The following is a 55,590-nucleotide window of genomic DNA, read 5'->3' as shown; positions in this document are numbered from 1 at the left end:
TGGCGCTGACCAAGCTCAGCCCAACTCAGTTTCGATTGATTTTCGTGATATGGCGATATACTTATGGGTTTAATCGTAAAGATCATGCGATGTCTTTAAACTTTCTTGCTGAAGCTACTGGCGTGCATAAGCAACGATTAAAGCAAGAGTTAGACAAGTTAATTGAAAGCAACATCATCATCGTTACTGAGGAAGGCACTTATTCGAAGCCAAGAAAGTTGGCGTTTAACAAGGATTATGACACTTGGCACTTACAGTCAGCGAAAGAAAGTACAGTAAGCGAAATTGCTTACTCTAGAGTAAGCGAAATTGCTGACACTACAGTAAGCGAATTCGCTTACCAAGAAATAAATAATATAAATAAAAATTTAAATAAAGATAAAGAGGATGATGAAAATACCGTGGACAAAATTTTAGATCTTCTGCAAAAGAGCAAAATCTTGGAGAAAGACGACATCACAGAATTTTTACGTGAGGATATTCAGGACGTGATTGATAATTTTGGTTTTACCAATCCAGAAGAGATGATCGCAGAAGCTATTAAAGATGCAGCGCGCGGAAACGGTAAGACATGGAAGTTTGTGTATAACAAATTGAACAGATGGAGAAAGCAAGGGATTCGAACTATTGAAGATTTAGAAAAGGGGGATACCGATGGCACGGTTCGCAAGCATCGCCGAGGTGTTGGCCGATCTGCAAAAGAAGGCGGCAAGTCATATGAACAAGTCCTCCGAGAAGCCGAAGCAGCCAGACGAGCATGGGGAGGATCATGAGTGCCCTGTTTGCAAAGATACGGAGTTAGTTATCAAGCAAGATGAACGAGGATATGAGTTTGCAAGTTTTTGTGATTGCAGGGAACGGAAAGCTTGGAGACGCAGATTCAAGCAGGCGCTCATTCCAGAGGAATTTGTGCACGCGAATTTCGAGAATTTCAAGAGATCAACACCGTATCAACAATCCATGTATGATACGACGCTTGAATATATGAACGAGTTCAAGAAGGACGGCGGAGAAAAAGTGATCGCGAAACACAATCTTGGCTTTATCGCAGTCGTTGGTGAACAGCGATTGCGAGAGCTTCCGCATCATGAACGTGCACCGATGAAGCAGAAGCACAACAACTTCGGCGTCGGCAAAACTCATTTGCAAATCGCGTTGGCCAAACGGCTCATCAAGGATGGATTCAACGTACTCATCGTTTCAGATGTCATATTCATGGACGAGTTGATTCAAGCAAAAATGATGAACGATGAAGGGGATACGTTGAACCGGCTTCTATACAGCGCGATCCATGCAGACGTTCTTGTCTGGGATGACATCGGCAAAGCGAAATGGTCGGAAGCGAAAGAAGCGTTGTACTACCAAATCATCAATGAACGCTATAGAAAGCAAAAGCCAATCGTGTTCAACTCTAACGAAGACCGTGGAACATTGAGCGAAAAAATCGGATATGCTGCGGCAAGTAGATTGATAGGACAATGCGGTTCGTATCTCCTTGAAGTAGAAGGAGAAGATTTTCGATTACAAAAAAGAGGGTGAAAAGTGATGTGTCAAAAGTGTTTTGGAAAAGGATATTCGCTCAAAGAAGTGATACCAGGAGCATTTTCTTACACTCCTTGTGATTGCGAGTGCGCGCAAATCGCAAGACAGCGAGCCGAAGAGGCGAGGGCTGAGTTTAGAAAAAGGCTTAATGAAGCGAAAGAACGATTGAAGATGGAGGTGAGTGGATGATGGCAGTTCTCAAAGAAGCAGCAACCAAACAAAAACTAGTCCAAGAACGCAAAGAGTATCTTATCGACTTTCTCATTGACCATGAGGTTTACGAAGCACCAGACGGTCGACAGTTATACGAATTGCCACTTGCGGAATTGGAACGGATGTATATCGCGTTGCGTTGCAAGATTGGTAGGGAGATGAGTCAAACACGCTCGTAAACTTCAAATTTTAGCCCATACGGCGTTTTTCTTGCTAGGGTAATAGGAAATACCGAACAGCGAGAAAAACGCCTCAGAAGGGAAAATGAAGCGTATGGAGAGGTGAGGGGAATGGATACTGAAATTGATAAACACTCAACAGGCGTGGTAGGCTCACCGACGACGCCAGTGTAATGATTAACGAAGGGGTGGCGGTTTGTGAGATTTGTTGGCATTGACCCATCAACAAAAACAGGGCTCGTCATTATCGAAGACAACAAGGTACATACAGCCGTAGAGATCGTATCGGAAGAGAAGAGGGCCCCACATAGATTTATAGACATTGTTAATACGATTATGAGTCACATAACTAATCAGGATGTTATTTGCATTGAAGGCTTTTCCTACAGTTCAAGGGGCGCTGCGGTTAGTGTTCAGTACGGTATCGGCTGGATTCTCCGAGCAGAGCTAGTCAAAGCAAGATTGAATTACTATGAGGTTCCGCCGTCTTCGGTCAAGAAATTTGCCACAGGCAAAGGAAATACCAAGAAAGATGAATTGGTATTGCCGATTTACAAGCGATGGGGATTCGAACACAACAGCGACAACGTCCGCGATGCGTTTGTGTTAGCCCAAATTGCGCGGGCTTTACATGGACAAGCCGAGTTAACAAAGTTTCAACAAGAAGCTTTAAATAAAATTTCAAAATAATAGGAGGACAACCAATGAAAAGCATTATTGATTTAAACAATTTTGCTGATGGTGCAGTTGCTGAGCGATTCAATCAAGAGTTGCAAAAGGTGCTTGAAAACATCGCAGACCCGAATACGGATCCAAAAAAAGCGAGAAAAGTGACATTGACGGTCACTTTAAAAGCAGATGAAAAACGTGACCTTGCAATGGTGAGTGTCACTGCGAAATCAACGCTTGTTCCAGCAACGCCAATCGAAACAAAGCTTGTGATGGATTACGACAGCAAAGGTCGAATCACAGGAGCTGAATTGAAATCCGGTATTAAAGGTCAAACCTATATCGATGAAGATGGCGAAATTTCCGATGACAAAGGCAACAAAATTGTTGTCTTAAAATAAAAAACTACCAATCTGGGAGGAATGAAAAATGATTAAAGAAGCACTTCAGTACATTGTTGGATTAGGAAAGCCGGAAATGTTTTATGAAAATGGACAGACGTTCTCGAGTCAAAAGTTGCATTTGATCGAGGAGCCGACAGCAGAAGCTATTCGTGTCCGTAGCCTTTCGGGGTTAGTGGATTATTTGAAATCGAACTTCGATGAATACGAGCGTCTAATGATTCACGTTAGCAGTCCAACAGCCGTTATAGCGTTTAGTCAGTTGAATGCGGATTGCAACCGTAGCGAGTACATTAAAGCCGAAGCAATGATTCCGGTATTCGATTTCGATCGCTGGTATGATACGGAAACTTTCAACATCAAGCTACAGTCATGCTTTGTAAAAAACGAAGATCGCGATATCATGTTGAAAGTCGTCGGTAACATCAAAGAAGAAATGGTAAGTACGATTGGCGACGATGGGGTTTCTCAAGCTGTGGTTGCAAAAACAGGTGTTGCCACAGTAGCAAACGTCAAGGTTCCGAATCCGGTTGTGTTGAGGCCATACCGCACGTTTGTGGAAGTGGATCAACCAGAGAGTGAGTTTATTTTCCGAATGCAGAGTGGGCCACGCTGCGCTTTATTTGAAGCCGACGGCGGCAAATGGAAACTTGATGCGATGAACAACATCAAAAATTATCTGCAGCAAGAACTTAAAGAGCTTATTGAGAACGGAAAACTTGTCATTATTGCTTAGTCAAAAAGGGAGCAGCCAAAACTGCTCCCGATTAGCTTAAGAGGAGGAACTGTTCATGAGATTAAAAGAACTAAAAATTAATCTTAGTACAAAAAAGCTAGAAATTGATATAATGGAATTAAAAGGAACGTTTGCGATTGTCGTTTGTGATGGAAAGGCTAAAATAGCTGAGTTGCCGACATTTGGGGAAACGAAAATTATTACGCATCAAGGAAAAGTGAAAAGGGTGAAGTTTGACGAGGGAGAGGAGTTTTAATCTATAGAGAGAAAAAACAAAAAACTTTAATAAAATCATATACAAATCATATTTTCTTTAATAAAATTTAAGTGATACTGTTCAAAGAATATGGGGGATTTGATAAATGAAGGAGTATGCTTTGTCAAGAGAGTTGAATCAGAAAATTGTAGATGGGATTTTTGAAGGTTATCGGGATTATTTAGAGGTTCGACGTGAAAAAGCTAGAACGCTAAAAGTGAGTGGCGCTTATGCGTGGGTCAAAGGAAACCACATCGATCACCATGTGGCTATAGCATGCGAACCGTATGGAGTTGAAAGTAAGATAGCTAAAGCCGGTTTAACATGGCAATACTTACAGTTTAAGAATGATAGTGAAGCGATGTTGTTTATTGTTAAAAATGCAAGATATTTTAATCCAGAACAAGTCGATCGGGGGAAAGATGCATTAGGGCGGACACGTAACAAAAAGATATCTTATATGGAAGAGTTAATGCAAATTAACTCAGAAATTGATTTTAAGGAAGTTCCTTTAGAACAAGGGAATTCTACACAACTCGAACTTCAGCTAATAGAAGACAGCCATTTAAACGAAGACGTGAAAAAAGAAATTGTTAAATTAAAGTCTATATATAAGAGGTTTTATATTGTTACGTACAAAATTGATGAAAATCAACAAATTGAACAAATTAGATTATGGATGCCTAATCCTGCAAATAATAAAGCATATTTAATCGAAGACTTGACAAAATACATTAACGGAACGCATACAATTAGTATAGACGACGAATTAAAGAACATTCTAATAAACGATAATGTTTTAGAGGAAGGTTTAGATGCACATGTCTTTGGAATTGTATTAGATGACTCAGAAGAGAAGGAAAATTAATCCCAAGATAGGGGGGATAGCCTGTGTTCGTTGGTGAGAGCCTAACCAATATAAGAATCCTTCACAACTTGAGTAGAAGACAGCTAGCGGAAAAGGTTGGTGTAACTGAACAGGCTATTTGGCAATATGAAAATGGATATTCTTCTCCAAAGTTGGAAGTTGTAAACGAATTAAAAAAGGTTTTTAATGTAAAAGCGACTTATTTTTATAAACCTGATCTTTTGTATAAATTGGATATGGGCAACATTAAAATACAACATATCGCATACAGATCAGAAACAATTAACTCGCTAAACAGATCTCAGAGCGAATTAATGCATGTCAGGTTTATCGATGCATTCTTAAAAAAGATCGAGAGAAAGATTAGCTATCCGAAAAATGTGCTCTTAGAATTGAGAAGAGATGTAATTAAGTTTTTAAAAGAAAATCCAGGAATGGATAGAGGAAGACAAATAAAGTATATTGCCGAATTAGCTCGTGAAAGGATCGGATTGGATAAAGAATCCAACAAAAATTTATTATTCTGTTTGGAGAAAGCTGGGGCTTTTATACTCGAAAAAGAATTTGAGGAAAAAATTGATGCCTACAGTTTATGGACAGAGGACGATAGACCGTATATTATACTAGGGTCTGTCAAAAAATCCGCAGCTAGAAGAAATTTTGATTTGGCACATGAATTAGGGCATTTGCTCTTGCACTACAAAGTGGAGTTTACAATGCAAGATAAGAAATCGTATAATCTCCTTGAAGAGGAAGCATATACCTTTGCCTCTGAATTTTTATTGCCAGAGGAAGCTTTCAAAAGGGATTGTGAGGGAATTTTTAAGCTGTCCAATCCTGATGCGTATATTGATATAAAACAGAAGTGGAGTGTTTCTTTGCAAGCTATTGCAATAAGGGCTTTTAAATTAAACATTATTGATTATCAGCAATATCGCTATTATTACATGTTGATAAACAAAAAAGGATATAAATACCTAGAACCATTAGACGATAAAATCCCTGTTGAGAGACCAATGAAAATTCGAAGTATTTTGCGACTACTCTTTGAAAGAAACATTTACTCTGTATCCAGTTTAATGAATGAACTAAGAGTAGATGAAGGTTTTTTTGCTGTGTTAACTGGAATAGAAGAGGAATTTTTCAGAAAGTATAGAGAGCTCGAGACCAAAGCTTTTTCAATAAGTGAACTAGGAATAGAAGGGGTTAAATGATGCCTACCAGCCAACTGGAGGACACTGAATGACGCGTTGAGCGTTGTTTGGTGTCCTTTTTTATTTGAAGGAGGTCGTCTGTATGAACGATCTTGTCCAAGAATATAAAAATTCATTAAAATTGGTACGGAAAATGTACAACAATGCGGTTGAAGAAGATAAAAAAATTATTGCTGGAATGATCTCTGATCTGGAATTTTCCATTGAATGGCTTACAACCGGCCGACATCCTGGTCACAAAAGAGGAATCGAACGAAGAGCTGCTTATCAACGCGAGAAACTTTTTGACCCGTTACTGATGCAAAAATATTTCCGTTCCAGTGAACCGGTATATGAGTGGGATGATCATGAAAAACAGGATGTTATTACGAGTTGGGACCGAGAGCGAATCGAAGATGCTCTATCCGTGTTGACTAAGAGGGAACGGGAAGTGTATCTTATGTCGCGAGGATATTGCTTAACATATAGCGAGATTGCGAATTATCTTTGTATCTCATCGAGTAGTGTTCAAACCATGATTGAACGAGCCGAAAGAAAAATTAAAAAACGCATAAAAGAAAGCCTCTTCTGCATGTGCGGATGAGGCTTTTTTGTCGTGTAAATGCCACTAATATGTGAAGTCCTCCTTTTTTCTTGAGTGCCTAGTCAAACGCTAGGCACTTATTTTATGCATGGGGTGATGAGGATGTATAAGTTATGTGACCATTTATCAGATGATGAGATAAAGAAATTAAAGGCGAAGAAGAAAAGAAAAGGATTGAGTCATCGTGACTGGCTCGACATTATGGGCGTTCGGCGCGATACGTACAAACGAGTGCGTGGGGCGATTCGAAGAAAGTGAGGGGAAGAGTTTTGGTTAGTATCCCTTTTTGGTGTGTGTTGCTTATCATTTTGGCTGTCGGGCTAGCTATTGATTATTTGGTTTTTCATTTCTTTGACAAAGGGAGTTTGGATTTTGTAACACCTGCCATATGTTTAGTTATTTTTTTTGTCACAATTTTTCTAGTTATCGGATTAGCGTTGGGGAAATATGTGTTTTAAGTAAAAATCGTGCGAATGAGGAGGTAGGTGAGATGTAGATGCGGAAGTTGACGGAAAAGCAAAAAAGATTCGCTGATTACTACATCGAACTTGGCAACGCAGAAGAGGCGGCAAAAAGGGCTGGATATAGCGCTAGAGGCAATACAACGAAGCTACTACAAAATACTACAATTAGAGAGTACATCCAGCAACGATTGGCTGAAAAAGACAAGGAACGTATCGCCTCGCAAGATGAGATACTAGCGTTTTTAACAAAAGTGCTTCGAGGTGAAGAAACGGAGCAAATACCGATGGCAGGAAAAGACTTTTTTGAACTAGTGGAAAATACTCCGAATATTAAAGATCGTATTAAAGCAGCCGAGCTTCTCGGCAAACGTTTCGCAATGTGGACGGAGCGCCAACAAATCGACGCGAATTTTGGCGTTCAAATTATCGACGACGTTGGTGGGATAGATGAAGCAGATTAGATTGTCCGAGGTCTTCACGCCTACGTTCCAAAAAGTATGGGCGTTGGTCAAAGAACAACGCTATTTGCGTTACGTGTTGAAAGGTGGCCGCGCCAGTGCAAAGTCTACACATATTGCAATGATGGTGCTGTTGTTGGTTATGCGGTACCCGGTGACAGCGCTGGTTGTGCGCCGAGTCGGGAACACGCTCGCTGATTCGGTGTTGGAACAGTTGAAAGAAGCGATGGAAATATTGGGCGTCACCGAGTACTTTCAAATTACCGTGAACCCAATGCGGATCACGTATCTACCGCGAGGAAACCGTATTTTGTTCCGTGGTGCTGATGATCCGCAAAAAATCAAATCGATTAAAGCCTCGCGCTTTCCGTTGGCCGTTATGTGGATTGAGGAGCTCGCTGAGTTCAAGACGGAAGAAGAAGTGTCCGTTATCGAAAAGTCCGTGCTGCGCGGAGAACTTCCAGACGGATTGCGGTACACGTTTTTTTACAGCTATAACCCGCCAAAGCGAAGACAGTCGTGGGTCAACCAAAAGTACGAAACGCAATTTATTCCTGAAAACACGTTTGTTCACCATTCGACGTATCTCGATAACCCATTTTTATCTAAAGATTTCATCGAAGAAGCCGAGCATACGAAGCGAACGAATGAGATGAAGTACCGCCATGAATATCTCGGCGAGCCGATTGGAAGTGGTGTGGTGCCGTTCGATAATTTAGTATTTCGAACGATTACTGATGAGGAAATTAAACGGTTTGATAACATCCGCCAGGGCATTGACTGGGGATATGGAGTCGATCCGTTTGCGTTTGTACGTTGGCACTACGATAAAACACGGCGAATCATCTACGCCATCGATGAAATCTATGGCGTGAAGCTGTCGAATCGAGAAGCAGCTGAAAAAATTAAAGCGAAAAATTATCACGTAGAGCCGATTATCGCCGATAGCGCCGAGCCAAAGTCGGTGGATGAGATGAAGAAAGAACACGGCATCCTGCGAATTAAAGGCGCCAAAAAAGGTCCCGGAAGCGTGGAGTACGGCGAAAAATGGCTCGATGATTTAGAGGCGATTGTCATTGACCCGAAGCGTACGCCGAACATTGCAAGAGAGTTTGAGTCGATTGACTATCAAGTGGATGCAGACGGCAATCCGAAGCCGCGTCTAGAAGAAAAGAACGACCATACGATCGCAGCAACCCGTTACGCATTCGAAGACGATATGAAACGACCATCGGTATCAATTTTGAAGTAGGGAGGTGATCGCGTGCTGATTGAAGATTTATTTCGCGCGCCTTGGCATGAACAAGTGCTTTCGGAATTATCGAAAGGAATCATGACAGATGAACAGCTTTTGACGGCGATAGTGAAAGACTGGGAAACGAGTGATAAGCGCAATCTTATGGTTCTTGGAGAACGATACTATCGCACAAAAATGGATATTGAAAAGAAAAACCAAGACATTACATGGCGCTCGAATCAAAAGCTGGCTCATGATTTTGTGAAGAAGCTCGTCAATCAAAAGGTTGGCTATTTGCTTTCAAAGGAGCCGACTATTGCGACAGAAAACGAAGAATACCGCAAAATCATGAAAGATATGTTTGATAAGCGTTTGTTAAAAGTGATTAAAAATCTCGGCAAAGAAGCGATCAATAAAGGGATCGCTTTTTTGTATGTGTACATTGATGAAAAGGGCGAGCTGGCGTTTAAAAAGATTCCGAGCGAACAAATTATCCCGTTTTGGAAAGATAACGACCATGAAGAAATTGTGTCGTTTATTCGTGTGTATGAAGAAGTGGTGTACACGAACACACAAAAGCAAAAACAAAAGAAAGTGGAGTATCACCATCCAAAAGGCATTAAATATTACGTGTTACAAGCCGATTCACTCGTCCCAGACGTGTTGGCTGGAGTGGAAACAAACTATCATTTCATGATCAACGAAAAGCCGTATTTGTGGGAGCGCATGCCGTTAATTGCGTTTAAGTACAATGAAGAGGAGCAGCCACTCATTGATTGTATCAAGTCATTGATTGACGATTACAACTTGCAAGCTTCTGTAAATGCAGATTTACTCGCAGACATCCCGAATTTCATTTACAAGCTTGTAAATTACGGCGGTGTTGACTTACAGGAATTTTTAAACGATTTAAACCGATATCGCGCGGTGAAGTTAGACGAAAACGGCGATGTAGATAAGCTACAAGCCGATTTACAGACAGATGCGGTCGAAAAAGAGTTATTGCGCATTCGCAAGGTCATCTATGAATTCGGACGTGGCGTCGATACGCAGGATGAGAATTTGGGGAATGCAAGTGGGGTGGCGCTGAGATACCGATACTCTGACTTGGATATGGATTGCAACATCCTTGAAACCGAGTTTCAATCAAGCCTCGAGCAATTGATTTGGTTCATTGACCAATATTTGCTGATGACAGGAAAGGGCGATTTCACGAATGAGACGATTTCGATCATTTTCAATCGCGATATCATCATTAATGAGTCAGAGGTCATCGCCAATTGCCAAGCTTCCGTCGGTATTCTCGACGACCAAACAATTCGTGAAAACCATCCGTGGTATACGGAACAAGTGGAAGAACGATTGAAAAAGCAACGGCAACAAGAACAGATGTACAACGGCTATCAAGGAGCGTTCCAGCAACAACAGAAAGATGGGAACGTAAATGAATAGTCGTCAATATTGGGAACAACGCGCGACGCAAAGAGAACAGGAAGCACAGCTGATCGTTGAGAAGTATTTAGCGCAGATGCAGCAGCGACTGAAAGAAGCGCAACGCGATATTTTACAGCAAATTGAATCCTTCTATGCTCGATATGCGAGAGATAATCAAATTTCGTTACATGAGGCAAGGAAGCTGCTAACATCACAAGAAATAGAAGCGTTCAAGGAAGTTGACCTTGCTCGGTTTCGCGCGATGGCGCTTGAAGGGAATCCGCAATACGAAAATCTATTGAATGCGATTAGCTATCGCGTTCGAATTTCGCGATTAGAGCTGCTTTTGGCGCAAATAGAAATGACGATGCTGCATTTATACGGCGGCAAAAATGGCTTGCAAGACTACGTTTACACAGGGCTAGTCGATGTGTACCAAAACTCGTACTATCACTTTATGTACGACTTTGCGATGGCTGGTATACCTGCCAATGTGCAAATACTCGACGACGGCACGATGCGTGAAGTGATGTCGTATAACTGGAGTGGGAAAGAATTTTCCGAGCGAATTTGGGGACATGAACAAGAAACGATGCAGAACATTCGAAAGTCGCTCGAACAAAGCTTTATCATTGGCCGTTCCATCGACAAAACAGCAAAAGAAATTGTGAAAGTGACGGATGTGGCATACTCGCGCGCTGAAGCGTTGGTCAGGACGGAAGCGAGTTTCTTTCACAATTTGGCTGCGCAAAACAGCTATCGCGATGCAGGGATGGAGAAATACGAGATTTTGGCCACGCTCGATATGCGAACATCGGATATTTGTAGAAGCCAAGACGGCAAGATTTATAACGTGAAAGATTACAAGCCGGGAACGAATGCGCCGCCATTTCATGTCCGTTGCCGAACGACGACGATTCCATATTTCGATGAGTCGGAGTACGCAAACGGCGAAAAACGTCAGTCGATGAATGGGTTGGTGGATTCTGTTTCGTATGAGGAATGGCATAAGAAGACGGTGTTAAGATAAACAGTTTCCCTCGTCTTTTTAGCATTTGTAGACGTTAAAGAACAAAGCGGTTCGTGGCCGTAACCACGTTAAAAAACGTAACCAGAGGAGGAATACCATGAAACGCGAATTTCTTGAAAGTTTAGGTCTCGAAAAAGACGTCATTGACAAAATTATGGCTGAGCATGGGAAGTCGGTAGAGGCGCAAAAAGCGAAAGTAGACGATTTAAAAACAAGTCTCGACGACATGAAAAAACAGCTAGAACAACGCGACAACGACTTAAAACAACTCAAGAAGCAAGCAGAAGGAAATGAAGAACTTCAAACGAAGCTTGCGGACTTAGAGAAGCGATATAAAGACGAGAAGGCGGCATATGAGGCAAAAATCAAGGAAACGCAATTGAACAGCGCGATTAAACTTGCGATTAATGGAAAGGTACATGACGCCGACTTGGTCGCATCGCTTCTTGATAAAAATACAATTGAACTCGATGAAAATGGCAACATCACCAAAGGACTGGAGGAGCAGTTAAAGACGCTGCAAGAAACCAAGTCCTTTTTATTTGTGCCTGAAAACAGCAATCAACCAAAAATTACAGGTATTAAACCAGCTGAAGGCAGTCCGACTGGCGGTGAACCAGAGGATCCGTTCTTGGCTGGGTTTAATTCAATTTAGTTTATAGGAGGTAATGAACTATGCCGATTAATTATGCAGAAAAGTATGCACCATATGTGGATGAGCGTTTTAAAAAGCAATCTCTTTCGAATGGAGCTGTGAATCAAGACTTAGATTGGGTCGGAGTCGAAACGGTGAAAGTATTCTCGATTCCAACCGTTCCAATGCAAGACTATACACCAACGGGAATGAGTCGTTACGGGACGCCATCGGAATTACAAAACAGCGTACAAGAAATGAAAGTGACGCGCGACCGTGCGTTTACGTTTACCATCGACAACAAATCGAAACAAGATACGATGGGCGTCATGGAAGCTGGGAAGGCGCTCGCCCGTCAGATTGACGAAGTTGTTGTTCCAGAGGTGGACATCTATCGTTTTTCAATTATTTGCGCAAACGCAGGCACAACAGCGACGGCGCCAATTACAAAAGACAATGCCTATGAAGCTTTCTTAGATGCAACAACAACGCTCACGGACTTGAAAGTGCCATTGGTTGGTCGCGTGGCGTATATCGGTCCAAATTTCTATAAACAAATTCGTTTGGATTCTTCTTTTATCAAAGCATCTGATATCGCACAAGACGCGTTAATGAAAGGGCAAGTTGGTCAAATTGATGGTATTCCGTTGATTACAGTTCCATCTTCGTACTTGCCGGCGAATGTGGAATTTTTCATCACTCACCCAATGGCAACGGTCGCGCCGATTAAATTGACTGACTACGTGACGCATGAAAACCCGCCAGGAATTAATGGCACTTTGGTGGAAGGACGTATTCGTTACGATGCGTTCGTATTCGAGAACAAAAAGAACGCCATTTACGTGCACAAGAAAGCGTAAGGGGTGACAAGGGATGAAGAAGTTTAAAAAAGGTGATGAAGTGTTAATCGCAACAAACGACGTACAAGAAGCTGCATTTAAAAACGCTGGATACGAAGAAGTGAAGGAAGAAGAGGAGAAAAAGGGAACGAAGAAAGCAACAGAAAAGGCAGCTGAATAACGATGACAGTGCTTGATATTGTCAAAGCCAAGCTGGACAATCCACCACCAGATGATCGCTTGGCTGTATACATTGACGAAGTAGGTCAAGCGATCAAAACGTTTTGTAATCGCGATGACATACCGGACGAACTGCGGTATGTCCATGCGAACATGGCGGTCGATTTCATTGGTCTGAAGCAAAAAAATGCTCCCGATGCCGAACCGGCTGTTCAATCCATCAAAGAAGGGGACGTGCAAGTCACGTTTACGGCTCATGAAAAGAGCCAAGGAGAAACAGAAGTAGAAAGCATCGTTCATTCCTATAAGAGCGCTTTGTATAAGTTTCGTAAAATGAGGTGGTAGCATGTCAGTTCGTGACATCTTTCTCAAAGCCAAATCCGCGGTGGAACGGCTGTATGACCGAGCAGCTACTATCCAGCGATATGAAGCGTATCAGAAGCCGAATGGCGCCGATGGAATGCAATGGGTGACAAAGCACGAAAACGTGCCTTGTCGCCTTTCTTCTGTCGGCATGCAGACGCTCAATAACGCATCACAGGACGATGTAAATGCTATTCAGTACGATGTGAAAGTTTTTTTGTCTAGCGACATTAACGTGCGAGCTGGCGATGTGTTTGTGATCGATGGGGTGCGCTACGAGTCAGCAAAAGAACCGTTTGTATATATTACCCACCAAGAAGTATTGCTCGTTCGAAAGGGTTATGCATAATGGGCTATGAGTTTAGTGAAGTTCGATTACTGAAACAGCAATTAGTAGAGTTGAATAAAATCGCTCATCAAGTGCAAATGAAGGTAGCCCAACGCATTGCTCAGTTGGCCATTCGGAAAGTGAAGAAGTTAACGCCTGTTGATACAGGTAATTTGCGGAACAATTGGAAGTATTATGTGATGAGCAAGGGCGATACGATATATATTCACATTTACAACCAAGCCGAATATGCGTCCTTTGTAGAAAACGGGCATCGTATCGTGGTGGCTGGACAGACCGTCGGATGGGTGGAAGGCCGGTTCATGTTGAAATTGACAATGAACGACATGCAAAAAATCGCCCCAAACATGTGGCAACGGGAGATGGAAAAGGAGATGAGGCGGATCTTTGGAGATTAAAACGCTCATCATTCAGCAAATGAAAGAAGTTTTTGGAAACGTCAAAGTATACGATGAAAAAGTCAAGCAGGGGCTTCAAACTCCTGCTTTTCTCGTTCGTATGATTCAGTCTGAACAAGAACGAAAAATTAAAGGGCAAGTGTGGCGGACGTACTCGTGGAATGTTGTATATTTCCCACAATCAACGGAAGTGGATAGTGAATGCGATGACGTGTTTGAAACGTTTCAAACAGAATTTCAATATATCGCCAACAAATATCATGTGCATCGGTTAGAAGGGACAAAACAGGACGATGTGCTGGTGATTACATTCGATGTGTCGGCACGCCTGCAAGAGGTGATGGACGAAACAAAGATGCAGACGTTAGGAGGTGTCTGGATTGGCAAAGCAGACTGAAAAACAAACGCGGTATGGGAAATCAGCTTTCATTCGTGCGCCGGAATACGCAAAAGATCGATTGTTGCTTGAAGTGTTACTCGATGAATCGAGAACGTACACGAAAGAAGAAGTAGACTCGCTGTTGAGTGAGTGGAAAGCGAAGGAGGTTCAATAATGGCAGGTGGAACATGGAAAACGCAAAATAAAATTCGTCCTGGCGCGTATATCAATTTTGAAACGAACAGTTTAAACACGATGGCACCTGATTCCAATGCGGTTGTGGTGATTCCAGTCAAGTTAGACTGGGGTGAAACAAGAAAATTTGTAAAAGTATCGCCGAATACGAAGTTTAAAGAAGTGTTCGGAAAAGATTTAAGTGCAATTGTTCCTGTTCGGGAAGCATTCAAAGCGACTAGTCAATTGATCGTTTACAATTTGAACAGCGAGGGAACAAAAGCAACAGCGACGGGCGGAGGATTAACAGCGACAGCGAAATATGCGGGTGCGGACGGAAATAAAATTTCGGTTGTCGTTACAGCAAATTTAGACGGAACCGCGACAGTGAAGACATACTTTGATGGGGCGGTTGTCGATACACAAACGGTAGCTGCGATTGCCGACTTGCAGCCGAACGCTTTTGTTTCGTTCAATGGTCAGTTACCGACTTCCGACGTGACATTGACGCTAGCTGGCGGAACGACAGGAACCGCAACAAATGACGCGTATGCTGAATTTGCGGCAGGTTTGGATACGCAAGATTTTAAGGTCGTGGCTTTTGGTACGGACGATTCAACAGTAAAAGCATTACTAACGTTGAAAGTGAAAGAATGGCGTGCCCATTACGGGAAAAATGTAACGTTGGTGACGAACAATTACAATACTGCCGATCATGAAGGTGTCGTGTCGGTTCTCAATGGCGTTACGCTTGAAGGCGGCGAGAAATTAACGGCTAAAGACGCGCTGTATTGGTATGCGGCAGCGTATGCAAGCGCTGGCACCAATTCATTAACCTATGCCGAGTATCCTGGAGCAATTGACTGCGAGCGTAAAACGCATGAAGAAATTGAACAAGCATTGAAAGATGGACACGTTGTCTATACGTTCAATCGCGATGCGGTGGTCGTAGAGCAAGACATTAACACGTTCCGTTCATTTACACCAACAAAAAACCAAGACTTCCGCAAAAACAAAATCATTCGCGAAATGGACATTGTTTCGGACAATACGCAGTATATCTACTCCAAATATTTCATTGGAAAAGTGAACAACAACGAGGACGGCCGAAACTTGTTCAAAAAAGAAGTGATGAAAACCGTGTTAGATCCTCTCGTGCGAGTCGGTGCTTTAGAGCCATATAATCCAGATGAAATTGTAGTTGAACAAGGTGATGAAAAAGATGCTGTGTTGGTCAATGTAGGACTTAAATTCGTTGATGCCATGGAAAAACTCTATATGACAGTGGCATGCAAGTAATAAACGGAGGTGATGAATATGCCACGTGTAATAGAATCGAAAGACGCGATTTCTTCGAAAGAAGGAACGTTATACATTACGATTGACGGGAAGTCATATGAGTTTGCGGAAATTGTGAAATTTGACGCAACGATTGAATATATCAAAGCTGACGTCAAACGTGTAGGCGCACGTATGAATGGTAGTAAAATCGTCGGGGCAAACGGAAAAGGAAACATGACATATTACTACCACCGCCCAGAAATTCGAGCGATGGCATTGGAATATTTACGGACAGGGAAAGCGCCGATTTTCGATGCGATGCTCGTTAATGCAGATATTACGAGCGCGGCAGGTAAGCAAACAGCAATCATTAAAAACATCGTGCCAGACAGCACGCTCATTGCTAAATTGGATGGCGATTCGGATGATGTACTCAAAGATGAAGTGTCGTTTACATTTGATGATTTCGATTTGTTAGACCAATTCAAAACGATTAACTAAGGAGGAGCCACATGAGCAAGTTTAAGGCATTTTTAAAAGGGAATGTCAAACCATATGAAAACGTGGAGCTGAAGCTGGAGCGTTTTGACGAACCACTTGTGCTGCGTCCGTTGACTGCGGGCGAAGCCGATGCAATCAATGAGCGTTGCTTTAAGTTTCGCCTAGGCAAAGGCGGCAAAATGGAACGTGTTTTTGATGTGGTGAGATACAATCGTGAAATTTGTGTGGCGTCCATTGTGTATCCTGATCTGAACGATCGCGAGTTGCAAGAGTCATATGGTGTTTTAGGTGCGGACAAGCTGTTTGCTGAAATGTTCCTTTTAGGTGAAGCCAACCAAATTCTTGAGAAGGTCACAGAAATTTCGGGGCTTGATAAGACGATGGATGAAGAGGTAGAAGAGGCAAAAAACTAATTGAAGAAGGTGGAGAGGCGTTTTATGCGCACGTTGCTCTCCACCGTTTTCATTGGCGACCTCGTGAGTTTTTAGAAATGGACCGAAGAGAGAAGGCCTTTGTCATAGCCAGTATTCAGATTGAACTAAAGAAAGAGAAAGAAGAGCATGACCGCATAAAAAGCAAAATGAGGGGGTGAGCGAATGGCTGGAGTTCAAACGACGTTGGCGTTAAACGACAAATTGACAGGACCACTCATGAAAATGATTCGTGCGATGGATGCAACCATTCGCGTCATGGAAAAGATGGATGCGAGCGCAACGCAATTAGATACAAAAGGATTAGCGAAAGCACGTAAAGCGATTACGAACGCATCGGCTGATTTAGAGCGATTAATAGTGGCTTCCAAACAGGCGGATAGCTCTTTAGCGCCATTAGGCTCCAAATTCGCCAACTTGCCTCCTCCTGTTGGTCGGGCGACAGGTGCTGTGAAAGAGTTTTTTGGCGCATTTTTATTATCAACAGCAGCTTTTGCTGCACTACAAGGAATTCAAAACGGAATTCAGTCATTTGTTCAAGCCTCAGACGCTTATGTTTCTACATCGGCACGCCTAGCGAATATCAATGACGGCTTACAAACACAAGCGCAATTGCAAGAGAAAATATATCAAGCCGCGCAACGTAGCCGAAGTGGGTATATGGATATGGCTAATTCGGTTGCAAAACTCGGTTTATTGGCGGATGACGCATTCAAAAACAACGACGAGATGATTCGTTTCTCTGAATTAATGGGAAAAGCATTTACCGCGTCTGGAGCATCGACTTTTGAACGCCAAGCTGGTATGTATCAGCTCACCCAAGCGATGGCGGCAGGCAAACTACAAGGCGACGAGTTCCGTTCCATCATGGAAAATGCACCGTTGCTTGCTCAAGCGATTGCCGATTTTACAGGCAAAACAAAAGGAGAATTAAAAGATATGTCAGCAAAAGGTACAATTACAGCTGACATTATTAAAAATGCCTTATTCAAAGCCGCCGATGACATTGAAAAGAAATTCAAAAACATGCCATTGACGTTTGCGGATGCGATGACCATGTTTAAAAACTGGTCGCTCCGTGCATTCGAACCGTTGTTAATTCGTTTTAACCAGTTCGTGAACTCTGATGCGTTTGCGACAATGGCAGAACACGCAATGTTTTTTGTTAACGTGTTTATTAAGGGAATGGACCTTGCTTTTGATGCGCTGGAGTTCTTTTATCGAATGGTCGGCGCTGTGGGACGCTTTTTTGAAGAAAATTGGTCATGGATTGCACCGATTTTGACGGTAATTGGCTCTGTTTTAGCTGGGATTGGCGCGATTTTGCTTGGTGTTGCAGCGAAATGGCTGATTGTGAAAACAGCCACAATGCTTGCCGCGGCGGCTCAATGGGTTTACGACACGGCTATGCTTAGTTCACCAGCTACATGGGTGTTACTAGGAATTATTGCGTTACTTGCTCTAGTAATTTATGCGACAGTAAATTGGGCAGACCAAACAGCTACGGTAGTCGGGTTTATAACAGGTTTATTCGCAAGTTTAGGAGCGTTCATTTGGAATATCGTCGCGAATATTTGGAATGCGTTTGCGATGGTTGCTGAATTTATTATGAACGTCTTTTTTGACCCTGTATATGCGGTGAAAAAGCTATTTTACGATATGGTAAAAATGGTCGTAGACAATATGACTGCGCTTACTGGTTCATTTGACACGGCTGCGAGTTTTCTTGCGCGTGTTTTTGTGAAAGGAGCAAATATCGCCATTGGCGCTGTTAATGGTTTAATCAAAGCTTTAAACATGATACCGGGGGTAAACATTAGCACGATTGGCAAGTTAAGTGCTGGTTCGGTAGGTAGTATATCCAACGGGCTTAAAAACTTTGCGGCGAATCTAAAACCGCCAACAAGCAGCGAATTTATGGTCAATATTCCGAGGATGAAAATGTTGAATGTCCCACAAGCGTTCGCGGCAGGAAATGCGGCAGGAATGAAATTTACTAAAAACATGTCTGAAAAGCTTTCTGGGATATTGGAAAAAGCAAAAAGTTTAGCGCCTAATACGAAAATGGAAAACCCGTTTAAACAATCATTAGGCAACCAAATTGCAAATAGCCCAGGCATGAAAAACCCTCTAGCGAGTGGAAAAGAGGATAAGAACCCGACAGGCGGTAAGCTCGATAAAATCGGGAAAATTGACGACGAAATTAACATCGCGGAGGAAGATTTGCAAGTTTTCAAAGAGTTAGCAACGATTAAGTCTATTCAAAACTTCGTCACGTTAACGCCGACTGTACAAGTAAAGACGGGGGACATTCGAAATAACGTCGATGTGGATCAACTCGTTCGTCGTTTTGAAGAAAGTATGGTAAACGAAATCGCCCGTTCGGCGGAAGGAGCGTATGCGTGATGGAACGAGCCATTTATTTTCACGCAAATGACCAAGAAATGTTTCGGCTTCCTGTGAATCCTGAAAAGGTGAACGTAAAAACAGAAGGAGACGGAGAGGAGTTTACAATTGCAAAGCTTGGGCGTGTAAACGTGCCGAAAGATAAAAAGTTGTCGGGCTTCTCTCTCGAATCCTTTTTTCCTGCGCAACCTACTCATTATTCAGGAACGGTGTTTAAAGAACCGAAATACTACATTGACTTGTTAGAAAAATGGATGCGAAATAAACAACCGATTCGATATATCTATGTCAACGGCTCTTTTACAATCAATGAATTAGTCACGATTGAGCGATTTGAATACGACGAATCGTTTGGTAGTGAAGACGTCAATTTTTCACTGGAATTAAAAACATACATGCCATTCGCTCCAAAGAAAATGCAAGTGGTTAAAAAACAAACGTTATCAGCTGTTCAAGTTGTAAAGAAAAATGCGCCTGCTCGACCAAATACGAAGCCAAAACCGACGACATACACGCTAAAAGCAGGCGACAATCTTTGGAAAGTAGCCAAGCTTTATACAGGCAATGGCAACCGATATCCAGAGTTACAAAAGCTGAACGGGATTAAGGATAGTCAGTTGCGGAAACTACCAATCGGTTTGGTATTAAAAATTCCTACAGATTGGGTGAAATGATGGAAGTATTGATTGATAATCGGGATGGAACGGTGTGGGATATGCCTGTTTCGAGCGCGCAATGGAAGACTAGCCGCATCGGAAAGGCCGGGACGTTAGATGCGAAGTTAGTGATTGAACAACCAACAAAGTTTCCTGTTAATAGTGGAGCGATTATCCGCGTAACAGACGGATCGTACAAAATTTTTTACGGATATGTGTTTGAAACAGGTTTTAACACAAGTAGTGAATTCGGTGTAAAAGCATATGACCAATTGCGATATCTTATGTATAACGACACATTTGTATTTTCTTCGACAACAGCGACAGCTGGCATAAAGAAAATTGCTGCCGATGCAGGATTAAAAATCGGAACATTTGAAGATACAGGATACAAAGTGCCAGCGATGGTCGAGGACAACAAAAAAGCGCTCGATGTGGTAGCGAAGTTTTTAGATTCAACGCTAATTGCGACGAACAGAAACTATGTGCTGTTCGATAATTTCGGAAAATTAGAATTGCGAAATATCAATAACATGGCTATTTCAGCAGACGACTTCTACATTGGGGAAGAGAGTCTGCTTTTTGATTTTGAGTACAAAAAATCAATCGACGAAGAAACGTATAATCGCGTCAAGATTGTGCAAGACAATAAAAAAACCGGCAAACGCGAGGTCTATATCGCCCAAGACAGCGCGAACATTGCTAAATGGGGACGGTTGCAAGAGTTTCGCAAAGTCGATGAAAAGATGACGGCAGCGCAAATTAAAGATTTGTTGGACAAGCTGATTAAGTTACGAAATCGGGAAACGAAATCATTGAAACTTAATTGCCTTGGTCATTGGAAAGTGCGTGCCGGATGCTTTGTGTTTGTGTACATTGAAAAAATCGGCATTAAACAATATTTCCTTGTCGATGAATGCACGCATAACTGGGAAGGTGGCGTGCATACGATGCAGCTTGATTTGAAGGTGATTTGATATGAGTTTAATAGATTTAATTAAAACGGTTGCCGTAAAGGCTGTAGAAGCGACGAATCCCGTTCATGTGTCGTTTGGCACGGTCGTATCTGAAAGCCCCCTTGAGGTTCAAATACATCAGAAGTTGAAGCTGACCGAAGAGTTTTTGGTTATTACAGAGCGTGTAACCCAAGCTAATTTGAAACGCGCAGATAAAGTCATTTTGCTCCGCGTCCAAGGCGGACAACAATTTGTTGTTTTAGACAAGGTGGTGAAATGATGGTACTTCCTTCTGAAAACATCACAATTGAAGAAGCAGAAGTGGTGGAACCATCGGCGATTCCGTCAAAAACGTATCGCCTTGATTTTGAAAATGGCCAATGCAGTGGAATGGTTGATGGAGTAGAAGCGATTAAGCAATCCATTTTTAAAGTGCTGAGCACCGATCGTTTTAAATATTTGATTTATAGCGATAATTACGGCTTTGAAAACTTGATTGGAAAAGAAAGACTATTCGTTCAAGCAGAATTGCCGCGACGAATTAAGGAAGCTGTATTGCAGGATGAGCGAGTAACAGATGTAGACGTGACGGTGCAATTTTCTGGGGATTCAGCCGTTGCGAAAATCGTGTGCTACACCGTTTATGGAAAAATAGAACTGCCGAAAGAGGTGAACGGTGTTGTTTGAAAATCAGACGTTCGAGACGATTTTACAACGTATGCTGGATCGTATATCGGATGATATAGACAAACGAGAAGGGTCGATTATTTATGATGCTTTAGCGCCAGCTGCAATCGAATTGGCAAAAATGTACGACGAGTTAGATATCGTTTTGCGCCTTGCGTTCGGAGAAACATCAACGGGCGAATATTTAGATAAGCGTGCCGCGGACTTTGGTGTATACAGAAAGCAAGCAACACCTGCTGTGCGAAAAGGAATATTTACGGATGGAAACGATGTACCGTTTAATATTCCAATCGGAAGCCGATTTAGACTAAACGATATGGTCTATGTAGCGATCGAAAAAATCACGGACGGCCAATTTCGCATGCAGGCTGAAACACCAGGAAGTGCGGGAAATCAGGAATTCGGGAATTTATTGCCGATTGAACCGATCGAGGGACTAGGGACAGCAACGTTGGCAGATGTGTTGTTTCCTGGCGAAGACGAGGAGAGCGACGAGTCACTGCGGAAACGATTTTTGCAAAAGGTACGGGAGCCAGGAACGAGCGGAAATGCGGCGGACTATAAACAATGGGCAACCGAGGTTGCAGGCGTAGGTGCGGCAAAAGTGACGCCTCTTTGGAATGGTTCAGGCACGGTCAAAGTCACCATTGTCAATACGGATATGCAGCCAGCTACAAATAATTTAGTTACACAAGTACAAGAATATATCGAACAAATGCGACCAATCGGAGCGTCTGTCACAGTAGCTTCAGCGACAGGCAAACCGATCAATGTTTCGGCGAACGTAGTCCTTGCATCGGGATATACGTTGCAAAATGTTCAAGATGCTTTCCCAGCGTCGTTGGATGAATATTTCAAAGAGATTGCTTTTTCAATGACATATGTCAGCTACGCAAAAATCGGAACACTCTTACTGAACACGCCCGGTGTCATTGATTACAATGGACTGACTGTGAATGGGGGCACGGCTAATGTCGCGTTGCAAGATGAGGAGGTTCCTGTTCGTGGGGGGGTATCAATAAGTGTCTAATCTATTTCAATATCTCCCTAATTACTATCAAGATATACGAGAATTTCCAAACTTAATAGGGACAGAGAACGAAGAAGTTGAACAATTGAGTGCTACAATAGATGAAGTTTTGGAACAGTTCTATGTTGACACAGCCACATGGGGGCTTTCTCATTGGGAGCGCATTTGCGGTATCCCTGTCGATGAAAGTAAGCCGATTGAACAACGTCGTAGCGTGATCAAGTCAAAGTTACGCGGCATCGGAACAGTAACGGTCGCTCTCATTAAAAACGTCGCAGAGTCATGGTATAACGGCGAAGTCGAAGTAACTGAACAACCTTCGCTTTACACCGTAAAAATTAAATTCGTTAGCAAACTCGGAGTTCCGCCGAATTTAGCCGACATCCAAAACGCTTTGCGTGAAATTATTCCGGCTCATTTGGCGATAGACTTCGAGTTTTCTTATTTGCTAATAAAAGATGTTCATAACGTAATGACGCTTTCGCAATTGGAAGCGACAACGCTCGATAAATTTGCAGGAGGTGCATAATATTGGCGAGTAACACACCTCGATTAGGATTGTACAAGAAAGACCCTATTGCAGACGCAAATGACACGTTTAATATACAGACAATGCTGAATGACAACTGGGACAAAATTGATGGGAAAGTCGCTATCCTAGGACCAGATGGGAAAATTCTGTCGGAACAGTTGCCGCAACAGTCGATGCCGTCTGCAAGCACCACACAAGCCGGCATCGTCCAACTAGACGATACATTGACAAGTACATCGACGACGAAAGCGGCAACAGCAAATGCGGTGAAACAAGTGAATGATGCAGTTGTTGCGCATTCGGCGGATAATGTGAAGCATATAACATCAGCAGAAAGAACAGCTTGGAACGCAACACAATCAAAAGCGAATGACCTTGAAATTCTCTATTGGATGGGGGCGATATAATTGGCGGCAACAGCGAGACGTTTATATAAAGGAACGGCTGGCACAACGGCAACAACGGCTTATACCGTGCCTGCTTCGACGACAACGATTGTAAAAAACATTGTACTGACAAACAAAACCGCAAGTGCGGCAACAGCCACAATCACAATAGTGGGAATAGAAATAGTTAATAACTATTCTGTTAATGCAAACGATACGGTTGTTATTGATTTATCGTTAGTTATGCAAGCCGCAGAAACGATTACCGTGCAAGCAGGGACAGCGAACGCCATTAACGTCTACATTAGCGGTGTAGAGGTGGCGTAATCATGGGAATTAGAAACTATTTTGGCATTTACCCATCTGGAAAGTATCGCAAAGGAAGTATTTTAAAACAAGGTTTTAATATAGTTGATTATGCAGGTGGAATGGGCAATGAAATCTGGTCAAAAACGGATGTTTCTAATGGATACGGCATCGCTGTCGACAGCGCAGGAAATGTTTATGTTGCTCATAACGTTGCGGCAGGAGGTAAAGTGGTACGTAAATTAGATGCTAACGGCAATGAAATCTGGTCAAAAACAGATGTTGATTATGGATACAGCATCGCTGTCGATAGCGCGGGGAGTGTTTATGTTGCTCATTGCATTTCGGCAGGTAAAGCAGTAAGAAAGTTAGATATAAACGGCAATGAAATCTGGTCAAAAACGGATGTTTCTAATGGATACGGCATCGCTGTCGACAGCGCAGGAAATGTTTATGTTGCTCATAACGTTGCGGCAGGATATAAAGCTGTACGTAAATTAGACGCTAATGGGAACGAGATTTGGTCAAAAACGGATGTTTCTAATGGATACAGCATCGCCGTCGATAGTGCAGGAAATGTTTATGTTGCTCATAACGTTGCGGCAGGAGGTAAAGTGGTACGTAAATTAGATGCTAACGGCAATGAAATCTGGTCAAAAACAGATGTTGATTATGGATACAGCATCGCTGTCGATAGCGCGGGGAGTGTTTATGTTGCTCATTGCATTTCGGCAGGTAAAGCAGTAAGAAAGTTAGATATAAACGGCAATGAAATCTGGTCAAAAACGGATGTTTCTAATGGATACGGCATCGCTGTCGACAGTGCAGGAAATGTTTATGTTGCTCATAACGTTGCAGCAGGAGGTAAAGCTGTACGAAAGTTAGACGGAAACAAATATTATCAAATCGTGGGGTGATATTATGAAATTTATTGGCGATTTTACACAAGATGAAAAAGGGTTGCGTGTGGGATTTATCCACTGTATTCCGTTTGATGAAGAGCATGGGCTTGGAAAAACGGAAGAAGAATTGCGACAAATCGGTGCATTGGTAGAGGATATTCCAGAGCCAGAGCAGGTGGAAGGAAAAACACCTGTTATGTATTACAACCCGCAAACCAACAGTGTTTATTATGAGTATATTGACAGACCGCTAACACCAGAAGAAGAATTGCGGCAAAGAATCGAATTAATGCAACAAGCATTAGACGCTTTACTGTTAGGAGGTATGCAGTAATGGTGGCATATTTAGCACAACGTATCATTGACGGAGTGTATACGTATGATTATGTCATCCAGCGTCGCCCTGATTTAAAAGAAGGGATTGACGCTTATTTAATTGAGAAAGGAAGGGAGGATTTGATTGTAAATTAAAAATAAATGGTTTTGTAGTAAGGAAGATGCGATGCCCTTCCGACCATATTTAACCCCAAAAATTTTTTGTCGAAATAAAGAGGAATTTGTGTGTTTTTGCATAATTATGACTTAGATTCAAAAACAAAGGAAGGGGAAACTAAATGACTTTTGAGGAACATGTTGAAAATATAAAAAAGGAGTTAGGAATTGACTCTAATCTACAGATTGTGTGTGGAGAGGATGGAGCAAGAGATTATATCGAAAGTATTAGAAAGAAAAATCCATCTCACGCGAAATGTTTAGAAGATATGTATTTAAAATCGAAAAACACTAGAGGAATATATCCATGGCCGGTGGATGAGGATTTGATTCTAATTAAAAGCAAAAATTACGTTGGGACGTTAGCGCATGAAATGCGTCATGTATGGCAGTATAAAAAAGCAAAAGACAAATTTTGTTGGTCAGACCCTTGTCGTAACAAACTCAAAAAAAACCTGAATATCATAATATATCCAGTGAGTAAAAAAGAACTGGATGCAAATAAATATGCTAGAGATTATTGTAAAAAAGAGAGGATGGAAGAAGAATTTAATTTTTATAGATGGGCAGTATTTGAAATTTGTATGAATCGTTTCGCTGTGCTTTTATTCTTAATTATTATTTTATGCACCATCATGTTCCCTTCTCTATTTTTCTTTAGTGTTGTTAGTGTTGTTAGTGTTGTTAGTGTTGTTGGTGTTGTTGGTGTTTTAATGTTAATTGTTACATGTAGGAAGAAATTTTATGAAGAAAAACTCAAATCTAAGTGCTCTTTGGATGATCAATGAAGATTAGGACGATTATGCGCAACAAGCACACTTTCGCATGAGAGGGTGTTTGTTATTCTTAAAGAAAGAGAGGAAAACAAATGAAACATAATACAAACACACTATACACAACAATCACAGGCGGTAGCGCATCAGCTATCGCCTATTTAATTGGCGGGGTTGATCATCTTGCTATTGCACTCGGAATCATGATGGCGGTGGACTACATTTCGGGCCTAATGGTCGCTGTTGGTACAAAAGAAGTTTCATCAAAAACAGCGTTTAGAGGGTTAATGAAAAAAATGGCCATGATTTTAGCTGTCATCGTGGCAAACCAACTGGACGCGGTGACAGGCAGCGGTGATTTTATGCGCAATACGATGATTATGTTTTTAATCGGTAATGAAGGCATCAGTTTTATTGAAAATCTCGGTCGTTTGGGTGTATCCATTCCGGGACAAGTGTCAAAAGTTTTTGTTCAATTAAAAAGCGAAAGTCAAAAAGGAGAGGATAAATAATGAGCGTATGGACAGAAAAGTTTATTCGATTGAACAAATATTCCCGTCCGGGATTAAAATTAAAAGGCGTGAAAAAACTGGTATTGCACTGGACTGCAAATCCAGGCGCGACAGCAGCGAATCACTTTACGTATTACGATCAGACGATTATAGAAGCGAAACGTTACGCTTCTGCCCACATATTCGTGGATAAAAACGAAGCAATCAACATCATTCCCCTCGATGAAGTGGCATACCATGCAAACGACGGCACTTACCGCGGCGTTCCAGAACTGAAGCCGAACGCGAACTTGTTGTCTATCGGTGTGGAAATGTGTGTGGAGAAAGATGGTACATTCCATCCTGACACAATCGCTCGCACAGAAGATGTGTTTGTGGAGTTATGCCAACGATACAAGTTGGATCCGTTGAAAGACATTGTCCGACACTACGACATCACGAGAAAAAATTGTCCAGCGCCGTGGGTCAAAAATGGACAAGCATTCGAAGACTTCAAAAAGCGTGTGATGTTGAAAATGAGCGCTGGAGGTGTATATGTTGTTCAAAAAGGCGACACGCTGTCAAAAATTGCAACAAAGCATAATACAACAGTAGATGCGTTGCAGAAATTGAATGGGATTAGCAACCCGAATTTGATTCGGGTTGGGCAGAAGATTCGATTGAAATAAAATTTTATATTTAAAAAACCCGCCTTCTTGTAGATCAAGGCGGGTCGCGTTATAGTTCTTTTGTGATGACATCTTCCACATATTTTTCGATTAATTCTTGAACAGTTTTTTCAATTTGTTTAAAGACAATTTCTTTGATGGTATCCTGCATTTGAAGGGATTCGATTAACTTAATATGTAAAGACGCTTTATCTACTTCGTTTAAGGAACATATATAGCTACCGATTTTATTTCGGGAGAACGTCATAATTTGGTCTAATTTTACATATGAATCGTTACTCAAACTTGGATAGTCTTTCTTGTAAAGTGGCAAATGGTAAGACTTTAACTCTTTTTTATTTCCATCTTTATCGTATAAAGATGTTAATGGAGCTAAAACAACGGTTTGATTAGGCAAAGTATAATCGTGTAATAAAAGAGCCGGATGAAGACCTCTAATTGTATATTGAGGTTTTGGGTCTTCTTCCGGGAAATTAAACCATATGATATCACCTTGCCGAAATTCTAAATGACTCATACAACCCCTCCGTCAAACAATTACTCACCTTGTTTGTTTTCAAACAAATCGAAAAAATCATTGTCGTTGTAATCCTTTTTTTGTAACTGCTTAAACAAATGTTTTTTACGAATTTTTTCGTTATTAATCATATCTAAAAATCCATATCCATTTTCGTCGTGAAATCGCTTTAATGCTTCTTCAACAGGAGATTTCTTTTTGTTCACATCACTGATATTCGAGGTATTTTGAATCAACTCCTTCATACCTAACATATTGGATTTCCTCCCCTTATCATTTTTTAACCCACTTTCTTTATCATTCACGAGAATCACCTTCCTACATAAACCATATGCTACAAGTATGGGAAGGTGTCCTCATTTTTATTATATCAAAAACGAATTTTCTACATTTTTATACGAAAAACCTACAACATCAACGGTTTTACACGATTTTGTACGAAAAAACATGTCAAATGATTTTTTTCGACATTTTGTTTTTTCGTTGTTTTTACGATATCATGTCATTGAGAAAAGCGAATGAGTCAAGTTGTTACTAACCTGTTAAAAAGTTTGCTTTGCATGCGCGAAATTGATGACCGGATCAACAGCTCCTTGGCTGTATACGTAAATGGACGTTTCTGAGCCGACGAGTGCAATATCCGCTCCGTTCGATAAAAGCGTCGTCATTGTTTTATCGCCGCCCCATGTTGTATTTAGCTCAATATGAAGCCCTTCTTCAGCAAAAAAACCTTTTTCAATTGCGACGTATTGAGGTGCGTAAAAGATAGATCGAGTGACTTCGGCAACGCGCAACGTTTTTACATCTTTTGAAGAGCAGGCTCCAAGTAAAAACATCAAAGTAATGAGCAAAAACCCCCATTTTCGCATGTTCTTCCCCTCTTTCCTTTCGTTTGCTTTATCGTATGCGCCTAATAAAAATGTGTGAATGACCTAAAAAGAAAACCGGCGAGCATATAGCCCGCCGGTTTAATTAATCGAATGTAAGGAAATCAATTCATATGTAATGATCGTTATCCCGTTTTCAAAAACAAGTTTTTTGACAACAGCTTGTCCTGTTGTTTCTCCATGCTTTGTTCGTCTTACTTCTAATGGGACGTCAAGTGGATATAAACGATAGTCTTCCTTTTGCAAAATAAATAAGTTATGTTCAATTCGTTTTTCTTTTCCGTTTGTGACGATCATCGTTTGTATTTCTAACGGCATGCCCATAGGATCACCCCACATTGCACATTTTTACCTTCATTGAAACATATTTATGACGATTACACAACTACATTTCATGATTTGTAACTATATAATATAAACAAATCATATTACCTAGTAATAAATTTTGTTGACAGGACAAGAATGCAAATGATACGATGACAATAAGCTTTAGAAAGAGATGCTTGAATATTCATTTCTTTTTGAAGTGAAGTGTTTACGTATGAGGGGAGTTTTTTATTGATGAAACAATTTCATTCATTCGGGTGGTACGCAGCTCGTATTGCTCCGTATTTGCCTGAGGAAGCGTTCCGTCCTGTTCCATCTCGTCTTTTCGGTGGTCTTGCTTACATGCTCGTTTTAGTTAGTAGCATTGTCACGATTTCTTTATTTGATCTACATTGGTTATGGAACGGATTGCTTTCGATTGTTATTGGATTTTGTTTTGCAGGCTTAGGGTTTTTAGGGCATGAAATTTTGCATGGAACAGTTGTCAAACGGGCGTGGCTTCGTGATTTGCTAGGGGGCATTGCATTTTTGCCACTTTGCACAGGCCCAAAGTTATGGAGAAAGTGGCATAACGCAACGCATCACGTGCATACACAACATGAGCAGCTTGATCCCGATGCGTGGCCGACGATCAAACGTTTAGCCCAAAGTCGTTTTCTTCGCTGGGTTTACCGTATTCCGTTTCCGATTCGTGCGTTTTTCTCATTTTTGTCTTTAGCAGGGATGTTTACGGCTCATTCGCTTCATATGCTTCTTCACTTTTGGAAGGAGTTTGAACGGGGCAGTCGTCGCGCCGTATTTTGGCAGTTTGTATTGCCTTGGTCGATATGGATTGGGCTATTGTTTATAATCGGAGTAGAAAAATGGCTCTTTGCGTTCGTTCTTCCACTGCTTATTGGAAATGCGATCGTTATGGGATACATTTCGACGAACCATCGCTTAAATCCACTCGTTCCAGTTAACGATCCACTAGCTAATAGCTTAACAGTCATTGTTCCAAAGTGGGTCGATGTATTACATTTTAACTTTTCACACCATACAGAACATCATTTATTCCCAGCAATGAGTTCAAAATACTACCCGATAGTGAAACAATACATTAAACAACTATGGCCGGATCGTTATCATGAAATGCCGATGACAAAAGCATTAATTGCGCTATGGAAAACGCCACGCCTTTATCATGAACAAACAGAACTCATTGAACCACGCGAAGGATACGTGTACGGAACACTTGGAAACGGATTAAATATAGATAGTCTTTCGTATAAGACGAAAGAACATGGTATAGTCAAACAAAAAATGGTAAAACAAAAATAAAAATAGGCGTCGTATATCGGCGCTTTTTTGTTTTTAGAATAAAAATAAGACGTGAGCAATCACCCACGCCTTATTTTCTCCCTTGTAGCATAAGAGGAAGCTCCAAATGATGCTCGCGTAAAAACGGTTCATTCGTTAATACGTCTTCCGTTGGCCCGTCATATACGATCGTTCCGTTTGCAAGTACGATCGTTCGCTCGCAACATTCAAATACGAAGTCGAGATCATGTGTTGTTACAATTTTTGTATGTGGCAACGATTGCACGAGATGAATGAGCGTTCGCCGCGCTTTCGGATCTAACGCGGCCGTTGGCTCGTCCATCAGCAATATTTTCGGTTCCATTGCAAGCACAGTAGCTAAAGTGACAAGCCGCTTTTCCCCCTCTGATAGACGATAAGGTGGTCGATCTGCTAAATGTACAGCACCGACAGTTTTTAAAGCATTTGTCACCTGTTGTTTCACTTCATTTTCATTCATGTCGTCATTGCGAAGCGCAAATGCAACATCGTCGTAGACGGTCGGCATAAATAATTGATCGTCTGCTTGTTGAAATGTAAAGCCAACAATCCGACGAATATGTCGTAACGTTTGTTTTGACATGCGCATATTGTCAATGACAATGCATCCACTTTGGGGTGTATATAATCCGACGAGCAGTTTTAATAACGTTGATTTTCCTGCACCGTTTGCTCCAATGATGCCGATACATTCTCCATCTTGAACTGAGAAGGAAATATTGCGAATCGCTTCATGACCGTCTGAGTATGAGTAGTAAATATTTGAAACATGTATCATATGACCACCAACCGATAAACGATGAACAACATAACCGTTACATATGTGTATATCATCTCTTTCATTGTCCATCGTTTTATTTTTATATGCATACGTTGAATAGAAAAGCGACGCAAGGTCATCGCTTCATACACGCGTTCGGCACGTTCAAATGTTCGCAACAACAAGTGCCCAACGAGTGATCCCCAAACAGATAACTGGATGGCGCGGTGGTGTGGGGCCCGCAACATGTACGCCTGACGAAGTCGTTTTGCTTCCTCTAAAAATAAAAAAATGTATCGATATGTCAAAAGTAATTGAACAACGAGAAAGCGCGGGATGCGCAACGAAAGAAGCGCTCCTGCGAGTTGTTCGATCGGTGTTGTTAAAAGTAAAACGGTTGCTGCAAGAATGGCAAGTGTATTTTTAACAACCAAAGTGGCCAATGCGAGCCAACCGGCTTCGATGTGCCAATGTAAGAAAGATATGCGTTCATTGATAAAAAACAACTGCGAACCGCCTATGACTATGATAAATGGCAACGAGGCGAGCAGTACATTTTTTATATGACGAACAGAAAGACGATAAAAAACGATCATAGTGATCGGGTAAAGCGATAACGGCATCATTTCAATAAAAGCATATGAATGAAACGAGGCAACGACGAAGATGTATGTAAACGTTATAATAAGCATGCTTAGCGGATGGACATCATGTCGTTGCGTTTGAGTGCTTGATGTATGTGCATCGATCACGCTTCTTTTCTCCACTTTTTAATGATATACGGCGCCATGATTGCTATGGCTACGATGAATGTACCAAAGATGCCAGAAATGCTTGTCCCAAGATCGAGCCAACCGATCGATACATTGCCGCTTTTTAAGTTGTAATCAGGTAGCAAGGAGAGCGATTGTTGAAGACGCTCAAGCATTGTATGAAGTGTTGTTGTTACATGCAGTTCATCCGTCCCTGCGGTGTGAAAAATGGACCATTCTAGCCCATCTGGTTTGGATGAAGCGATCGATGAGAAAATGCCCCCGATTGTTAAAGCGAGTAAACCGAGTGTACCAATAAGGCGATTCATCGGTGTATCTGTTGTTGTCAAAAGCTCCGGCTTTGCTTTTATCACAAATGAAATGACAGCAGCTGTGGCCATTCCTTCAACAATGCCGATAGCTAAATGGATCGGCTGCATGAATAATGTAAAAGTAGTAAATGGAAGTTCGACTTTTCCAGACAACAACGTTTGAACGACAACGCTAAATGCTCCGAGTTGCAATCCGACGACGGCAGCGATGATGGAGGCAAACCATATGTTTGTTCGGCGAATAAGTCGCTTATACAACGGATAGGCGATAAAACATGTGTAAAAGCCAAGATTAAACACATTGCATCCGAACGCTAACAGTCCACCATCTGCAAAAAAGAGCGCTTGAATAAATAAAACGACGGTTAACGTTAAAAATGCTGCGTGCGGACCTAACAAAGCAGCAAGTAACAGTCCACCACCTAAATGTCCGCTTGATCCTGTACCAGGAATCGCAAAGTTTATCATTTGCGCGGCAAATACAAATGCTCCAAGCACCCCCATAAGTGGTAGCTTTTTTTCATCTGTTTCGATGTTTAATTTTTTTAATGAGTAGCTTGCCACACTTGCCGTAACCCCCCACATCGCCAGTCCTACCGCAGGTGAAATGAGAGCATCTGACATATGCATAACAAATATCCCCCCTTATGTTTTATTATAGGGGAGATGTATGATTGAAAGCTATTTCATTTTTTCTTTTAGTTTACTTATTATATAATTTTTCGTTTTTTCGTCATAAACACCTTTTTTATTTCCGCCTAAAAACATAAGATTGACTCGCTTCACGGCATCTAACGTTTTTTGACCAAATATCCCATCTTCTGCCCCACATTTAAAATCGATCGTATTTAGCGCTTGTTGTAAGATGCGAACGTCTTCGCCACGATCACCATATTGCAATACTTTATTCGGAAGTTTATTGATCAGTTGTTCAATTGGATTTTGTTGCTTCGGTGTTCGATTAGATGGTTGTGATGGGGGCTTCACTTCTTCTTTTTTTATTAGTTTTTCAATGATTATTTGTTGACCGGGCTGTAATGCTCTTGGATCAATATGTGGGTTTAGGCGTAATAACGTTTTGACACTTACTCCTGTTTTTTGACTAATTGACCATAGCGTATCTCCTCGTTCGACGGTATACAGTTTGACTTCTTCTTTCATTTCGATGTTTTCTTTTTCTGTTAATACTTGCGCATAGTTAAAACAAGGACATTGTTTCCATTCATATCCTTTAAGCTCGTTATGTCCTTTTACATCTTTATAGTTTGGCAAAATGTTTACAAGCGTTTTGTATAACGTTCTCAATGATTGTTTTTGTTCATCCGTCGGTTGTTGTGTGCGAAAATCGCCTGTTAAACAAATGCCGATGCAATAAGTGTTATGGTTGCCGACATGGTAGCTAATCGCTTCTAAGTCGTTGCAAAAATGAATCGTTCCGTCTTGTTCAATGACAAAATGGTATCCGATCCCGGGCCATCCTTTGCTTACATGATAATTGGCAAACGCAAATGCGGAGCCTGTTTTCGTCAAGCTATGATGAATAATGATGTGCGTTTTTTGTTCAAGTGTTGTTTTTTTGTATGGCTGTCCAGAACGAGTAGGTAAAAGATGGCGTATATCTTTTAATTGGGGGAGAGCAAATAGTTCATTCATTTTTTAGCCTCCTTTTGTTCGTTTCTATATACTACTATATGTTTCATAGCGAAAATGGTTTGTACGAAACAATAAAAAAAGAAAAAAGCCGCCGAAACAGGCAGCTTTTGTTGTTTATGCGATTGGCCCACCGAGTTTTTCGATGCGTGGATCAACGTTTTTGAATTTCTTGAAGTTTTCACGAAACTTCGCCGCAAGTTCTTTTGCTTTTTGGTCATATGCTTCTTGATCTGCCCATGTGCTTTTTGGCAGCAATACTTCGTCCGGTACACCTGGGACGTGAAGCGGAATATGCAGACCGAAAATCGGGTCTTGAACGGTTTCTACGTTGTTTAATTCTCCTTCTAACGCCGCTTTCACCATCGCACGTGTATACGATAGCTTCATTCGTTCACCAACACCGTATCCGCCCCCCGTCCAACCAGTGTTCACTAAAAATACTTGAACGTCGTGAGCGTCAATTTTTTGACCGAGCATGTCTGCATAGCGCGTTGCAGGAAGTGGTAAAAACGGTGAACCGAAGCATGTGGAGAACGTTGCTTCAGGAGCTGTGACCCCGCGCTCTGTACCCGCTAATTTGCTCGTATAGCCGCTTAAAAAATGATACATCGCTTGTTCTTTTGTTAATTTACTAATTGGTGGCAATACACCAAATGCATCTGCTGTTAAAAAGACGATCGTATGTGGATGGCCAGCAACGCTTGGCTGAACGATATTATCCATCGCTTCAAGCGGATATGCTGCGCGTGTATTTTCAGTTAACGTCGCATCGTCATAGTTTGGTATGCGTGTGTCCGGGTCAATCATGACGTTTTCTAATACGGAACCGAAGCGAATCGCATCAAAAATTTGTGGCTCTTTTTCACGTGATAAGTTAATGCACTTCGCATAACATCCGCCTTCAATATTAAAGACACCGTTGTTTGACCAACCGTGCTCGTCATCGCCAATTAACCGACGGTTTGGATCAGCAGAAAGCGTTGTTTTCCCTGTGCCTGATAAACCAAAAAAGAGCGCGACATCGCCTTCTTGACCTACGTTTGCTGAGCAGTGCATCGGGAAGATTCCTTGCTCTGGCAATAAAAAGTTCATGACAGAGAAAATCGATTTTTTCATTTCCCCTGCATATTCTGTTCCACCAATTAGCACAGTGCGACGTTCAAACGAGATGATAATAAACGTTTCTGAACGCGTGCCGTCAACGGCTGGATCGGCTTTAAACGTTGGAGCGGAAATGACTGTAAATTGTGGCTCATGCGCCTGTAATTCTTCCGCTGTTGGACGAATGAACAATTGATGGGCAAATAAGTTATGCCAAGCAAATTCGTTGACAACTTGAATCGGCAAACGATAAGCTGGATCCGCGCCTGCAAAGCCATGAAATACAAACAATTCTTCTTTTGTCATTAAATAATCAATTACTTTGTTGTAAAGTTTATCAAATACTTCTTCGGAAATTGGTTGATTGACAGTTCCCCAATCAATTTTATGTTTCACGGACGGCTCTTCGACAATATATTTATCTTTCGGGGAGCGACCTGTATATTTTCCTGTTGTTGCACAAATCGCCCCTGATAAAGTAAGGATGCCTTCTTTGCGAGTTAATACTTTCTCTACTAGTCGTGGTACAGATAAGTTATGAAAAACCCCATCCCTTTGTAAGAGTGTTGATAATTTGTTTGTCAGTTCAATGGAATTCATTGGACAAAACCTACCTTTGTTTGATTTATCTTTATGTAAAAAGTATAACACATTTTAATAAATAGTCCATACTAATTCGTGTATTTTTCTTGAATTTATTTTCAAAATCATTACAGTAGAAAAAACGTTGACTCGCTTACGATACATGTGATATGATGCTGAGATGAACGGATACTCTTATCCCGAGTTGGTGGAGGGAGACAGGCCCGATGAAACCCAGCAACCGTCACGCATGTGAAAAGGTGCTAACCTGTGGCAAGGGAACGCCCTTGAACGATAAGAGTGAAAGGCGCAGACAAATGCAAAAACCTTTCCTCTGAGGGAAAGGTTTTTTTCACGATAGACCATAATAAGAGGGATGAGTACCGTATCACTTGTCATTATATTGAGGAGGAATGTTTGAATGCCTAAACGTCGTCTGTTTACATCTGAATCTGTAACGGAAGGGCATCCGGATAAAATTTGTGACCAAATTTCCGATGCGATTTTAGATGCGATTTTAGCGAATGATCCAAATGCCCGTGTTGCGTGCGAAACGAGCGTAACAACAGGACTTGTTTTAGTAAGCGGAGAAATTACGACATCTACATATGTAGATATTCCGAAAATTGTCCGTGAAACGATTCGCGAAATTGGCTATACGCGTGCAAAATACGGTTTCGACGCAGATACGTGCGCAGTATTAACATCAATTGATGAACAATCCCCAGATATCGCGATGGGTGTTGACAAAGCGTTGGAAGCTCGTGAAGGACAAATGACAGATGAAGAAATCGAAGCGATCGGTGCAGGAGACCAAGGATTAATGTTTGGTTTCGCGTGCAACGAAACGAAAGAGCTTATGCCGCTTCCAATTTCCCTTGCTCATAAACTCGCACGTCGTTTAGCTGAAGTGCGTAAAGAAGATATCTTACCTTATTTACGTCCGGACGGAAAAACGCAAGTGACAGTTGAGTATGATGAAAACGGCAAACCTGTACGCATTGATACGATCGTTGTTTCAACACAACATCATCCAGAAATCACACAAGACCAAATTGTACGCAACATTAAGGAGCATGTCATTCAACCTGTTGTTCCAGCGGAGTTGATTGATGAGAACACAAAATATTTCATTAACCCAACAGGTCGTTTCGTCATCGGTGGCCCACAAGGTGACGCAGGGTTAACAGGACGCAAAATCATCGTTGACACGTACGGTGGTTATGCTCGTCACGGCGGTGGGGCGTTCTCAGGAAAAGACCCAACGAAAGTAGACCGCTCAGCAGCATATGCGGCTCGTTACGTAGCGAAAAACATTGTCGCAGCAGGTCTTGCGGATAAATGTGAAGTGCAATTAGCATATGCAATCGGTGTAGCACAACCTGTATCGATCTCAATTGATACGTTCGGCACAGGCAAAGTATCTGAGGATGTATTAATTGAAGTGGTGCGCAACAACTTCGATCTTCGCCCAGCAGGCATTATTAAAATGCTTGACCTTCGCCGCCCAATTTACAAACAAACAGCTGCTTACGGTCACTTTGGTCGCACAGATATTGATCTTCCTTGGGAGCGTACTGATAAAGCGGAAGCGTTAAAACAACAAGCGTTACAGTTGGCGAAGTAAGGAAAAAAGGGAGAGTTACAAGATGTAGCTCTCCTTTCCTATTTTTTAAGTAAGAACAGAAAATGAAGCGATGCCAACTAATGTACCGAGCATACAACCAGCAAGCACATCAGACGGATAATGAAGCCCTAAATAAATGCGCGAAATAGCCACGCTACATGCGATCGGCAAGAGCCAGATTGTTAATGCCGGGGCGTATAGTAAAAATGGGACGATGACAGAAAATGTTGCAGTCGTATGTCCTGATGGAAATGAATGGTCAGTTAACGGGTTTTTTGTTACTTTCGTTTTATGCAGCGAAATATAAGGTCGTTTGCGAGGATACATTTTTTTCATCATTGCGACAGGAATATGGCTAAGTGCTAAGGCGATCGCACTTGCAATAGCAGTATCGCGCCATTCATCACGCAATAACCAAATGGTTAGCATAACCGCTGTAATTGAAAATGTTGCGCCACCAACGTGTGTAATCGAACGAAAATAGGCGTTTAGCCATTTCCGGTCAAAATAGCGATTAATGCTGTAAAACAACTTGCATTCCCATTCGTACCATTTTCGTAACATAAGCAAATCCCCCTGCTTTTATGATAAAATACATATGTTAAGTAAATAATAAAACAATGTAAAAATACCACGCTTATTTGTCGCGTGGTTTGTTTACTTGAAGTGATTTATAATATTGTCCTTTTTCGACATACTCACGGCGAATGCGTGCCATTTCACGCTCATCTTCTTCAGTTAATTCACGAATCACTTTCGTAGGGCGACCGAATGCAAGTGTGCGTGGCGGGATTTTTTTCCCTTGTGGCACAAGACTGCCAGCGCCGATAAAAGCCCCTTCACCAATTTCAGCGCCGTCTAAAACAATGGAACCCATACCGATGAGCGCTCCTTTTCTAATGATGGCACTATGTAAAATGACTTGATGGCCAACGGTGACATCATCTTCAATGATAAGTGGATTGTTTGGACTTTGATGAAGGACAGAGTTGTCTTGAATATTTACACGGTTGCCGATGATCGTTGGTGCAACATCTCCACGAATGACCGTGTTAAACCAAACGCTCGTTTCCTCTCCGATTGTTACATCGCCTGTAATGGTAACGTAATCTGCAATGAAAGCGGAAGGTGCGATGTTTGGTGTATGTTCTTTATAAGGATAAATCATTTCACTCGTCCCTTTCGTTTCGATTTGTTATATTTAGTGTACAAATTTTTCGGCTATTCGTAAATATAGAGGGGGGAAGTATATGTGGAAATGGGAAGGAGAAAACGCGAAAGGAACGATCGTGATCGTTCACGGTGCAGCTGAACACCATGGTCGGTACAAATGGCTTATTGAAATGTTTCGCATGCGCGGTTTTCATGTTGTTGCAGGAGATTTACCGGGGCAAGGAACGACATCACGCAGTCGAAGAGGACATATTGATTCCTTTGACGAATATATTGAAGCAGTCGCAAGCTGGGTGCATGAAGCAAGCGTGTATGAACAACCGATTTTTTTACTCGGTCACAGCATGGGCGGGCTTGTTGTCATTCGTACATTGCAAGAAAAGCGTCTTCCTGTGCGTGGTGTCATTTTATCTTCTCCATGTTTAGGGCTCGTTCACTATCCGTCCAAAGCACTTGAAATCGCCTCACGCATTTTAAATGTCATTCATCCGAAAAAGCGATTTCCGTCGGGGCTAACGGTAGAGATGGCTACCCGAAACGAAGAAGTGCGCGAGATGGATAAAAATGATTCATTATATGTGACAAAAGTGTCTGTTCGTTGGTATCGCGAGTTAGTCAAAGCCATTCGTATTGCTCATGAGAAAATTGCAGATTTACCAGACATTCCGATGCTTGTTATGCAGGCGGGAGATGATAAAATTGTCGATAAAAGCGCAGTGAAATCATGGTTTGATCAGTTGACGGTAAGTGAAAAAGTGTATAAAGAATGGCCAAAACTATATCACGAGATTTTTAACGAACTTGAACGTGAACAAGTATTTTTATATGCCCATACGTTTTTGACGTTGCAACTGCAAAGAGGTGAGCTTATTGAGCGTTCCAACAAATCCGTTTAGTCTCATGCGAGCTGTGTATCGTCGCGTTTTTCCGCTTGTTCACCGCGAACTAGCTGTTTGGAAAAAAAGAGCAGAAGGTATTCCGGATGAAGAATTGCGCAAACAAGCGTTAGCGAGCATCGCAACAAAAACGTTTCATTGCGAGGGAGGCGCGATTTTATCTTTGCTTGCAGGAAAAGAAATGGAGCGATGCATTCGTTTTATCGTTGCTTATCAAACGATTAGCGATTACCTCGATAATTTATGTGATCGCAGCACATCGCTTGATCCGACTGACTTTCGTGCATTGCACGATTCAATGATCCATGCGTTAACTATCGGGGCAAAAAAAGAGGCATATTATCGCTATCGTGCGGAACAAGATGACGGTGGCTATTTGCATGCCCTTGTCGATACGTGTCAAGAAATGTTGGAAGGAGTTCAACATTATGAAGTGATCGCTCCATTTTTACATGAACTTGCATCATATTATTGTGACTTACAAGTACATAAACATGTAAAAAAAGAAGAGCGCATTCCGCGCTTGAAGCAATGGTTCGCTAAACATGAAGCATCGTTGCCGAAAATGGAGTGGTACGAATTTTCCGCTTGTTCTGGTTCAACGCTCGGTATCTTTTGTTTAGTTGCTTACGCCTGCAACGATGCGTTCGATCAGCTTCTTGCACAACGTGTGCGCAACAGCTATTTTCCATATGTACAAGGGCTACACATTTTGCTTGATTACTTCATTGATCAAGAGGAAGACCGACAAGGTGGAGATTTAAATTTTTGCTTTTATTATCCGAATGAGGAGACGCTATTTGCTCGTTTACGTCATTTCATTGAAGAAGCAGATCGCCATATTGCACAATTGCCACATCGTGAATTTCATCGCTTTATCCATCGTGGCTTGCTCGGATTATATTTATCAGATGAAAAAGTGCATGAGCAAGAAACCATTCGTAAGCTAGCGAAACAATTGTTGCGTTCTGGCGGCATGACATCTCACTTCTTTTACTGGAACGGTCGAATGTATCGAAAATGGCAAAGATGGATGTATGCGTGAGAAGATGAGAGACGGACACCTTCTCATTTTTACCCCCCTATGCCATTTATGTTAGGGGGGAAGCTATAACTATCTTAGAGTCAAGGCTTTCGTCTAGCTGGAGTTCAAGTCACTGCAAAACAATACATGATATGTCCAAACTATTTAAGCATTTGTAACTTTTCTTTTTTTGTACTGATTACGATGATCGGATTCTTTTTTTGATCGAGAGCTTTCATTATTTTTAATACATTGGTTTCAGATGTAGCAATACAACCAAGTGTATGTCCGGATTTTTTGTTCCAAATATGTATAAAAATAGCACTACCTTTTCCTTTTACAACAGGTTCATCGTTATAACGAATAACAATAGCATGCTTATAGAGAGGATGAGCTAATCGTTCAAACGATTTCCAACGTTTTTTGGGGTTCCTGCGATAATAGATCCAGCGGTTATAGTCCGGTGATGAAGGATCATCGACCCAATAGTCGTACTTTGTTGCTTGGCGATAGGGTATTTTTAATGATGCTGGTTTTTTACCTGTCCCAAATGCAGTACCGATTGGGAAGACACCAGAAGGAGTTTTTCCGTCGCCTTCTTTTTTGTTTTTAGTCATCCCATTTTTCCCAATAACAACGGGGATATCGGGAAATACTTTTTTCCAAACTCCTTTTTCTTTCTCATAAAAAGCGAGTATTCCACTCTTTACGTTTTCATTATCAGTTGTGACGACGATTACTTGTTCATTACCCTTGAGATTGTTGAGTTTTTTATACCATTCGTTTTCTTCGGGCGACAAATTGGCAAGGGCTGGAGTTGATAAACTAGCTATGAACAATAAGCCAAGTAGTAACGGAAAAATATTGCGCATAAGCCTCTCCCCACCTTAATGAATGTTTGTTGCTCTGAATTTATATTTCATATATTAACATATTTTTATCCAAATGTGTTGTTTATTCGAATTTTACCTCTTCTCAATCGCAACAATAAACGGTGGATGATTGATTTGATTTATAAATTCGTATCGTACGACGTGTGCACGCTGTTGATCGATTGTTGAAACGTATTGCAAAAGGGCATCACGTTCGATTGCTCCTTCGGGATGACCGTGGTAAATGACGAGAACGATGATTCCTTCAGGAGCCATGATTTCAAGCAATTGCTCAATGGCGGCAATCGTTGAGTTTGGCTTTGTGACAATTTGTTTATCTCCCCCGGGCAAATAACCGAGATTAAACATCGCACCGGTTATGCGTCCTTTGTATTGTGGAGGAATGTGACTAAGCAGCTCCGCGTGGCTTGCTTGTACGAGCGTGACCCATGCGTCCATATGATGTTCACGCAATCGTTTTGTCGTATTTTCAATTGCTTGTGCTTGAATGTCGAACCCGAACACATGTCCAGACGGTCCGACACGTTCAGCTAAATAAAGCGTATCGTGGCCGTTACCAACCGTTGCATCGATGACGATATCCCCCTCTTTGACCGCTAAGTCGATAAGCGAGCGCGCAAACGGTAAAATGCGCATCAGTTTCATCATCTTTCTTCCTTTCGCACATATTTTTTTCCTTGATAACTATTGCGTCGCTCCAATTCAGCATCGATGGCATTTAACACTTCCCACTTATTGACGCTCCACATCGGACCGATCATTAAATCGATAGGGCCGTCACCTGTAATGCGATGAACAATCATCTCTGGTGGCAATACTTCTAACTGATCACAAACGAGTTGAACATACTCATCGAACGTTAAAAAGTGAAGCATTCCTTTTTCATATTGTTTCACCATCGGCGTTCCTTTTAGCAAATGAAGCAAATGAATTTTAATGCCTTGCACATCTAAATGAGCGACCGTTTTTGCTGTTTCCATCATCATGTCATACGTTTCAAGCGGTAATCCGTTAATAATATGGGCACAAACACGAATACCGTGTTTGCGTAGCTTTTGTACCCCTTCTACATAGCACGAAAAGTCATGTGCGCGGTTAATTAAAGTAGCCGTTTGTTCATGAACGGTTTGCAAGCCAAGCTCGACCCATAAATACGTTCGTTCATTCAATTCGGCTAAATAGTCAACGACATCGTCAGGTAAACAATCGGGGCGTGTAGCGATTGATAAACCGACGACACCTTCTAAATGTAACACCGATTCGAATTTTTCACGCAAGACGTCAACGGGGGCATGCGTATTTGTGAACGCTTGAAAATAGGCGATGTATTTGCCATCTTTCCATTTCGTATGCATTTTTTCTTTAATCGTATGAAATTGCGTTACTAAGTCGTCCATTCGTCTACCTGCAAAATCACCAGAACCAGCTGCGCTACAAAATGTGCAACCGCCATACGCGACGGTGCCATCACGATTCGGACAATCAAATCCTGCATCAAGCGACACTTTAAACACTTTTTCACCGAACGTTTGGCGTAAATGATAATTCCACGTATGGTATCGTTTCTTGTCGTTCGTATATGGAAAAGGATTCATATTTATCACCTCACATCATTTTAGCATTGTAGCACGTTTCAAGCGAGAAACTCAACGGTGCTGTGATAAATGACAAGAAAATGTACAAACTATAAAGCGATACGAAAGAAAGGAAGGGATGCGTATGGCAACAAGACAGTCGATGGATGAATTTTTGCAGCATTGTGAAGATGTGCTTCGCTATGCAAAAGAGCAATATACAGAAGCAAGCAAGCTTGAACATTATAACGATACAGAATATGTAAAAGCCCAGCAAATGCTCGAACATGCCGTGACCGATTTGGCGCATTTTTCGTTAAGCTGTAACGCCCAACAGCGCGAGCAATTGCATCGCATGCGCCTGCAGCTTGAACAATTACAAAACGATATGATTTTACTTCGTCACTAGGAGGAAAACGATGAAAAAACGTTCGAAACAAAACAATCCAGAACAAAAAACGTTGCATGCGAAAGATTTCGGTGATCCGGTAAAAGAAGTGAAACAAAGGAATGCGAAAAAAGGGCAAGAAGCAAAAGCGGAATATCATAATGAAACGTAATTTCCCCACTCGGACATGCTCCGGGTGGGGGATAGTTTAGTTTTGCTTCAAAATGTCATCTAGTTTTTCTTTGGTAAGGTTTGTCATCCCGTAAAAAACGGGATCGATATATGTGCTTGATGCTTTTCCTGCTAATTCATATTCAATTTTTGGTGTAACAATATAAAAGTGAGCGTTTTGTTCTGCCTTTTCAGCAAGAGTAAAATACATATTTATTGTTTCGTTTGGACTTACACTCCGTTTTTCTGATTTATCGTTTATTTTTACATCTTTTGTCTGTAAATAAGTGTTTTCTACAGTTACACCCTTTATTTGAATCGTATGGTTTGAAATGTTTTTCAGCTTTGCTTGAAAAAATTGCGTATTTGGATAAGCTGTCACATACTCATTTTGTGGAGTAAATATTCCTTTCTCGTCTACAGCTAATTTGATTTGACCGATCGGGAATGTCTCTTTATATTTTTGATCAAATATGAGAGTTATTTTAGATAGTATCGCGCTACTTACTTCTTGTAAACGTAAATTTACAGCGATATTAAATAATTGAAAGTCTTTATATTTATCACCTTCGATAAGATCATATTGCATGTCCTCGATTGCGTGTGAGATTTCGGGAAAATCGATAGATGTCACGTTTGTTAGAGGGCTGTCACTTAATAAAATGAAATTAAGAACGAAAGGATCATCTTTTTTGGCTACATATACACCGTCCCATTTCCCGAAAACAATAAATCCTTTTATGTGTTCCGACTGGCATCCGAGAATAAGAAAACTGACAAGTGTACAGAAAATGAGAAAAGATTTTTTAATCATAAGCACTACTACCCTTCTTTAGCTTAGTTTTTGTAAACTACCTTTAAATAATGAGTTGAAGTTGGCTCGTATGCGTCATGGTGGGAGGTTGTTTCTTGACCAAATTTATCTTTTACTACTTTTACATAGTATTTATTAAAATCACCAAATAATCCAAGCTTTGAGTATTTATTTTTATCTGCAGGAATTTGAATAGCTACAGAATAAGATTTGCTTTTCGACCAACTTAAGTTAAGTTGGTTTTTAATAGCTTCAGTGATATCAAAGGTTGCTCCACCTGTAATTTGTAACGTAGTTGTAGTAGTTTCTGACCATACATAGCGGTCAGAATAGGCCCATGCTGAGGTTAAATAAGTTTGAAACTTTTCAGTAACAAGAGAAGGCCCACTAATTTTTGTAACTTTATATGTTGCTTCACCACAAACGACACAATCTGAGTCATCTCCTTGGGGTTTCTGAGCCAATGAAGAGATTGGGGATATAAAAACAAGAATGAAAAATAAAAAGAATAGGTGTAAATTTTTCATTATTTATCCTTCCTTTCTAAAATTTATTATAAAACATCTTGATTATAAAAAAAGTAATAAAAAGTAAATGAAATTTCGAATTTTTCATTTATATGAAAATTTGTTATATTTTTTAGTTATGAAACAACACTTAAATACACTTGCAACGAGGGTGTAAATTTTTTAAAATAATGTGTATAATGAAATAATGGAAAATGACGGTGAAAAGGAGTAGTAGTAAACAAATGGCATGCAGAGAGTTGACGGGTGGTGCGAGTCAACCGAAGTTTGTTTACGAACTCGCCTTGGAGTCGCGTATGCGAATGAAGTAGCATGCGCCGTGAATCTGCGTTAATGATGAAAGTGAGTGCACGATTCGTGCGCTAACAAGGGTGGTACCGCGGGAGAATCCTCTCGTCCCTTTTTGGGATGAGAGGTTTTTTGTTTTTCATTTTTGTTAAAAATGGATTAAAAGGAGGTTTGTCACGTGAGTTTTAATCATCGTGAAATCGAAAAAAAATGGCAAAAGTATTGGGAAGAAAATAAAACGTTCAAAACGACAGAAGACGACGGAAAGCGAAAGTTTTATGCGCTTGACATGTTCCCATATCCATCAGGGGCGGGATTGCACGTCGGTCATCCAGAAGGATACACAGCAACGGACATTTTAGCGCGCATGAAGCGCATGCAAGGATATAACGTATTGCATCCGATGGGGTGGGATGCGTTCGGATTGCCAGCCGAGCAATATGCGCTCGATACAGGAAATGATCCAGCTGAATTTACAGAAAAAAATATTAACAACTTCCGCCGTCAAATTAAATCGCTCGGTTTTTCATATGACTGGGATCGCGAAGTGAATACAACTGATCCGAACTATTACAAATGGACACAATGGATTTTCTTAAAGCTATATGAAAAAGGATTAGCGTACATGGATGAAGTGCCGGTCAACTGGTGCCCAGCATTAGGGACGGTATTAGCGAATGAAGAAGTGATCGATGGAAAAAGCGAGCGCGGGGGACACCCAGTCATTCGTAAGCCGATGAAACAATGGATGCTTCGCATTACAGCATATGCGGACCGTTTACTTGAAGATTTAGAAGAATTAGACTGGCCTGAAAGCATAAAAGAAATGCAACGCAACTGGATCGGCCGTTCAGAAGGAGCAAATATTCATTTTCAAGTTGATGGACATGATGAAACGTTTACGGTGTTTACAACGCGTCCAGATACGTTATTTGGAGCCACTTATGCCGTGCTTGCCCCTGAACATCCGCTCGTTGAAAAAATTACAACACCTGAGCAAAAAGAAGCGGTTGAAGCTTATTTAAAACAAATTCAAAGCAAAAGCGATCTTGAGCGCACCGATTTAGCGAAAGAAAAAACAGGTGTATTTACGGGAGCATATGCGATCAACCCAGCCAATGGGGAAAAATTGCCGATTTGGATCGCTGATTACGTGCTAATGAGCTACGGTACAGGCGCCATCATGGCGGTACCAGCGCATGATGAGCGAGATTATGAATTTGCGAAAAAATTCAATTTGCCGATCAAACAAGTCGTTGCCGGTGGCGACATTTCAAAAGAAGCGTACACAGGCGACGGGGAACATGTGAACTCTGATTTCTTAAACGGTTTAAATAAAGAAGAAGCAACGAAAAAAATGATCGAATGGCTAGAGGCCAACGGAAAAGGAGAGAAAAAAGTTTCGTATCGCCTTCGCGATTGGTTATTTAGCCGCCAACGTTATTGGGGCGAACCGATTCCGATTATCCATTGGGAAGACGGAACGATGACACCAGTGCCAGAAGAAGAATTGCCACTTGTATTGCCGAAGACAGATGAAATTAAACCGTCAGGCACAGGAGAGTCTCCACTAGCAAACATCGAAGAGTGGGTGAACGTTGTTGACCCGAAAACAGGCAAAAAAGGTCGCCGCGAAACGAATACGATGCCACAGTGGGCAGGAAGCTGCTGGTATTACTTGCGTTACATCGATCCGCATAACGATAAACAATTAGCCGATCCTGAAAAACTAGAAAAATGGCTACCTGTTGACATCTATATTGGTGGGGCAGAACATGCCGTATTACACTTACTATACGCGCGTTTTTGGCATAAGTTTTTATACGATATTGGCGTTGTGCCGACAAAAGAGCCATTCCAAAAGCTATTCAACCAAGGGATGATTCTTGGGGAAAACAATGAAAAAATGAGCAAATCAAAAGGAAATGTCGTCAACCCAGACGATATTGTTGAAAGTCATGGGGCGGACACATTACGTTTATACGAAATGTTTATGGGTCCTTTAGAAGCATCGATTGCATGGTCGACAAAGGGGCTTGACGGTGCACGTCGCTTTTTAGATCGTGTATGGCGCTTATTTGTTGAAGAAAACGGTGAATTAAATCCAAAAATCGTTGACAATCCAGAAACAGATACGCTTGAGCGCGTATATCATCAAACAGTGAAAAAAGTAACAGAAGATTACGAAGCGCTTCGTTTCAATACAGCGATTTCACAGTTAATGGTGTTTATTAACGAAGCATATAAAGCGCCTATATTACCGAAAGTGTATATGGAAGGATTCGTGAAGTTATTGTCGCCAGTTTGTCCTCATATTGCTGAGGAATTATGGGAGAAGCTTGGACATAACAATACGATTGCATACGAGGCTTGGCCAGCATATGATGAAGCGAAATTAGTTGAAGATGAAGTTGAAATCGTCATTCAAGTAAACGGAAAAGTGCGTGCGAAATTACACGTTCCTGCAGATGCAACGAAAGAGCAACTTGAGCAATTGGCAATGGAGGACGAAAAAATTAAAGAACAAATTGAAGGAAAAACGGTGCGTAAAGTGATCGCTGTACCAGGAAAATTAGTGAACATTGTTGCAAATTAATGTACAAAGCCTCTCGCACATGTGGCGGGGGGCTTTCGCTAAAGAAAGGAAGAGATTGATGAAAGAAATGACAGCCGCTCAATTAAAACAAATAATGCAAACGGGAGAGCGTGTCCATATCATTGATGTACGCGAAGATGAGGAAGTCGCCTTCGGAATGATTCCATCAGCGATACATATAAAAATGGGAGATATTCCAGAAAGAATGAACGAGCTAGACAAAAATGAAACGTATATCATTATTTGTCGTTCTGGTGTTCGTAGTGAGCATGTGTGTCGTTATTTAGAGGCGCATGGGTATGATGTTTGTAACGTCATTGATGGCATGCTTGGCTGGGATGGAGAACTTGTATAATGGAAGAAGCCAATAAGATCGCTTGATCGACGATCTTATTGGTTTGCATAAATGGCAGCATGCATACCTGCAAGCCGACCGGTCACGAGCGCTGCAGTAATATTATAACCGCCTGTGTAACCGTGAATATCTAAAATTTCTCCACAAAAATATAAACCTTTCATAAGTTTAGATGCCATTTCTTTCGGATGTACTTCTTTGACAGATACTCCCCCGCCTGTGACGAACGCTTTTTCAAGCGGCAACGTGCCATGTACCGAAAAAGAAAATTTTTTAAATAAGGAAACAAACGTCCTCATTTTGTCATGGCTTAACGTGCTTGCGACCGTATGTGGATCAATTGTTGCTTGCTCGAGTAAAAACAATACATACCGCTCTGGGAGAGAAATCGTGGCTTTAACAATAGTTTTTATCGTTTTTTTCGGCTCTTCTTTCATGGTGCGTATGATTTGCTGAAATAGCATCTCCTCTTTTTCATCTGGTAACGCATCAATCGCCATGGTAACAGAAGACTGTTTTTTTAACTGTTTCACAACAAATTGGCTACATCGTAATGCCGCTGGTCCTGAAATACCGAAATGTGTAAAAATCATATCCATTCGATGTGTGACGATTGGTTTTCCTTTTTCGTTTAATACGCTTAATGCCACATCGCGCAATGATAGTCCCTGTAACGTCCGATTTTGAATGAATGGTTCATGTGAAAGAATAGGAACTTCCGTTGGAAATAGTTCTGTAATTGTATGTCCCGCTTTTTTCGCCCACGCATAACCGTCACCTGTCGAGCCGGTATGTGGTACAGATTTTCCTCCAACGGCAACAACGACTGCTTTCGTTCGGATCATCTCCCCTGTTTGCAGCGTTACGCCATACACTGCTCCATCTTTATATTCAATGTCTTTTACTGGGGTATGAACGCGAATGTCAACGCGCAATCGTTTTAACTCGCGAAGAAGGGCTTGTACGACAGATTGCGCACTATCGCTCACCGGGAACATACGACCGTGGTCTTCTTCTTTTAACGGAACACCGAGGCGTTCAAAAAAATGAATAATATCTTCATTATTGAACATCGAAAATGCGCCATATAAAAAACGACCGTTCCCTGGAATGTGTTGAATAAGTTCATCGATAGGTTTTCGGTTCGTTACATTGCAACGACCACCGCCTGAAATCGCTAATTTTCGACCGAGCTTGTCCCCTTTATCAAGAAGGAGTACACGTTTACTTCGTTCCCCAGCAGCGATGGCTGCCATTAGTCCTGACGGTCCTCCGCCGATGACTATAACATCATATGTCATCACTTTCACGTCCTTTCTGTTATGATTATAATGATTTTATGTAAAAGAAAAAAGTGTGCTAAAATAAGTGAAGCAATGAATCCGTTAAGGAAGGGATAACATGTCATCGTCGAAGTTATTGCGAGGAACATTTATTTTAACAGGGGGCGTATTTTTATCCCGTATATTGGGACTTATATACGTTTTCCCGTTTTATCAACTTGTTGGTAAACAAGGAGGAGCTCTTTATTCGTATGGATACGTTCCATATACGTTGTTTATTAGTATTGCAACAATGGGGGTACCACTTGCCGTATCTAAGTTTGTGTCGAAATACAATGCGCTTGAGGAATATGCCGTTGGGCGAAAATTGTTTCGTTCAGGGATTATGTTAATGGCCATCACTGGTTTTCTCGCTTGGCTCATTTTATATATGAGTGCGCCACTATTAGCCCCATTTGTCGTGAATGATGATGGTCACGGCAATTCCATTGCTGATGTCACTTCTGTCATTCGCGCAGTCAGTTTTGCTTTATTGCTTGTGCCGATGATGAGTTTAATTCGCGGGTTCTTTCAAGGGCATGAGTCAATGGGGCCAACAGCGCTTTCGCAAGTTGTGGAACAACTTGTACGCATCGTCTTTTTGCTCGCGGGTAGTTATATCGTCCTGCGCATTTTCGATGGTTCGCTTGTGACGGCTATTCAAGTGGCAACGTTTGCGGCATTTATTGGTGCAGTAGGGGGACTAGCTGTTTTATTTATGTATTGGTTTAAGCGGAAATCGTTTTTAGATGAATTATTAAAACAAGATCGCGGCACGATCCATATGTCATTAACAGATATGTATAAAGAATTGATCGCTTATGCGGCGCCTTTTGCTTTTGTTGGCTTAGCGATGCCATTATATCAATTGATTGACCAATTTACGTTTAATAAAGCGATGGCAAGTATCGGGCTCGGTGCGATTTCTGAGGACGCATACGGTATTTTTAACGTATGGGCGCAAAAACTCGTCATTATTCCGGTCACGTTAGCAACGTCGTTTAGCTTAACGCTTATCCCGACGATTACAAAGGCGTATGTGCAAGGAGAAAGCAAGCAACTAAAAAAATATTTAAATGATACGTTTCAAGTCGTCATGTTTATAACGTTACCTGCGGTCATCGGTATGGCACTTTTATCCGAATATGTATATGCTGCTTTTTATAGCTACGATCCACTAGGAACAGAAGTGTTGCGTGCATATGCTCCAACGGCTATTTTCTTTGCCCTATTTTCTGTGACGGCAGCTATTTTGCAAGGAATTAATAAACAAAAATTTACTGTAATTAGTTTAACGATCGGACTTTTGTTTAAATTATTTTTTAACTATATACTGATTGTCTCGTTTGAAACGATGGGAGCTATTTTAGCGACGACGATCGGGTATGCTTTATCGGTTGCGTTAAACTTATGGGTTATTCAACGTTACACAAATTATCGTTATCATTTTGTCGCCAAGCGTGTATTGTTTATGGGGATTTTGACGACAATGATGTGCGCAGTCGTTTGGCCAATTGTAAAGCTTATGGATCGTTTCTTTCATTACAATGGTAGCATGATCCAATCGGTGATTATTGTTGCAGCTGGTGGTGGAATCGGGGCAGCCGTTTATTTTTATTTAAGTGAACGCTCGAACTTGTTGTACGCGTTATTTGGAAACCGTTTTTCATTTTTAAGAAGAAAAAAAGAAAAGAAGGCTTTGTCATAGCCTTCTTCTTTCTATTAGAAGTCGCTGCTGAATGGGAATCCGAGCTGGCGCTCAACGCGTTGGAGACGTCGGTTTAAATTGTTAATTTGTTGTTGTTGACGTTCTGTTATGCGCTCAAGGCGATCAACGCGGCGTTCAAGGGAACCACTTGGGAAATTTGGTGTACCCGGAAATCCTGGAGTACCCGGAAATCCACTAGGGAATCCTGGTGTAAACGGAGAGCCTCCGTAATAAGGCATGCCCGGCATTTGTTGTTGCTGTTGGCGTTCGTCCATTTGGAAAACTCCTTTCGCTTTAATTGTTACGTAGGCAGTATATGTGATAGTTGGTATTGGTGTATGGACGAACGCCTAAAAATGAAAAACATTTGGAGGGATTTTAGTGCTGCGAATTGATAAACTGTTAGCAAACATGGGATATGGAACGAGAAAAGAAGTGAAAAAATTATTGAAATCAGGCGTTGTTAAAGTCGATGGAACGATCGTTAAAGATGCAAAAATACATGTCGATCCAAAAACACAAGTTGTTACTGTATGGGAAGAAGAGGTGGAGTATAAACCATTTATTTATTTAATGATGAATAAGCCAAAAGGGGTCATTTCAGCAACGGAAGATGCGGTGGAAGAAACGGTTGTTGACTTGTTAGAAGAGGAAGATCGGATTTTCGATCCATTTCCTGTCGGACGGCTTGACAAAGATACGGAAGGGCTATTGTTGTTAACAAATGATGGACAACTTGCCCATCAACTGTTGTCACCAAAAAAGCATGTCCCGAAAACATATGAAGCAATTATTGACGGTGAAGTCACAGAAGGAGATGTTGCTGCATTTCAACGCGGTGTTGTGCTCGATGATGGATACGAAACAAAGCCGGCAGATCTTGTGATCATCCGTTCGGGTTTGCGTTCAGACGTACGAATTACAATTACAGAAGGAAAGTTTCATCAAATTAAACGAATGTTTCAAGCGGTCGGTAAACGTGTCATTTACTTAAAGCGCATACAAATGGGGCCGATCCCGCTTGATGAAACGTTAGAACCGGGAGAGTATCGGGAATTGACAGATGAAGAAATTGCTTTATTAAAAGGAGAAGACAAAAAATAGGAACCTGCACCGCTCAGGTTCCGTCTATATACATTTCATTATGACGACATCTTCACTCTTTTTTTAGTTGTTGTCCATTTACCTTTGCTAGGGCTGTGAATTAAGTCGTTGTATGCTAACACGTTTAAATCCCGCTGAATCGTTCGTGGAGTAATGCCGAATTCGTCCACGAGCTCTTGCGTTGTCACTGTCCCTCTCTCATTAATGAACATGTAGACGGACTTAATACGGGTTAGCATGCGATCGGTAGATGGTTTCAAATGATCACTCCCTATCGTCACATCATTCGCATGGTACAACAAAGATGAAAAACTAGATGTCTCACTATTTATTTTACACGAAAGCATAAGAAAAATGCTATAAATTTGCCGAATTTTACACAATATTTACACAATTAATACCATATTTTTCTTAAGGAAAGGTGAAAGTGACGATGAGTATGAACTGGATGGAAGAAGTGAAGAAGCGAGAAAAAGCACTTTTGCAAGATTTACAAACATTTTTGCGCATTCCAAGTGTACGCAATGAACAAACAGCAACAGAAGAAGCCCCGCTAGGAAAAGAAGTGTATGAAGCACTTTGTTACATGTTGAAACGTGGGGAAGAAGAAGGATTTGTTGTGAAAAACGTTGATGGGTTGGCTGGACATATTGAAATGGGTCATGGAGAAGAGATGGTTGGTATTTTATGTCATGTTGACGTTGTTCCCGCTGGTGACGGTTGGACGTTTGATCCGTTTGGGGCAACGATCGTCGATGGGAAAATTTACGCACGTGGTGCATTAGATGATAAAGGGCCGACGATTGCTGCCTTTTATGCAATGAAAATTGTAAAAGAGCTTGGATTACCATTATCTAAACGCGTGCGCATGATTATTGGAACAGATGAAGAAAGCGATTGGCAATGCGTCGAACGATATTTTCAAACCGAGCCAATGCCGACGCTCGGATTTGCCCCAGATGCCGACTTTCCGATTATTTATGCTGAAAAAGGGATTACCGACTTTGATCTCATTCAACAGCCAATGAATAAACAAGCGGATGATTGTGTTCTTTTATCGTTTCAAGCTGGTCGTCGATACAATATGGTTCCAGATTTTGCAGAAGCTGTTTTGGAGTTGAAAAATCGAAAAGATATGAAAGAGCGTTTTGTTACATTTTTACAAGTACATACACTTGAAGGTGAGGCACATGTAGATGGCGAAACGATGAAGTTATGTGTTCGCGGTGTTTCTGCTCATGGTATGGAACCAAACAACGGAGTGAATGCAGGGCTATGGCTCGCGAGATTTTTAGCAGAAGAAACGCTTGACCCACAGGCAAGCGAATTTGTTCGTTTTGTTTCTCAATACTTTTATGAAGATACGCGCGGAAAGCAATTAGGGGTTGCGCATGCAAACGAGGAACTAGGAGATTTAACGATCAACGTTGGTGTTCTTTCATATACAAGTGAACATGGTGGGAAGATCGGCATTAATTTACGTTACCCTGTGACGAACGACATCGCTCATACGAAAGAGGTAATCGAGCGAGTGGCAAACCGTCATCATTTTGTGTTAACAAACTTTTCTAACTCTTCACCCCATTATGTAGCAAAAGATCATCCGCTCGTTCAAACATTGCAACGTGTTTATGAAGAACAGACGGGCGAACGTGCGTCGCTGCTTGCGATTGGTGGGGGGACATATGCGCGTTCTTTACAAGCAGGGGTAGCGTTTGGTCCGCTATTTCCGAATCGCCCAGATGTTGCGCACCAAAAAGATGAGTACATGTTTATTGATGATTTGCTTAAAGCAACAGCCATTTACGCCCAAGCAATTTATGAATTAGCAAAATGACAATTTCCAAAAATATGTTATAATGAAAAGTGCCGTCGATCATGACGGTACTTTTCGTCATTTTATATTGATATGGGGGATTTTTTGTGTATACACGTATTTTTCGCATATTTTACTTTTTGCAGTTTTTTAGTTTCGGCTCGCTTTTTCCATTATTATCTGTGTATTTAAAAGATGAAGTCGGATTATCGGGAACGGAAATCGGGATGATTATGTCGATTAGTCCGATCGTTATGATTTTTATCCAGCCAATTTGGGGAATGATAAGCGATTATACGCGTAAACCGGTTCAAGTGTTAATCGTATCTTTATTAGGTACAGCTTTTTTTGGCTTTATGTATTCGCTCGTTCATTCTTATGTATGGTTGCTTGTAATTGCCGCACTACTTGCTGTGATGCAAAGTGGTATTGTTCCGCTGTCCGATAGTATTACACTTCATTATGTGCAAAAAGCGAATGAACGATATGGATCGATTCGTTTGTGGGGAGCACTTGGATTTGCGACTGCTGTTCCAGTTGCTGGTCAAATCGCTCAGTTATTCCAGCTTCGCTTTATTTTTTACATTTTCGTTGCTTTGCTCATTATTTCGAGCGTACTTGCATGGAAGTTGCCAAGAGAGCAGTCAAGTGCAAAAGTGAACATTCGAGAAGGAATGAAAGAGTTGGTCCGCATTCCCCGGTTTCTTTTATTTTTGCTGACGACGTTTCTCGTTTTCGGTCCCATTTATGCTAATAATTTTTATTTCGGTATTTTGATTACTGATTTAGGTGGAACACTTGCAGGGGTAGGACTTGCCTTTTTATTAGCGGCTGGAAGTGAGGCGCCGTTTATGAAATTTGCTGACGGCGTTGTCCGAAAGTTTGGGATGATGAACGTGTTATTAGTTGCGACAGCTTTGTCTTGTGCTCGGTGGACATTTTACTTTTTTGAACCACCGCTAGCTATTGTATATGCAACAACAATTGTACAAGGGGCGTCCGTTGGTTTATTTATTCCGGCTGCCCTTCAATATGTTCGTGATATTACGCCTTCGCACGTGCGTACGACGGCTGTATCGCTCTATGCGACAGTTGGAAATGGGCTCGGCAGTTGGTTTTGTACATTTGTAGGAGGGTATATTTTAGAACGTTGGACGATTGAGCATGTATATTTATTTTTTGGATTGTTGACATTTGGAGGGATGGTCATTTTTGCTTGGCAGTCAAAAAAGACATTGCAACAAGTAACTGAAATTTGATAAAATTTAGAAAATTAAAAGGTGGGATGATATATGCACTATTTTTTGGCAATTTCTTTGCCGAGCGAAGTGAAAAAGCGGCTGCGTGATTTTATGTCCGAATGGAAAGCGCCATTTCGTTTGTTCGTTCATGAAGAAGATTATCATATCACACTTGCATTTTTAGGAAGGGCGACGGAAGAAGAGCGAAAACAAATTGCAGAGCGTATGCCAAAAGTAGTTCGAAAACATAAGGCATTTTCGTTGCAACTGAGCGAAGCTTATTCGTTTGGCTCTCGTATTTTATGGTATGGGGTAAAAGAAGAGTCGCGTTTATTTTCCCTTCGTCAAGATGTGTATGACGTTTGCCGGCAGATAGGTTTTTCGCTTGATTCACGACCGTTCACGCCGCATATTACGTTGGCGAAAAAATGGAACGGATCGTCTCCATTTTCACTTGAAACGTATCCGCGAAAAATGAAAGGAGAAGACGCTTACTTTTTTGTACATGACGTTGTGTTATATGAAACACATGTAAAAGAAACGCCGAAATATAAGCCACTTATGCGCTTTCCTCTTTCATAATCGGACAGGTAGTGTCAAAAAATCTATGAAAAGTCCTTTTTTAAATTCCTTTTTAAGGCATTTAAAGGGGAGGATGGGATCGGATTCGCCCTTGACCAACACTCGCCAAAGGAGAGAAACGGT

At 41.4% G+C, this 55,590-nt stretch carries 73 protein-coding genes, 1 riboswitch and 1 other annotated feature (1 of these 75 only partly in view); of the genes, 54 read left to right on the top strand and 19 right to left on the bottom strand.

Features of this window, described 5'->3' with window-relative positions; genetic code table 11:
• From CS060_RS04365 to CS060_RS04170, 41 genes are all read left to right on the top strand, one after another.
• A protein-coding gene (locus CS060_RS04365) for a replication protein (protein ID WP_052025656.1) crosses the window boundary here: on the top strand, positions 1–773 show its 3' portion. The gene continues 61 nt to the left of window position 1, outside the view; only the last 773 of its 834 coding nucleotides appear in the window; the start codon falls outside the window, past its left edge; its stop codon occupies positions 771–773.
• The gene (locus CS060_RS04360) at positions 718–1,539 is read left to right on the top strand and encodes an ATP-binding protein (RefSeq protein ID WP_035050431.1); all 822 of its coding nucleotides are present in this window, start codon (positions 718–720) and stop codon (positions 1,537–1,539) included. Before CS060_RS04365 ends, CS060_RS04360 begins: the two co-directional genes overlap by 56 nt.
• A 188-nt stretch (positions 1,540–1,727) precedes the next feature.
• Positions 1,728–1,934, top strand: a complete 207-nt coding sequence (locus tag CS060_RS04350; protein WP_035050426.1) for a Fur-regulated basic protein FbpA — start codon at positions 1,728–1,730, stop codon at positions 1,932–1,934.
• 198 nt (positions 1,935–2,132) lie between these two features.
• Positions 2,133–2,624, top strand: a complete 492-nt coding sequence (locus CS060_RS04345) for a hypothetical protein (RefSeq protein WP_035050424.1) — start codon at positions 2,133–2,135, stop codon at positions 2,622–2,624.
• A gap of 14 nt (positions 2,625–2,638) precedes the next feature.
• Positions 2,639–3,004 (top strand): hypothetical protein, encoded by a 366-nt coding sequence (locus CS060_RS04340; protein WP_035050421.1) that lies wholly within the window; start codon positions 2,639–2,641, stop codon positions 3,002–3,004.
• 28 nt (positions 3,005–3,032) lie between these two features.
• Positions 3,033–3,740 (top strand): hypothetical protein, encoded by a 708-nt coding sequence (locus CS060_RS04335; RefSeq protein ID WP_035050417.1) that lies wholly within the window; start codon positions 3,033–3,035, stop codon positions 3,738–3,740.
• Between the two features lie 55 nt (positions 3,741–3,795).
• Complete coding sequence (locus CS060_RS04330) at positions 3,796–3,996, top strand: XtrA/YqaO family protein (RefSeq protein ID WP_035050414.1); 201 nt, start codon at positions 3,796–3,798, stop codon at positions 3,994–3,996.
• Between the two features lie 106 nt (positions 3,997–4,102).
• The gene (locus CS060_RS04325) at positions 4,103–4,864 is read left to right on the top strand and encodes a spr1630 family ClpXP-sensitive toxin (protein ID WP_035050412.1); all 762 of its coding nucleotides are present in this window, start codon (positions 4,103–4,105) and stop codon (positions 4,862–4,864) included.
• 23 nt (positions 4,865–4,887) lie between these two features.
• Positions 4,888–6,078 (top strand): spr1629 family repressor/antitoxin, encoded by a 1,191-nt coding sequence (locus tag CS060_RS04320; protein WP_035050409.1) that lies wholly within the window; start codon positions 4,888–4,890, stop codon positions 6,076–6,078.
• Between the two features lie 82 nt (positions 6,079–6,160).
• Complete coding sequence (locus CS060_RS04315) at positions 6,161–6,661, top strand: sigma-70 family RNA polymerase sigma factor (RefSeq protein ID WP_035050405.1); 501 nt, start codon at positions 6,161–6,163, stop codon at positions 6,659–6,661.
• Between the two features lie 102 nt (positions 6,662–6,763).
• Positions 6,764–6,919, top strand: a complete 156-nt coding sequence (locus CS060_RS14090; RefSeq protein WP_019417346.1) for a hypothetical protein — start codon at positions 6,764–6,766, stop codon at positions 6,917–6,919.
• Positions 6,920–7,157: 238 nt separating this feature from the next.
• Positions 7,158–7,586, top strand: a complete 429-nt coding sequence (locus tag CS060_RS04305) for a terminase small subunit (protein WP_035050402.1) — start codon at positions 7,158–7,160, stop codon at positions 7,584–7,586.
• Positions 7,573–8,835: a PBSX family phage terminase large subunit gene (locus CS060_RS04300; protein WP_035050401.1), complete on the top strand. Its 1,263-nt coding sequence runs from the start codon at positions 7,573–7,575 to the stop codon at positions 8,833–8,835. The genes CS060_RS04305 and CS060_RS04300 overlap by 14 nt, the downstream gene beginning before the upstream one ends.
• A gap of 12 nt (positions 8,836–8,847) precedes the next feature.
• Entirely contained in the window at positions 8,848–10,272 is a 1,425-nt protein-coding gene (locus tag CS060_RS04295) for a phage portal protein (RefSeq protein ID WP_035050399.1), read from the top strand.
• Complete coding sequence (locus tag CS060_RS04290; protein ID WP_231563740.1) at positions 10,265–11,284, top strand: minor capsid protein; 1,020 nt, start codon at positions 10,265–10,267, stop codon at positions 11,282–11,284. Before CS060_RS04295 ends, CS060_RS04290 begins: the two co-directional genes overlap by 8 nt.
• Before the next feature lie 97 nt (positions 11,285–11,381).
• On the top strand, positions 11,382–11,939 hold the full coding sequence (locus CS060_RS04285; RefSeq protein ID WP_035050396.1) for a phage scaffolding protein: 558 nt from the start codon (positions 11,382–11,384) through the stop codon (positions 11,937–11,939).
• 20 nt (positions 11,940–11,959) lie between these two features.
• The gene (locus CS060_RS04280) at positions 11,960–12,778 is read left to right on the top strand and encodes a N4-gp56 family major capsid protein (RefSeq protein WP_035050394.1); all 819 of its coding nucleotides are present in this window, start codon (positions 11,960–11,962) and stop codon (positions 12,776–12,778) included.
• 13 nt (positions 12,779–12,791) lie between these two features.
• Complete coding sequence (locus CS060_RS14085; RefSeq protein WP_165570933.1) at positions 12,792–12,938, top strand: hypothetical protein; 147 nt, start codon at positions 12,792–12,794, stop codon at positions 12,936–12,938.
• A 2-nt stretch (positions 12,939–12,940) separates the two neighbouring features.
• Positions 12,941–13,282, top strand: coding sequence for a head-tail connector protein (locus tag CS060_RS04275; RefSeq protein ID WP_099668718.1), 342 nt, complete (start codon positions 12,941–12,943; stop codon positions 13,280–13,282).
• A gap of 1 nt (position 13,283) precedes the next feature.
• Positions 13,284–13,649, top strand: a complete 366-nt coding sequence (locus CS060_RS04270; RefSeq protein WP_099668717.1) for a hypothetical protein — start codon at positions 13,284–13,286, stop codon at positions 13,647–13,649.
• Complete coding sequence (locus tag CS060_RS04265; RefSeq protein WP_033020556.1) at positions 13,649–14,047, top strand: HK97 gp10 family phage protein; 399 nt, start codon at positions 13,649–13,651, stop codon at positions 14,045–14,047. The genes CS060_RS04270 and CS060_RS04265 overlap by 1 nt, the downstream gene beginning before the upstream one ends.
• Positions 14,037–14,444 (top strand): phage tail terminator family protein, encoded by a 408-nt coding sequence (locus tag CS060_RS04260; protein ID WP_035050391.1) that lies wholly within the window; start codon positions 14,037–14,039, stop codon positions 14,442–14,444. Before CS060_RS04265 ends, CS060_RS04260 begins: the two co-directional genes overlap by 11 nt.
• Positions 14,428–14,601 carry a hypothetical protein gene (locus tag CS060_RS14080; RefSeq protein ID WP_165570934.1) on the top strand — a complete coding sequence of 58 codons (174 nt, stop codon included), beginning with the start codon at positions 14,428–14,430 and terminating at the stop codon, positions 14,599–14,601. Before CS060_RS04260 ends, CS060_RS14080 begins: the two co-directional genes overlap by 17 nt.
• Complete coding sequence (locus CS060_RS04255) at positions 14,601–15,899, top strand: phage tail sheath subtilisin-like domain-containing protein (RefSeq protein WP_035050390.1); 1,299 nt, start codon at positions 14,601–14,603, stop codon at positions 15,897–15,899. The genes CS060_RS14080 and CS060_RS04255 overlap by 1 nt, the downstream gene beginning before the upstream one ends.
• An 18-nt stretch (positions 15,900–15,917) precedes the next feature.
• The gene (locus CS060_RS04250) at positions 15,918–16,382 is read left to right on the top strand and encodes a phage tail tube protein (protein ID WP_035050389.1); all 465 of its coding nucleotides are present in this window, start codon (positions 15,918–15,920) and stop codon (positions 16,380–16,382) included.
• Between the two features lie 11 nt (positions 16,383–16,393).
• Positions 16,394–16,795, top strand: coding sequence for a phage tail assembly chaperone (locus CS060_RS04245; RefSeq protein ID WP_035050386.1), 402 nt, complete (start codon positions 16,394–16,396; stop codon positions 16,793–16,795).
• A 183-nt stretch (positions 16,796–16,978) separates the two neighbouring features.
• Positions 16,979–19,219 carry a tape measure protein gene (locus CS060_RS04235; RefSeq protein WP_099668716.1) on the top strand — a complete coding sequence of 747 codons (2,241 nt, stop codon included), beginning with the start codon at positions 16,979–16,981 and terminating at the stop codon, positions 19,217–19,219.
• Positions 19,219–19,893, top strand: a complete 675-nt coding sequence (locus CS060_RS04230; protein ID WP_033020561.1) for a LysM peptidoglycan-binding domain-containing protein — start codon at positions 19,219–19,221, stop codon at positions 19,891–19,893. The genes CS060_RS04235 and CS060_RS04230 overlap by 1 nt, the downstream gene beginning before the upstream one ends.
• The gene (locus tag CS060_RS04225) at positions 19,893–20,852 is read left to right on the top strand and encodes an XkdQ/YqbQ family protein (protein ID WP_035050499.1); all 960 of its coding nucleotides are present in this window, start codon (positions 19,893–19,895) and stop codon (positions 20,850–20,852) included. The genes CS060_RS04230 and CS060_RS04225 overlap by 1 nt, the downstream gene beginning before the upstream one ends.
• Position 20,853: 1 nt before the next feature.
• Entirely contained in the window at positions 20,854–21,111 is a 258-nt protein-coding gene (locus CS060_RS04220; RefSeq protein WP_035050497.1) for a DUF2577 domain-containing protein, read from the top strand.
• Positions 21,111–21,518 carry a DUF2634 domain-containing protein gene (locus CS060_RS04215; protein WP_035050495.1) on the top strand — a complete coding sequence of 136 codons (408 nt, stop codon included), beginning with the start codon at positions 21,111–21,113 and terminating at the stop codon, positions 21,516–21,518. The genes CS060_RS04220 and CS060_RS04215 overlap by 1 nt, the downstream gene beginning before the upstream one ends.
• A complete protein-coding gene (locus tag CS060_RS04210) occupies positions 21,511–22,548 on the top strand; it encodes a baseplate J/gp47 family protein (RefSeq protein WP_035050493.1) in 1,038 nt (345 codons plus the stop codon). The genes CS060_RS04215 and CS060_RS04210 overlap by 8 nt, the downstream gene beginning before the upstream one ends.
• Positions 22,541–23,077, top strand: coding sequence for a YmfQ family protein (locus CS060_RS04205; protein WP_035050465.1), 537 nt, complete (start codon positions 22,541–22,543; stop codon positions 23,075–23,077). The genes CS060_RS04210 and CS060_RS04205 overlap by 8 nt, the downstream gene beginning before the upstream one ends.
• A gap of 2 nt (positions 23,078–23,079) precedes the next feature.
• Positions 23,080–23,487 carry a tail fiber protein gene (locus tag CS060_RS14280; RefSeq protein ID WP_035050466.1) on the top strand — a complete coding sequence of 136 codons (408 nt, stop codon included), beginning with the start codon at positions 23,080–23,082 and terminating at the stop codon, positions 23,485–23,487.
• Positions 23,488–23,793 carry a hypothetical protein gene (locus CS060_RS04195; RefSeq protein ID WP_035050467.1) on the top strand — a complete coding sequence of 102 codons (306 nt, stop codon included), beginning with the start codon at positions 23,488–23,490 and terminating at the stop codon, positions 23,791–23,793. It abuts the gene before it with no gap.
• A 2-nt stretch (positions 23,794–23,795) separates the two neighbouring features.
• The gene (locus CS060_RS04190; RefSeq protein WP_099668715.1) at positions 23,796–24,689 is read left to right on the top strand and encodes an NHL repeat-containing protein; all 894 of its coding nucleotides are present in this window, start codon (positions 23,796–23,798) and stop codon (positions 24,687–24,689) included.
• Between the two features lie 4 nt (positions 24,690–24,693).
• Entirely contained in the window at positions 24,694–25,008 is a 315-nt protein-coding gene (locus tag CS060_RS04185; RefSeq protein ID WP_052025587.1) for a hypothetical protein, read from the top strand.
• The gene (locus CS060_RS14070; RefSeq protein ID WP_180271053.1) at positions 25,008–25,145 is read left to right on the top strand and encodes a hypothetical protein; all 138 of its coding nucleotides are present in this window, start codon (positions 25,008–25,010) and stop codon (positions 25,143–25,145) included. The genes CS060_RS04185 and CS060_RS14070 overlap by 1 nt, the downstream gene beginning before the upstream one ends.
• A 143-nt stretch (positions 25,146–25,288) precedes the next feature.
• A complete protein-coding gene (locus tag CS060_RS04180; protein ID WP_099668714.1) occupies positions 25,289–25,954 on the top strand; it encodes a hypothetical protein in 666 nt (221 codons plus the stop codon).
• A gap of 80 nt (positions 25,955–26,034) precedes the next feature.
• A complete protein-coding gene (locus CS060_RS04175; RefSeq protein WP_035048832.1) occupies positions 26,035–26,451 on the top strand; it encodes a phage holin family protein in 417 nt (138 codons plus the stop codon).
• Positions 26,451–27,119: an N-acetylmuramoyl-L-alanine amidase gene (locus CS060_RS04170; RefSeq protein WP_035048829.1), complete on the top strand. Its 669-nt coding sequence runs from the start codon at positions 26,451–26,453 to the stop codon at positions 27,117–27,119. The genes CS060_RS04175 and CS060_RS04170 overlap by 1 nt, the downstream gene beginning before the upstream one ends.
• 49 nt (positions 27,120–27,168) lie before the next feature.
• On the opposite strand, the gene CS060_RS04165 is transcribed toward CS060_RS04170, so the two are convergent.
• From CS060_RS04165 to CS060_RS04150, 4 genes are all read right to left on the bottom strand, one after another.
• Positions 27,169–27,636 carry a type II toxin-antitoxin system PemK/MazF family toxin gene (locus CS060_RS04165; RefSeq protein ID WP_099668713.1) on the bottom strand — a complete coding sequence of 156 codons (468 nt, stop codon included), beginning with the start codon at positions 27,634–27,636 and terminating at the stop codon, positions 27,169–27,171.
• A 20-nt stretch (positions 27,637–27,656) separates the two neighbouring features.
• A complete protein-coding gene (locus CS060_RS04160) occupies positions 27,657–27,941 on the bottom strand; it encodes a hypothetical protein (RefSeq protein WP_035048827.1) in 285 nt (94 codons plus the stop codon).
• 237 nt (positions 27,942–28,178) lie between these two features.
• Positions 28,179–28,505, bottom strand: a complete 327-nt coding sequence (locus tag CS060_RS04155; RefSeq protein WP_052025585.1) for an ABC transporter substrate-binding protein — start codon at positions 28,503–28,505, stop codon at positions 28,179–28,181.
• Positions 28,506–28,604: 99 nt separating this feature from the next.
• Positions 28,605–28,847, bottom strand: coding sequence for a DUF2584 domain-containing protein (locus CS060_RS04150; RefSeq protein ID WP_035048823.1), 243 nt, complete (start codon positions 28,845–28,847; stop codon positions 28,605–28,607).
• Between the two features lie 237 nt (positions 28,848–29,084).
• On the opposite strand from CS060_RS04150, the gene desB reads away from it, so the two are divergent.
• Positions 29,085–30,170 carry a Delta(10) desaturase DesB gene (gene desB / locus CS060_RS04145; RefSeq protein WP_035048821.1) on the top strand — a complete coding sequence of 362 codons (1,086 nt, stop codon included), beginning with the start codon at positions 29,085–29,087 and terminating at the stop codon, positions 30,168–30,170.
• Between the two features lie 70 nt (positions 30,171–30,240).
• On the opposite strand, the gene CS060_RS04140 is transcribed toward desB, so the two are convergent.
• From CS060_RS04140 to pckA, 5 genes are all read right to left on the bottom strand, one after another.
• Entirely contained in the window at positions 30,241–30,966 is a 726-nt protein-coding gene (locus tag CS060_RS04140; RefSeq protein WP_035048819.1) for an energy-coupling factor ABC transporter ATP-binding protein, read from the bottom strand.
• Positions 30,963–31,700 (bottom strand): energy-coupling factor transporter transmembrane component T family protein, encoded by a 738-nt coding sequence (locus CS060_RS04135; protein ID WP_099668712.1) that lies wholly within the window; start codon positions 31,698–31,700, stop codon positions 30,963–30,965. The genes CS060_RS04140 and CS060_RS04135 overlap by 4 nt, the downstream gene beginning before the upstream one ends.
• Positions 31,697–32,662: an energy-coupling factor ABC transporter permease gene (locus CS060_RS04130; RefSeq protein WP_035048817.1), complete on the bottom strand. Its 966-nt coding sequence runs from the start codon at positions 32,660–32,662 to the stop codon at positions 31,697–31,699. Before CS060_RS04130 ends, CS060_RS04135 begins: the two co-directional genes overlap by 4 nt.
• A 51-nt stretch (positions 32,663–32,713) precedes the next feature.
• Positions 32,714–33,685: an N-acetylmuramoyl-L-alanine amidase gene (locus CS060_RS04125; RefSeq protein WP_035048815.1), complete on the bottom strand. Its 972-nt coding sequence runs from the start codon at positions 33,683–33,685 to the stop codon at positions 32,714–32,716.
• Positions 33,686–33,799: 114 nt separating this feature from the next.
• Positions 33,800–35,386 carry a phosphoenolpyruvate carboxykinase (ATP) gene (gene pckA, locus CS060_RS04120; protein ID WP_035048814.1) on the bottom strand — a complete coding sequence of 529 codons (1,587 nt, stop codon included), beginning with the start codon at positions 35,384–35,386 and terminating at the stop codon, positions 33,800–33,802.
• 174 nt (positions 35,387–35,560) lie between these two features.
• Positions 35,561–35,669, top strand: a riboswitch (SAM riboswitch).
• A gap of 120 nt (positions 35,670–35,789) precedes the next feature.
• Here pckA and metK point away from each other — a divergent pair.
• Positions 35,790–36,995 carry a methionine adenosyltransferase gene (gene metK / locus CS060_RS04115; RefSeq protein ID WP_004888955.1) on the top strand — a complete coding sequence of 402 codons (1,206 nt, stop codon included), beginning with the start codon at positions 35,790–35,792 and terminating at the stop codon, positions 36,993–36,995.
• Positions 36,996–37,040: 45 nt separating this feature from the next.
• On the opposite strand, the gene CS060_RS04110 is transcribed toward metK, so the two are convergent.
• Both CS060_RS04110 and CS060_RS04105 read right to left on the bottom strand, forming a co-directional pair.
• Positions 37,041–37,559 (bottom strand): phosphatase PAP2 family protein, encoded by a 519-nt coding sequence (locus CS060_RS04110; protein ID WP_035048812.1) that lies wholly within the window; start codon positions 37,557–37,559, stop codon positions 37,041–37,043.
• Positions 37,560–37,632: 73 nt separating this feature from the next.
• Positions 37,633–38,163 carry a gamma carbonic anhydrase gene (locus CS060_RS04105; protein WP_035048810.1) on the bottom strand — a complete coding sequence of 177 codons (531 nt, stop codon included), beginning with the start codon at positions 38,161–38,163 and terminating at the stop codon, positions 37,633–37,635.
• Positions 38,164–38,245: 82 nt separating this feature from the next.
• Here CS060_RS04105 and CS060_RS04100 point away from each other — a divergent pair, with 82 nt between their 5' ends.
• Positions 38,246–39,064: an alpha/beta hydrolase gene (locus CS060_RS04100; RefSeq protein WP_035048809.1), complete on the top strand. Its 819-nt coding sequence runs from the start codon at positions 38,246–38,248 to the stop codon at positions 39,062–39,064.
• Entirely contained in the window at positions 39,039–40,109 is a 1,071-nt protein-coding gene (gene tbcS / locus CS060_RS04095; RefSeq protein WP_035048806.1) for a tetraprenyl-beta-curcumene synthase, read from the top strand. Before CS060_RS04100 ends, tbcS begins: the two co-directional genes overlap by 26 nt.
• Before the next feature lie 140 nt (positions 40,110–40,249).
• Here tbcS and CS060_RS04090 read toward each other — a convergent pair whose 3' ends face one another.
• From CS060_RS04090 to mnmL, 3 genes are all read right to left on the bottom strand, one after another.
• Positions 40,250–40,960, bottom strand: a complete 711-nt coding sequence (locus CS060_RS04090; RefSeq protein ID WP_082180291.1) for a L,D-transpeptidase family protein — start codon at positions 40,958–40,960, stop codon at positions 40,250–40,252.
• Positions 40,961–41,053: 93 nt separating this feature from the next.
• Positions 41,054–41,626, bottom strand: coding sequence for a tRNA 5-(aminomethyl)-2-thiouridylate-methyltransferase MnmM (gene mnmM / locus CS060_RS04085; protein WP_035048846.1), 573 nt, complete (start codon positions 41,624–41,626; stop codon positions 41,054–41,056).
• The gene (mnmL, locus tag CS060_RS04080; protein ID WP_035048804.1) at positions 41,626–42,576 is read right to left on the bottom strand and encodes a tRNA modification radical SAM protein MnmL/YtqA; all 951 of its coding nucleotides are present in this window, start codon (positions 42,574–42,576) and stop codon (positions 41,626–41,628) included. Before mnmL ends, mnmM begins: the two co-directional genes overlap by 1 nt.
• Positions 42,577–42,700: 124 nt before the next feature.
• Here mnmL and CS060_RS04075 point away from each other — a divergent pair, with 124 nt between their 5' ends.
• On the top strand, positions 42,701–42,964 hold the full coding sequence (locus CS060_RS04075; RefSeq protein WP_003397789.1) for a YtzC family protein: 264 nt from the start codon (positions 42,701–42,703) through the stop codon (positions 42,962–42,964).
• Between the two features lie 10 nt (positions 42,965–42,974).
• Positions 42,975–43,115, top strand: a complete 141-nt coding sequence (locus CS060_RS14065) for a hypothetical protein (RefSeq protein ID WP_006320695.1) — start codon at positions 42,975–42,977, stop codon at positions 43,113–43,115.
• A 36-nt stretch (positions 43,116–43,151) separates the two neighbouring features.
• On the opposite strand, the gene CS060_RS04070 is transcribed toward CS060_RS14065, so the two are convergent.
• A complete protein-coding gene (locus CS060_RS04070; protein ID WP_099668709.1) occupies positions 43,152–43,928 on the bottom strand; it encodes a hypothetical protein in 777 nt (258 codons plus the stop codon).
• Between the two features lie 23 nt (positions 43,929–43,951).
• Entirely contained in the window at positions 43,952–44,455 is a 504-nt protein-coding gene (locus CS060_RS04065; protein WP_035048803.1) for a hypothetical protein, read from the bottom strand.
• Positions 44,456–44,646: 191 nt separating this feature from the next.
• Positions 44,647–44,859, top strand: a binding site (T-box leader).
• Positions 44,860–44,921: 62 nt separating this feature from the next.
• Between CS060_RS04065 and leuS the strand changes: the two genes are divergently transcribed.
• Positions 44,922–47,339: a leucine--tRNA ligase gene (gene leuS / locus CS060_RS04060; protein ID WP_099668708.1), complete on the top strand. Its 2,418-nt coding sequence runs from the start codon at positions 44,922–44,924 to the stop codon at positions 47,337–47,339.
• A 58-nt stretch (positions 47,340–47,397) separates the two neighbouring features.
• A complete protein-coding gene (locus CS060_RS04055; protein ID WP_035048802.1) occupies positions 47,398–47,694 on the top strand; it encodes a rhodanese-like domain-containing protein in 297 nt (98 codons plus the stop codon).
• Between the two features lie 35 nt (positions 47,695–47,729).
• Here CS060_RS04055 and CS060_RS04050 read toward each other — a convergent pair whose 3' ends face one another.
• Positions 47,730–48,995: a BaiN/RdsA family NAD(P)/FAD-dependent oxidoreductase gene (locus CS060_RS04050; RefSeq protein ID WP_035048844.1), complete on the bottom strand. Its 1,266-nt coding sequence runs from the start codon at positions 48,993–48,995 to the stop codon at positions 47,730–47,732.
• 100 nt (positions 48,996–49,095) lie between these two features.
• Here CS060_RS04050 and CS060_RS04045 point away from each other — a divergent pair, with 100 nt between their 5' ends.
• A complete protein-coding gene (locus tag CS060_RS04045) occupies positions 49,096–50,724 on the top strand; it encodes a putative polysaccharide biosynthesis protein (protein ID WP_099668707.1) in 1,629 nt (542 codons plus the stop codon).
• Between the two features lie 14 nt (positions 50,725–50,738).
• Here CS060_RS04045 and CS060_RS04040 read toward each other — a convergent pair whose 3' ends face one another.
• Entirely contained in the window at positions 50,739–50,999 is a 261-nt protein-coding gene (locus tag CS060_RS04040) for a hypothetical protein (RefSeq protein WP_082180290.1), read from the bottom strand.
• Between the two features lie 106 nt (positions 51,000–51,105).
• Between CS060_RS04040 and CS060_RS04035 the strand changes: the two genes are divergently transcribed.
• Positions 51,106–51,828 (top strand): pseudouridine synthase, encoded by a 723-nt coding sequence (locus CS060_RS04035; RefSeq protein WP_082180289.1) that lies wholly within the window; start codon positions 51,106–51,108, stop codon positions 51,826–51,828.
• Between the two features lie 38 nt (positions 51,829–51,866).
• On the opposite strand, the gene CS060_RS04030 is transcribed toward CS060_RS04035, so the two are convergent.
• Positions 51,867–52,088 carry a DeoR family transcriptional regulator gene (locus CS060_RS04030; RefSeq protein ID WP_012574138.1) on the bottom strand — a complete coding sequence of 74 codons (222 nt, stop codon included), beginning with the start codon at positions 52,086–52,088 and terminating at the stop codon, positions 51,867–51,869.
• A gap of 173 nt (positions 52,089–52,261) precedes the next feature.
• Here CS060_RS04030 and pepV point away from each other — a divergent pair, with 173 nt between their 5' ends.
• The 3 genes from pepV to thpR all read left to right on the top strand — a co-directional run bounded on the left by pepV (position 52,262) and on the right by thpR (position 55,467).
• Entirely contained in the window at positions 52,262–53,665 is a 1,404-nt protein-coding gene (gene pepV / locus CS060_RS04025; RefSeq protein ID WP_035048798.1) for a dipeptidase PepV, read from the top strand.
• A gap of 86 nt (positions 53,666–53,751) precedes the next feature.
• On the top strand, positions 53,752–54,903 hold the full coding sequence (locus tag CS060_RS04020; RefSeq protein ID WP_035048794.1) for an MFS transporter: 1,152 nt from the start codon (positions 53,752–53,754) through the stop codon (positions 54,901–54,903).
• Between the two features lie 33 nt (positions 54,904–54,936).
• Positions 54,937–55,467 (top strand): RNA 2',3'-cyclic phosphodiesterase, encoded by a 531-nt coding sequence (gene thpR, locus CS060_RS04015; protein WP_099668706.1) that lies wholly within the window; start codon positions 54,937–54,939, stop codon positions 55,465–55,467.
• The last annotated feature ends 123 nt before the right edge of the window (positions 55,468–55,590 follow it).

Origin of the sequence: Anoxybacillus flavithermus, assembly GCF_002742685.1 — a bacterium.
GTDB lineage: Bacteria > Bacillota > Bacilli > Bacillales > Anoxybacillaceae > Anoxybacillus > Anoxybacillus flavithermus_E.
The sequence above is the reverse complement of the archived record's forward strand: the minus strand, read 5'-3'. Positions and strand labels throughout refer to the sequence as shown.

Excerpts from the sequence above, each read along its gene's own strand:
- CS060_RS04360 (WP_035050431.1), top strand. The coding sequence starts at position 718 with ATGAACAAGTCCTCCGAGAAGCCGAAGCAGCCAGACGAGCATGGGGAG.
- CS060_RS04350 (WP_035050426.1), top strand. The coding sequence starts at position 1,728 with ATGATGGCAGTTCTCAAAGAAGCAGCAACCAAACAAAAACTAGTCCAA.
- CS060_RS04340 (WP_035050421.1), top strand. The coding sequence starts at position 2,639 with ATGAAAAGCATTATTGATTTAAACAATTTTGCTGATGGTGCAGTTGCT.
- CS060_RS04335 (WP_035050417.1), top strand. The coding sequence starts at position 3,033 with ATGATTAAAGAAGCACTTCAGTACATTGTTGGATTAGGAAAGCCGGAA.
- CS060_RS04330 (WP_035050414.1), top strand. The coding sequence starts at position 3,796 with ATGAGATTAAAAGAACTAAAAATTAATCTTAGTACAAAAAAGCTAGAA.
- CS060_RS04325 (WP_035050412.1), top strand. The coding sequence starts at position 4,103 with ATGAAGGAGTATGCTTTGTCAAGAGAGTTGAATCAGAAAATTGTAGAT.
- CS060_RS04315 (WP_035050405.1), top strand. The coding sequence starts at position 6,161 with ATGAACGATCTTGTCCAAGAATATAAAAATTCATTAAAATTGGTACGG.
- CS060_RS14090 (WP_019417346.1), top strand. The coding sequence starts at position 6,764 with ATGTATAAGTTATGTGACCATTTATCAGATGATGAGATAAAGAAATTA.
- CS060_RS04305 (WP_035050402.1), top strand. The coding sequence starts at position 7,158 with ATGCGGAAGTTGACGGAAAAGCAAAAAAGATTCGCTGATTACTACATC.
- CS060_RS04300 (WP_035050401.1), top strand. The coding sequence starts at position 7,573 with ATGAAGCAGATTAGATTGTCCGAGGTCTTCACGCCTACGTTCCAAAAA.
- CS060_RS04290 (WP_231563740.1), top strand. The coding sequence starts at position 10,265 with ATGAATAGTCGTCAATATTGGGAACAACGCGCGACGCAAAGAGAACAG.
- CS060_RS04285 (WP_035050396.1), top strand. The coding sequence starts at position 11,382 with ATGAAACGCGAATTTCTTGAAAGTTTAGGTCTCGAAAAAGACGTCATT.
- CS060_RS04280 (WP_035050394.1), top strand. The coding sequence starts at position 11,960 with ATGCCGATTAATTATGCAGAAAAGTATGCACCATATGTGGATGAGCGT.
- CS060_RS14085 (WP_165570933.1), top strand. The coding sequence starts at position 12,792 with ATGAAGAAGTTTAAAAAAGGTGATGAAGTGTTAATCGCAACAAACGAC.
- CS060_RS04275 (WP_099668718.1), top strand. The coding sequence starts at position 12,941 with ATGACAGTGCTTGATATTGTCAAAGCCAAGCTGGACAATCCACCACCA.
- CS060_RS04270 (WP_099668717.1), top strand. The coding sequence starts at position 13,284 with ATGTCAGTTCGTGACATCTTTCTCAAAGCCAAATCCGCGGTGGAACGG.
- CS060_RS04265 (WP_033020556.1), top strand. The coding sequence starts at position 13,649 with ATGGGCTATGAGTTTAGTGAAGTTCGATTACTGAAACAGCAATTAGTA.
- CS060_RS04255 (WP_035050390.1), top strand. The coding sequence starts at position 14,601 with ATGGCAGGTGGAACATGGAAAACGCAAAATAAAATTCGTCCTGGCGCG.
- CS060_RS04250 (WP_035050389.1), top strand. The coding sequence starts at position 15,918 with ATGCCACGTGTAATAGAATCGAAAGACGCGATTTCTTCGAAAGAAGGA.
- CS060_RS04245 (WP_035050386.1), top strand. The coding sequence starts at position 16,394 with ATGAGCAAGTTTAAGGCATTTTTAAAAGGGAATGTCAAACCATATGAA.
- CS060_RS04235 (WP_099668716.1), top strand. The coding sequence starts at position 16,979 with ATGGCTGGAGTTCAAACGACGTTGGCGTTAAACGACAAATTGACAGGA.
- CS060_RS04230 (WP_033020561.1), top strand. The coding sequence starts at position 19,219 with ATGGAACGAGCCATTTATTTTCACGCAAATGACCAAGAAATGTTTCGG.
- CS060_RS04225 (WP_035050499.1), top strand. The coding sequence starts at position 19,893 with ATGGAAGTATTGATTGATAATCGGGATGGAACGGTGTGGGATATGCCT.
- CS060_RS04220 (WP_035050497.1), top strand. The coding sequence starts at position 20,854 with ATGAGTTTAATAGATTTAATTAAAACGGTTGCCGTAAAGGCTGTAGAA.
- CS060_RS04215 (WP_035050495.1), top strand. The coding sequence starts at position 21,111 with ATGGTACTTCCTTCTGAAAACATCACAATTGAAGAAGCAGAAGTGGTG.
- CS060_RS04190 (WP_099668715.1), top strand. The coding sequence starts at position 23,796 with ATGGGAATTAGAAACTATTTTGGCATTTACCCATCTGGAAAGTATCGC.
- CS060_RS04185 (WP_052025587.1), top strand. The coding sequence starts at position 24,694 with ATGAAATTTATTGGCGATTTTACACAAGATGAAAAAGGGTTGCGTGTG.
- CS060_RS14070 (WP_180271053.1), top strand. The coding sequence starts at position 25,008 with ATGGTGGCATATTTAGCACAACGTATCATTGACGGAGTGTATACGTAT.
- CS060_RS04180 (WP_099668714.1), top strand. The coding sequence starts at position 25,289 with ATGACTTTTGAGGAACATGTTGAAAATATAAAAAAGGAGTTAGGAATT.
- CS060_RS04175 (WP_035048832.1), top strand. The coding sequence starts at position 26,035 with ATGAAACATAATACAAACACACTATACACAACAATCACAGGCGGTAGC.
- CS060_RS04170 (WP_035048829.1), top strand. The coding sequence starts at position 26,451 with ATGAGCGTATGGACAGAAAAGTTTATTCGATTGAACAAATATTCCCGT.
- CS060_RS04165 (WP_099668713.1), bottom strand. The coding sequence starts at position 27,636 with ATGAGTCATTTAGAATTTCGGCAAGGTGATATCATATGGTTTAATTTC.
- CS060_RS04155 (WP_052025585.1), bottom strand. The coding sequence starts at position 28,505 with ATGCGAAAATGGGGGTTTTTGCTCATTACTTTGATGTTTTTACTTGGA.
- CS060_RS04150 (WP_035048823.1), bottom strand. The coding sequence starts at position 28,847 with ATGGGCATGCCGTTAGAAATACAAACGATGATCGTCACAAACGGAAAA.
- desB (WP_035048821.1), top strand. The coding sequence starts at position 29,085 with ATGAAACAATTTCATTCATTCGGGTGGTACGCAGCTCGTATTGCTCCG.
- CS060_RS04140 (WP_035048819.1), bottom strand. The coding sequence starts at position 30,966 with ATGATACATGTTTCAAATATTTACTACTCATACTCAGACGGTCATGAA.
- CS060_RS04130 (WP_035048817.1), bottom strand. The coding sequence starts at position 32,662 with ATGCATATGTCAGATGCTCTCATTTCACCTGCGGTAGGACTGGCGATG.
- CS060_RS04125 (WP_035048815.1), bottom strand. The coding sequence starts at position 33,685 with ATGAATGAACTATTTGCTCTCCCCCAATTAAAAGATATACGCCATCTT.
- pckA (WP_035048814.1), bottom strand. The coding sequence starts at position 35,386 with ATGAATTCCATTGAACTGACAAACAAATTATCAACACTCTTACAAAGG.
- metK (WP_004888955.1), top strand. The coding sequence starts at position 35,790 with ATGCCTAAACGTCGTCTGTTTACATCTGAATCTGTAACGGAAGGGCAT.
- CS060_RS04110 (WP_035048812.1), bottom strand. The coding sequence starts at position 37,559 with ATGTTACGAAAATGGTACGAATGGGAATGCAAGTTGTTTTACAGCATT.
- CS060_RS04105 (WP_035048810.1), bottom strand. The coding sequence starts at position 38,163 with ATGATTTATCCTTATAAAGAACATACACCAAACATCGCACCTTCCGCT.
- CS060_RS04100 (WP_035048809.1), top strand. The coding sequence starts at position 38,246 with ATGTGGAAATGGGAAGGAGAAAACGCGAAAGGAACGATCGTGATCGTT.
- CS060_RS04090 (WP_082180291.1), bottom strand. The coding sequence starts at position 40,960 with ATGCGCAATATTTTTCCGTTACTACTTGGCTTATTGTTCATAGCTAGT.
- mnmM (WP_035048846.1), bottom strand. The coding sequence starts at position 41,626 with ATGAAACTGATGCGCATTTTACCGTTTGCGCGCTCGCTTATCGACTTA.
- mnmL (WP_035048804.1), bottom strand. The coding sequence starts at position 42,576 with ATGAATCCTTTTCCATATACGAACGACAAGAAACGATACCATACGTGG.
- CS060_RS04075 (WP_003397789.1), top strand. The coding sequence starts at position 42,701 with ATGGCAACAAGACAGTCGATGGATGAATTTTTGCAGCATTGTGAAGAT.
- CS060_RS14065 (WP_006320695.1), top strand. The coding sequence starts at position 42,975 with ATGAAAAAACGTTCGAAACAAAACAATCCAGAACAAAAAACGTTGCAT.
- CS060_RS04070 (WP_099668709.1), bottom strand. The coding sequence starts at position 43,928 with ATGATTAAAAAATCTTTTCTCATTTTCTGTACACTTGTCAGTTTTCTT.
- CS060_RS04065 (WP_035048803.1), bottom strand. The coding sequence starts at position 44,455 with ATGAAAAATTTACACCTATTCTTTTTATTTTTCATTCTTGTTTTTATA.
- CS060_RS04055 (WP_035048802.1), top strand. The coding sequence starts at position 47,398 with ATGAAAGAAATGACAGCCGCTCAATTAAAACAAATAATGCAAACGGGA.
- CS060_RS04050 (WP_035048844.1), bottom strand. The coding sequence starts at position 48,995 with ATGACATATGATGTTATAGTCATCGGCGGAGGACCGTCAGGACTAATG.
- CS060_RS04045 (WP_099668707.1), top strand. The coding sequence starts at position 49,096 with ATGTCATCGTCGAAGTTATTGCGAGGAACATTTATTTTAACAGGGGGC.
- CS060_RS04040 (WP_082180290.1), bottom strand. The coding sequence starts at position 50,999 with ATGGACGAACGCCAACAGCAACAACAAATGCCGGGCATGCCTTATTAC.
- pepV (WP_035048798.1), top strand. The coding sequence starts at position 52,262 with ATGAGTATGAACTGGATGGAAGAAGTGAAGAAGCGAGAAAAAGCACTT.
- thpR (WP_099668706.1), top strand. The coding sequence starts at position 54,937 with ATGCACTATTTTTTGGCAATTTCTTTGCCGAGCGAAGTGAAAAAGCGG.